Source organism: Pseudonocardia sp. NPDC049154 (assembly GCF_040648315.1).
Taxonomy (GTDB): Bacteria; Actinomycetota; Actinomycetes; order Mycobacteriales; family Pseudonocardiaceae; genus Pseudonocardia.
The window spans coordinates 1-50,129 of record NZ_JBEZDN010000054.1; the positions used below are offsets into that span (position 1 = coordinate 1).

Sequence of the window (50,129 nt, forward strand, 5' to 3'; positions counted from 1 at the left end):
ACCCCAACCCGAGCGCATAAACGCCGTTTACGCGCATGCTCCCGCGAGTCCAACGTCCAACCGCGCCAAGCGGGCTTAGTTCAGCACCCTCCTAGGTCGTTCGACGGGGCGCCGCGGACTCGCCGGGCCCGCGCCCACGACCGCAACGCGGAGCGGGCGCCGCGGGCGACGGGCGTCGGGGATCCCCGGTGGTCGCGCGCGCCGATCTAGACCCAGGGTGAGGCCCGGCCGGCGTTGAGCGCGACGACGGGCGAGTCCCGGGGCACGAAGTAGTCCGTCACCACGGCATCGACCGGACGGACGTCGGCGCAGGCGCCACAGTCGATGCACATGGCGGGATCGATGTGCAGCATGTCCGCCTCCGCGAAGCCCGGCTCGCCGGGAGCCGGGTGGAGGCAGTCCACCGGGCACACCGTGACGCACCGGGCGTCCGCGCAGCAGTGCGGCAGGACGACGTGGGGCATCGAGGCTCCTCGGCCTGTCGTGACGTCCGTCGAGGGCGGGGCCGCCGAGCCGGAGGCCCCATCCCGTGAGCCCGGGGGTCGCGCGGGTCCGCTCAGACCACGGCCGGCTCGACGACCGCCGCGGACGACCGCGACCGGACGAGGAGCCGTGCCGCCACGGCGCCGGCGAGGCAGAGCAGCAGAGCGAGGGTGCAGGTGGTCCAGACGCCGAACGCGGAGCCCTCCAGCGCGACGGCGACCAGCGGTGCGAAGCCGGCGATCAGGGCCGCGACCTGCATGCCGAGCGAACCCGCGGTGTAGCGGACCGACGCGGGCAGCGCCTCGGCCACGAAGGCCGGGAAGATCCCGTTGACGCACGCGTGGCCGAGACCGGCGACCGCGAGCAGCGCGACGAAGATCAGCGCGACGCTGCCGCTGCGCAGGGCCAGGAAGTACGCCACGAGCAGCAGGCCCTCGACCACCAGACCGACCGACAGCAGCGTCGTGCGGCCGATCCGGTCGGAGAGCGCGCCCCACACCGGGTTCATCACCACGACCAGGAACGTCGCCCCGGTGACCACCCACAGGATGGTCGGCTTGTCGATGCCGGCCTGGGTGGTGGCGTAGCTGAGGCTGTAGACCGTCAGCAGGTACCACACGGACATCATGCCCGCCATCACGGCGATGATGCCCAGGACCGCGCCAGGATGAGAGGACAGCGTCGTACGGATCGGATTGCGGACCGGTGCCTCGGCGCGGGAACGGGTGAAGTCCGGGGTCTCCTCGAGGCCGTAACGGATCAGGACGCCGATCAGCACGATCACGGCGCTGCCCAGGAACGGGATTCGCCATCCCCAGGAGGCGAACGCCTCGTCCGACGTCGTCGCGGTCAGCACCGCGAACACGACCGTGGCGAGCACGGTGCCCGCCTGGGCGCCCGCGGTGGAGAAGCTGCCGTAGAAGCCGCGCCGCCGTTCGGGGGCGTGCTCGACGGCGATGAGGACGGCCCCGCCGAGCTCACCCCCTACCGCCAGTCCCTGCAGCAGGCGCAGCACCACCAGCAGCACCGGGGCGAACCACCCGATCGACGCGTACGTGGGCAGCAGGCCGATCAGAATCGTGGCCGCCCCCATCACGACGATCGTGAGCATGACAGCGGTGCGCCGCCCGTGCTGATCACCGATCCAACCGAAGAGCAGACCGCCGAGCGGACGGACGACATAGCCGCTGGCGAAGGTGGCGAACGAGAGGATCAACGCGACGGAGGGGGACACGTCGCGGAAGAAGAGCGTGTTGAAGACGAGCGCTGCGGCCGTTCCGTACGCGACGAGGTCGTAGTACTCGACGACGGAGCCGAGGAAGGCGGCCGCCGCCGCCCGACGCGGTGTGTGGTGGGTGGGGGCGTGGGTCTCGGGGCCCCGGACGTCGACGGCCGGGGTGTGCTCAAGGGACAACGGGGCTCCAGGTGTCTGCACCGACGTGAGATGTGGGTCACCGCAAGTTCGGTCAGACCGTAAGGGGAGCTTGTACAGATCACAAGACTCGGTGCGATTTCCTGTCTAAAGCGTCCCGGCCGCTCGGAGGTGCCGACTCGGCGACGATCTCGTGGAAGCGCTGGTGGGCCACCGTGGACCACTGCGCGCGGCGGTCGCGGAACCGCTGGGCCGCCTCGCGGCCCACCCACTCAGGCTGCAGGGCCGCGGGGAGCTGTGGGTCCCGACGCATGAAACGCTGCTGCAGGTTCAGCAGCTGCAGGTACGCCGTGAGGACCTCGTCGGGCGTCCCGGGTTCGGGGCTCGTGGCGTCCTGCTCGAGGAATCGGCGGTAGGCGGCGTCGAGCTCGGTCAGGTCCCAGGCCCTGGCCACCAGCTCGGCCTCCGGGACGCCGAGGTCGACGGCGTGGCCGATCATCGCGAGCGAGGTCTGCTCGAGCCCGAGCGCGGAGATCAGGCGGGTGAGTTCGTCCACCCGCTCGGTGTGCGGAGTGATCCAAACGCCTGCCGTCGGGTTGCCGAAGCCGAGCCAGTCCAGACCGCCGTAGAGCCGCTTGCGCGTGGTCCGGCGGTCCTGGGGGACGTTGACGTGCAGGACCAGCCAGCGTTCGTCCCAGTCCCGGTCGTCGGTGAGGTAGGCGGCCGAGCGGCGCAGGCCCTCGTCCACCAGGGCGCGGCCTCGGGTGTCGAGCGTCCACCGGACGGCGCGGCCGTCCCTGACCCGGGAGAGCCAGCCGCTCCTCGTGGAGCGGGCCAGCAGCTGGCGGCACGCGTGGTCCTCGACGCCGAGCGCGGCGAAGACCCGCAGCAGCGCGTTGGTCCACGCCCCGCCCGGCTCCTCGCTCACCAGCTCGCCCGCGACGGTGAGCAGGAGCGACCGCGCGCTCGGCGGCGGCAGCGGGGGCACGGCGGAGGTGGCGACCGCGTCGACTCGGCGGGCATGTGTCACGGGTCCATCGTCGCCGAGGTCGAGGCGGTGCGGGAGTCCGGGGCTGCGTAGCGGGCCGGAATCTTGTACCATTCGAGTGTCTGGTTACCCAGACTTGTCAAAGTTTGAGGAGCTCCGATGCCCGAATCGGTTGCCCTGCAACGCTTGCGTGCCGCTGCTCGTGATCCACGGGAGTACGTTGCGCAGTGGCGGGCCCACCACCCCGACCAGCTCGTCGTCGGCGTCATGCCGATGAACTTCCCACGTGAGATCGCCCTGGCCGCGGGGATCCTCCCGGTCTACGTCCAGGACGACCAGCGTCCCGTCGCCGAGGGGCGCGCGTATCTGCCCGAGTTCTACTGCGGCTACACGCGCAACCTCGCCGACCAGGCCGCGACCGGGCGACTGGACCACTACGACGCGCTGCTGCTCGCGGACCACTGCATCCAGCTGCTCGGTGCCTCCGACGTGGCGCGGGCGATCAGTGACAAGACGGTGTTCTTCGGGATGCTGATCAGCTCGCTGAGCGACCCCTGGGCGCCGACCAAGATCGCCGAGATGATGGCGCAGTTCCGGTCCGAGTTCGAGAAGCTCTCCGGCGCGCCCATCGAGGACGCGGCGCTGGCCGAGGCCATCGAGGCGTACAACGCCGACCGGGAGCTCCTGCGCCGGGTGTTCGACGAGCGCGCCGCGGGCGACACCGTCTGGTCGCCGGTCGACCTCCAGGACATGGTCGTGTCCGCGCAGGTCATGGACCCTGTCGAGCACCGCGAGCTGCTGGCCGAGGCGCTGGCGGACGCGCCGCGCCGTGAGCGGGACGACCGGGTGCGGGTCCATCTGTCCGGCCACCTGTGCCACGCGCCGCGCCGTGAGCTGCTGGAGGTGATCGAGGAGGTCGGCGCCGTCGTCGTCGACGACGACCTGTGGTCGGGCCGGCGCTACCTGCAGACCTCGGTGCCGTTCGCCCCCGGTGACGACCCGATGGACGCCATCGGGCGTTGGTACGCCGAGCGCAACGTCGACCTGCCGTGCCCCACGCGCGTCCAGCACGACGTGGACTGGGACGCCTGGCTCGTCGACGCGACCCGGCGCAGTGGCGCCGAGGTCGTCGTGCACCTGATGCCGAAGTTCTGTGAGCCCCACATGCTGTTCTACCCCGAGCTGCGCAAGGCGCTCGACGCCGCGGACATCCCGCAGCTGCTCGTCGAGACCGAGCACGAGGGGATCCCGCTCGAAGCACTGCGCACCCGGCTGGAGGCCCTCGTCGAGCGCGCCCTCCGCCACCGCCCCGCCTACGCCTGATCGGAGACCTCATGACCACCACCGCTCCGGCCCCCGAACCCCGCACCGAGCGTCTCGCCACCACCCGCGAGGGCGGGAAGATGATCGCCGACTACTGGGAGGACCTGTTCGTCGCCCGGGAGACCGGTCGCAAGATCGTCTGGTACAACGGCGGTGCGCTCAACCCGATCTTCCAGGCCGCCGGTCTGGCGTGGTGTCACGGCGAGGCGTTCGCGGCCCGGCTCGCCGCGCAGCGGCTCGAGGGTCCCGCCCAGCTGGCGGGTGCCGAGTACGGCTACAACGCCGAGCTCTGCTCGTACTCCCGCACCCACCTCGGCTGCGCGGTGCTCACGCTCAAGGGCAGTGAGGAGCCGGACAGCGGCGTGGTCGGGCTGCACGACCGCCAGGATCTGGCCTCGAAGCTGCCCTCGCCGGACCTGTTCGTGAACAACTACGCGGGCTGCAGCACCGGGCAGCAGTGGGACGAGGTCTCGTTCCGGGTGTTCGGCAAGAACGTGCCGATCTTCAACGTGTCGCACCCGTTCCTGTGGGGGAACCGGCCCGACGCCGGCTACCTGACCGGGTCGGAGTGGGACGAAGCCTCGCGCTACGTCCGTGACCAGCTCGTCGAGCTGATCGACTTCCTCGAGGTCCAGACCGGGCGGAAGTTCGACTACGACGCGCTGAGCGAGTCGATGACCTACATCAAGCGCGCCGGCGAGCTACGCAAGGAGGGTCTCGACCTGTGCAAGGCGACCCCGTCGCCCGCCACGTTCTGGGACTGGATCTCCTGCATCGCGCCGATCAACTTCCTGCCCGGCAACCCGGCGCTGGTCAACTACTTCCAGAACGTCAAGGACGAGATCCAGCACCGCCTCGACAACGGGGTCTCCGGTGTGCGCGACGAGAAGTACCGTCTCTACTTCGACGGGATCATGAACTGGAACAAGCTCGGGTTCCTCTCGCGCAAGTTCGCCGAGCACGGGGTCGCGGTGCTGGCCGGGCGCTACATCACCAACGCGTTCTGGCAGGAGCCGCAGTTGATCGACACCTCCGACCCGCTGCTCGGCATGGCCCAGCACTACCTGCTGTGCCCGACGAACCACGGGTCGAAGACGCTGGACTACCTGACCCTGCGGGACTGCGAGGAGTACGGGATGGACGGAATCGTCTTCCACTCCACCCGTACCTGCCGGGCATTCACCGGACCGCAGCGGCTGCTGGCCAAGTCCGCGCGGGACAACCTGGGCATCCCGTCGATCTTCTTCGAGGGCGACGTCGCCGACGCCGCCTTCTACAAGGAGGAGATCCTCGACTCCCGACTGGTCGCAATGCTGGAGGCCATCGACGTGGCGCGCGAGCGCGGCGACCACCGGCGGGCGGGCTACGGTGCCGAGGTGGCGTGGCCGGCATGACCGGCGGGCGCTACCTCGGCGTCGACCTGGGCTCGACGACGGCGAAGGCCGTCGTCGTCGACGACGCGGGCGAGATCCTCTCGTCCGCGGTCGTCACCATGGGGGCGGTCTCGCGCGCGGGGATGCAGCGCGCGGTAGACCAGGCGCTGGCGGAGGCCGGGCTCGACGACTCCGACCTCGACGGCACGGTGTCGACCGGCTACGGGCGGCGGCTGGTGTCCTTCGCGGGCCGCACCTACACCGAGATCACCTGCCACGCGCGCGGGACCTCGGAGATGGTCCCGGGCGTGCGGCTGGTGATCGACGTCGGCGGCCAGGACTCCAAGGCGATCACCGTGGGGTCGGATGGCCTGGTGCGAGACTTCGCCATGAACGACCGCTGCGCCAGCGGCACCGGCCGGTTCTACGAAGTACTCGCCCGCGCCGTCGACGTGTCGATCGACGAGCTGGGGGAGCTCGCGCTGCGCGGCTCGGACGATCTCGAGGTCAGCAGCATGTGCGCCACGTTCGCCGAGACCGAGATCGTGTCGATGCTCGCCGAGGACAAGGACGTCGCGGACATCGCGTCGTCGGTCCACCGGGCCATCGCGGCCCGGACCCTCGCGCTCGTGGCGCAGGTCGGCAGGCACACCCCGGTGGTGCTGACCGGGGGAGTGGCGCGCAACCCCGCGGCCGTGCACTTCCTGAGCCGGGCGCTCGACGCCGAGGTGACGGTGCCGGCCCACCCGCAGATCACCGGGGCCTTCGGGGCGGCGCTGCTGGCGCGGGACGCGGACCGGAAGCGGCGGATCGCCGAGGACGTCCCCGGGGCGGACGAGATGTTCCCCCGGCCCCGCGGCCACGTCCATACCGGACCGGACTGCACCGGGTGCGACGGGTCCCTCGCTGGGGGCCCGGTCGACCTGGGCATCCCCGTGCGGCACTAGGTTCTCCGAACGGGACGAGGGGGAGTCGGGGTCGCTCGGCTCGCCCTTCGTCATCCCGCGTCTACAGCGGTCAGCCACACCGTCGGCCGCGACCGGCGGGACGGGCCGGGCCGAGTTCCCGGCCTCCGGAACCACGGCGGCGCGCAGGCAGGAGGCGGAGTTGTGCGCAGGGGATGTGTCCGGACTACCCCGGTCGGTCGACCTCCTCAGAGCCCGCGGACCAGGTCGCGGAGCAGGAACTTCTGCACCTTCCCGGTGGCGGTCATCGGGAGCTCGTCGACGAGCAGCAGCTTCTCGGGCAACTTCTGCATCGCGATCCCGCGGTCCTTGAGGAACGACGTGAGGTCCTCGAGCGTCGGCTGCTCACCGGGCTTCGGCACGACGACCGCGCAGGCCTTCTCGCCGAGCCTCTCGTCCGGGTAGGCCACCACCGCCACCTGGGCGACCGCCGGGTACGCCGCGACGTAGCCCTCCACCTCGGCGGCGCTGATGTTGGTCCCGCCGCGGATGATGATGTCTTTGAGTCGCCCGGTCACGCGCAGGTAGCCCTGGTCGTCGAGGCGGCCGAGGTCGCCGGTGTGGTGCCTGCCCTGCGCGTCGATCGTGGCGGCCGTCCGCTCGGGGTCTCGCCAGTAACCCAGCACGGCGCCCGGGCCCCAGTAGCAGATCTCGCCCTCCTCGCCGGTCGCCGCCTCGCTGCCGTCGGCCGCGACCAGGCTGATCCGCACACCCTCGAGCGCCGGTGTGCCGTCCGACCCGGCGCGACGCTCGAGCGGGTCGCCGTCGTGGCAGCAGGTCGCGGCAAGGATCTCCGAGGCGCCGTAGAGCGGCATCAGCACGCCGCCCGCGAACGCCTCGTCGAACTCGATCGCCAGTGCCTCCGGGATCGGCGCGCCCGCGCAGAGCCAGAACCGCATCGACGACAGGTCGTGCGCGCCCGTCCGCGCGGCGTCCAGCGTCATCCGCACGAAGGGGGTGGCCGTGGCGGTGACCGTGCACCGGTACCGCTCGATGCGCCGCAAGCCCTCGTTCGGGTCCCAGATGTCCAGCAGGTGGGTCTCGGCGCCGACGGTCAGCGGCACGAGGATCCCCACCACCAGCCCGGTCGCGTGGGCGACCGGTGACGGCATGAAGACCACGTCGTCGGGCCGGGTGCGGAAGACGTCGTGCGCCAGGCCGCGCCCCGAGTAGTCGGCGGTGTTCCAGGTGTGCACGCAGCCCTTGGCCGTGGACTCCGTGCCCGAGGTGTAGACGATCAGGTGCGGTGCGTCCGGGTCCGGGTGGGGGCCGAGCTCGGTCTGGTCCGTCTGGGTGGCGCAGGCGTCGTCGAACGTGAGCTCGCCGTCCAGGACGGTGCCGCGCGCGATCACCAGGGTGGCGAGCGCCGGAATCTCCTGCTGCAGCGTGCGGAACATGGCGGCATGGTCGTGGCCACGGAACTCTGCGGTGGTGATTGCCGCGACCGCACCGGAGTTGCGCAGCACGTGCGCGACCTCGGTCTGCCGGTACACGGTCATGATCGGCACCAGGACGGCTCCGATCCGGGCGATCGCCAGGTAGCCGACCACGAACTCGGTCCAGTTCGGCAGTTGCATGGCCACCCGGTCACCGGGGCGCACCCCGCGGCGCAGCAGTGCCGCCCCGAGCCCGTGAGCGCGCTCTCTGACCGTGGCGTAGTCGAGCTCGCGAGTGCCGTCCGAGACGAACCGCCGGGTCGGGGTCTCGTCCGCCCACCGGTCGAGCAGGGCCGCCGCCGAGCCGTCCCGCCACCAGCCACGTTCGCGGAAGAGGCGGATGGACCCCTCGTCGAAGCGGTCGTGGACCGTGAGGGTGGGGATCTCCACCGTGATCTCGGGGCTGGTCATCGTCGTCTCCGCTTCCTCGCGCACGTTCGCTGTGACCGGGGCCACGAGACTAGCGGGGACCTGTCGCCCAAATCAATGGTCAGACCGAACTGTAGGCTTGCGCCGTGCATCCCCGGATCCATGCCGCGGCGGCGCCGGACCGCCCCGCCGTCGTCCTGGCCGAGACCGGCGAACGGGTGACGTGGGCGGAGGTCGAGACGCGCAGCGCCGCACTCGCCTCGTGGTTCTACGCCCATGGGCTGCGCCCCGGGTCGGTCGTGCTGCTCGCTCTGCCCAACGACGTGCGATGGGCCGAGATCGCCTGGGCCTGCTGGCGCAGCGGACTTGTGCTCGCTCCGGTCGACGTCCACCTCGGGCCCGCCGAGCTGCGCCCGCTCGTCCAGGACGCCGATCCCGCCGCCGTGGTCGTGTCGGTCGGGTTGGCCGGTGCCGTCCGTGCCGCGGTGACCACCGAGCCGGCGTGGCTCGTGGTCGGGGATGGCTACGACGAGACGGTCGCAGCCGCGCCCGTGGACCCCGAGCTGCCCGACACCATGGGCGGGCGGCTCCTGTTCAGCAGTGGCACCACCGGCAGGCCCAAGCCCTTCCGCGAGGACCCGCCCGGGCTGCTGCCGACCGACGTCCCGCTGCGCTACGCGGCGATGATGCGGGACCTGGGCATCGTGCGCGGTCCGGGCGAGCCGCCGCCGATCCTGTTCAGCCCGGGCCCGGCGTACCACACGGCGCCCATGGGCTTCCTGCACGCGGTGCACCAACTGGGTGGCACCGTCGTCACGACCCGGCGGTTCGACGCCGAGGGCGCGCTCGCCGCGATCGAGCGTTTCGATGTCACGCACAGCCTCTGGGTGCCGACGATGTTCGTGCGCCTGCTCCGCCTGCCCACCCACGTCCGCGACCGCTACGACCTGCGCACCCATCGGGTGGCCGTGCACGGGGCGGCGCCCTGCCCGCCCGCGGTCAAGCGGGCGCTGATGGAGTGGTGGGGCCCGATCGTGCACGAGTACTACGGCTCGTCGGAGGGCTACGGCCGCACGTCGATCGGCCCGCAGGAGTGGCTCGCCCACCCGGGTTCGGTCGGCACACCGAAGGGGGGCGCGGTCCGGATCGCCGACGAACGGGGCCGTGACCTGCCCGTCGGGGGGACGGGGCGGGTCTGGCTGGTCCGGCCGGACGCTCCCGAGCCGGAGCGGGACGCGGATGGCGGCGCGAACCTCGCGGCGACCCCGGGCTGGGGGTGGGCGGGCGACCTCGGCCACCTCGACGCGGACGGCTACCTCTACCTGACCGGCCGCCGTGGACAGACGATCATCACCGGCGGGGTGACCGTGTACCCACGCGAGATCGAGGACCTGCTCGCCCTGCATCCTGCGGTGGCGGACGTCGCAGTGCTTGGCGTCCCCGACGAGGAGTTCGGCGAGCAGGTCCGGGCCGTCGTCCAGCCCCTCGGCACGCCGGCGCCGGGTCTGGCGGAGGAGCTGGTCGCGTACTGTCGGGAGCGGTTGGCGCAGTACAAGTGCCCCCGCGAAGTCGACCTCGTCGGTCGGATCCCGCGCAGCGACGCAGGCAAGATCATGGTCGGCGAGCTGCGGCGGGCCTACGAAGGCTGATCGGAATCCTGGATCAACGCGATGTCGAGCGCCGCGAACCCACGAAGCACGAAGTGCTCGGCGAGGTCCTCGGCGCCCGGGGCGTGCAGGGTCCGGCTCGGCCAGTACGCCACGGAGAACACCGCCCCGAGGCACGCCTGGGTCCCCGCGGCCACGTCCGCGGTGGCGGCGGCGGGTGCGGCGCGGGCGACGGCCTGCTCCCACCGCTCGACGTAGCGCCGCCTGCGCCGGTCGAACTCCTTGCGCCACGGGTCGACCAGGGACCGGTCCTCCCGCTGGTACACACTGACGAGGGCGCGGTGCTCGATCGTGAACCGGACGTGATGGTGCACGAGCCGGCGCAGGTCCGCCGCGGGATCGGGGAGCAGCGGAACCGTTGCGCCGACGAGTTCGTCCATCGCCTCGTTGAACAGCGCGGCGAGAATCTCGTTCTTTCCGGCGAAGTGCCGGTACAGCGCGGGGCCGCTGAGCCCTGCCCGGATCCCGAGCTCGTCCATTCCCGCACCGTGAAACCCGCGCTCGCGGAACAGCTCAGCGGCAGCCTCGAGGATGCGGCGCTCCCGGTCCACTCGGGGAACGCTAGCAGAGGGCATGAACGATCGTTCCCAAGTCGAAGGACGACGCAGCTCACAGAGGTGTTGACCGGCGAACGCCGATTACTACCGGCGACGGACGAGGGCTGCGGCACGCACCACGGCGGTGTCCCCGGCCGTCGCTCGCAGCTCGAGTCGTGCGAGCCGCTCCCCGTCCTCCTCGGTCAGCTCGACGACCTCGCCGTGCAACCGCAGCACGGTGCCCAGCTGCACCGGGGCCCGGAAGCGGACCTCGAGCTCCCGCACGTGCTCCACCCCGCACCAGTCGGTGAGCCACCCGGCGAGCAGGCCCGCCTGGAACTGACCCATGGCGATGACGTCGGCGAAGCCCGCCTTCGCAGCGAAGGCCGGGTCGTGGTGCAACGGGTTGAAGTCCCCGCCCGCCCCGGCGAACCGGACGATGTCGGAGCGGGTCACGGGTCCGAACTCCCGGGCCGGGGGTTCGTCGCCCACCTGCACGGCGACCGGCGGTCGGGTCGTGGTGATCGACGTGCTCATCGGCCCCGCTCCAGCACGATCTCGCGCCACTCCACGGCGGCGGCACCCTCGGCGTCCACGAACGTCGTCTCGAGTGTGAGCCTGCGCATCTCGGGCCTGCCGTCCCCGCCCACCTGCTCGTCGCCCACCAGCCTCCGGACGCCGCGCAGTCGGTCGCCGACCACGAGCGGGCGGCGGTAGCGCCAGCGGACCGACCCGACCACGACGCGTTCCAGCGCGAGCCCGAGCCGCCCGACCATCCGGCCCTGGTCACGGTGGTGTCCGCTCACGACCACGTGGGTGGCGGTGGCGGGGGGCGCGGGGAACCCGGCCGCCTCCGCGGCGGCGGGGTCGGTGTGCACGGGGTCCGTGGTGCGCGTGGCACGCGCGAACTCCAGGACCTTGCCGGCCTCGACGGTGAACGCGACCTCGTCGATCACGTCCCCGACGGCCGGGCCTGCAGGTGCCTCCGCCACGGTCACCGTCCCGCCTCGACCGGCTCCTGGACCTTCTGCGCGATGTCCTGCCGGAGCAGGTGCTTCTGGATCTTGCCGGTCGCGGTCATCGGCAGCTGGGTGACCAGCTCCAGTCGCTCCGGGGTCTTCTGGATCGCGACCCCGCGCTCCAGCAGGAAGGATTTGATCTCCTCCAGGGACGGCGGGGCCGCCGGGTCGGCGGGGACCACGTAGAGGCAGACCCGCTCGCCGAGCCGCACGTCCGGCATCCCGACGACGGCGCAGCCGCGCAGGCCGGAGTGCTCGGCCAGCAGGTCCTCGAGCTCCCTGACGCTGATGTTCATGCCGCCACGGATCACGATGTCCTTGGTCCGGCCGGTGACCCGGACGTAGCCGTCGGCGTCCATGCGCCCGAGGTCCCCGGAGCGCGAGAAACCCGACGGCGTGTACAGCTCGGCGGTCTCCTCCGGGCGGCCGAGATAGCCGAGCATGTGGCTCGGCCCCTTGTAGGCGATGTCGCCCTCCTCGCCGCGCGGGACCTCGGCGCCGGCCTCGTCGACCACCCGGACCTGGGCGAACGGGAGCGCTGCCCCGTCGGACGTGAGCGCCCTCCCGGGAGCGTCGGTGACCGTGCACGTCGTGGTCGTCAGGTTCTCGCTACGTCCATAGAGGCTGAGGATCTTGGTCTCCGGCAGCACGGTGCGTGCCCGCTCGACCGTGGAGCGGGGAATCGGCGCCCCGGCAGAGACCCATACCCGGATGCTCGACGCGTCGTGCTCGGCCGGGTCGAACACGTCGAGCAGCATCTGGACGAAGGTGGTTGCGGTGACACTGACCGAGCAGCGGTACCGGGCGATCTCCTCCAGCCCGCGCCGCGGCTCCCACTCGGCCATCACGTGCGTCGACCCGCCGCTGAGCAATGGCATGAGGACGCCGGTGACCAGCCCTGTCGTGTGGGTGATGGGGGACGGGCTGAACGCCACGTCGTCCGCGGTGAACGCGAACGCGGTGCAGAGCGCCCGGGCGCCGGCGGCGTAGGTGTTGAACGTGTGCACGCAGCCCTTGGGGCGGGCGGTCGTTCCGGAGGTGTACACGATCACGTACGGGTCGTCGGCCGTCACCGGGGTCCCGATCGCCACAGCGGCCTCGGCGGGGTCCACGTCCGCCGTCACGGCCTCGAGCGTGGTGACGACCCCGTCGGTCGGCGTGTCCGTCGCGCGCACCGCGACGACGGTGTGCACCCCCGGGCGGGTCTCGGTGAGCTCGCGGTACATGTCCAGATAGTCGAAGCCCTTGAACACCTCGGGGGTCATGACCACGGACACCCCGGCGTCATCGAGGACATGACCGACCTCGTCCCGACGGTAGATCGGCATGATCGGCACGGTGATCGCGCCGAGCCGGGCGACGGCCGCGGCGACCACCGCGAACTCGGCCCAGTTGGGCAGCTGCACGGCAACCCGGTCGCCTGTGCGCACCCCGCGCTCGCGCAGCCCGACCGCGAGCCGCGCCGAGTGATCGCGCAGCTCGGCGTAGCTCACGGTGGTGGTGCCGTCCGTGATGAACGTCTTGTCGCCCCAGGTCTGCGCCTGGCGGGTGAGCAGCTCCGCGAACGTCTCCGCGCTCCAGCACCCGGAGTCGTAGTAGCCCTGGACCTCGGCGGCCGGGTACCGGTCGCCGACGGTGGGAATCTCCATCGATTTCCGTCCTGAGTCTCTGGTCGGCCCGACCGTGGCCGGGGGAGACCGTCGGGTGCGGACACCCGGCAGGTCTGTCGGACTTCGGTCCGACGGTACAATGGTCTGTCCGATAGGACAATCTGTCGTCGGCCTCCCCGGGCGTGTGACGCCATCCACTAGCTTTGGTCTGACCGATAGCATATTATCGGCGGCATCCAACGAAGGAGGTTCCATGGATCTCGCAGACTCCCCGGAGGAGGCGGAGTTCCGGGGGCGTGTGCGGGCCTGGCTCGCGGAGGCGCTGCCCACCCTCCCGTGGCCGGAGCCCGTCGAGCTGGCCGAGAAGCTGCCGTTCTGGCGCCAGTGGCAGCGGCTGCTGTTCGAGGGGGGCTACGCGGGCATGTCGTGGCCGCGCGAGTACGGCGGTCAGGGGGCGGACGCGAAGATCCGCGCGGTGTTCACCGAGGAGGCGGACCGGGCGGGCGCACCCGAGCGGCTCAACACCGTGGGCGAGGACTTCGCGGGCCCCACGATCATCGCCTTCGGCACGCCGGAGCAGAAGGAGCGCTTCCTGCGGCCGATCCTCACCGGCGACGAGCTGTGGTGCCAGCTGTTCTCCGAGCCCGAGTCCGGCTCGGACCTGGCGTCGCTGCGCACGAAGGCGGTCAAGGTCGACGGCGGCTGGCGGATCACCGGCCAGAAGATCTGGACCAGCCGCGCGCACCTGGCGACCAACGCCATCCTGCTTGCCCGTACCGGTGGGCCGGACCTGCCGCGGCACAAGGGAATCAGCTACTTCCTGCTGCCGCTGGCGAGCGAGGGCGTAACCGTCCGGCCGCTGGCGCACATGCTGGGCGAGGCGGAGTTCAACGAGGTCTTCCTGGACGACGTCTTCGTGCCGGACGCCCTGGTGCTGGGCGAGGTGAACGGCGGCTGGAAGGTCGCCATGGCCACTCTCGGGTTCGAGCGGGTCGGCATCGCGACCGGCCGGGTCAACACCAAGCGGGCCGTGGACGACATCATCGCCGAGATCCGCGGGATGACCGACGGCGCGGGCGACCCGCTGGGCGCGGACCCGTCCGTGCGACGGAAGGTCGCCGACCTCTACGGTCGGGCGTTGGTCCACCACGCCATCGGCCAGCGGGTGCTGACCATCGCCGCGGACGGCGGCCCGCCCGGGCCGGTGACCTCGATCGGCAAGCTGTACTTCTGCCCGCTGGTGGAGGACCTCGCGGACTTCCGGCAGTCGCTGTCCCCGCTCGGTGGCCAGCTGGCCCCCGAGGAGCAGCCGGCCGCGGAGAGCCGCTGGCAGCGGCTGGCGTACCAGGCCCGGGGCACGGCGATCGCCGGCGGTTCGACGTTCATCCAGCGCAACATCGTGGCCGAGCGGATGCTCGGCATGCCGAGGAGCTGAGCATGACCACCACCTCCGCATCCCCCACGGCCGCCGGCACCTACGTCTGGAGCCCTGGCGCGGAGTACCTCGAGAACGCCCGGGTCGCCCGGTTCGCCCGTGCCCACGGCATCGAGGGGATCGACGCGCTGCGCGCCCGGTCCGTCGCGGACGTCGCTTGGTACTGGGACGCCGTCGTGCATGACCTGGGGGTGCCGTTCTCGCGGCCCTACACCCATGTTCTCGACCTCTCCCGCGGCGTGACCGACCCGGACTGGTTCGTCGGCGGTGAGGTGAACGTCGCCGACGCGTGCCTGACGCGCTGGGCGGCCGACCCCGCCGCCCGGGACCGCACGGCGGTGGTGCACGAGGCCGAGGACGGCGCCGTCGACCGGCTGACCTTCGCCGAGCTCGACGACCGGTCGCGGCGGGTCGCGGCGGGCCTGCGTGCGCTCGGCATCAGCCGGGGGGAGGCGGTGGCGCTCTACCTGCCGATGGTCGCCGAGGCGGTCGTCGCCTTCTACGCCGCGGCGCGGCTCGGTGCGGTGCTGGTCCCGCTGTTCTCCGGCTTCGCGGCGGGTGCGATCGCCTCCCGGCTGCAGGACGCCGAGGTGCGGGCGATCGTCGTCGCGGAGTCCACGGTCCGCCGGGGCCGCACGGTGTCGATGTTGCCGCAGGTTCGCGAGGCCGTGGCACTGACCCCGTCGGTCCGGAACGTCGTCGTGGTCGGCACCCCGGGCGAGGGCGAGACCGCCTGGTCGGACCTGCTCGCACACGAGCCCGTCACGGGAGCCGCCGAGCCGATGGCGTCGACGGACACGCTGCTGCTGGCCTACACCTCGGGCACCACCGGACGCCCGAAGGGCGCGGTGCACACCCACGCCGGTTTCCTGGTGAAGACGGCGAGCGAGGTCGCCTACTCCTTCGACCTCGGGCCCGGCGGGGTGTTCTGCTGGATCACCGACATGGGCTGGATCATGGGCCCGCTCTCGATCGTCGGCACGCACGCCAACGGCGGCACCCTGGTTCTCTACGAGGGCTCACCGGATGTGCCGGACCTCGGTCGGCTGTGGCGGCTCGCCGAGCGCCACCGGGTCACCATGCTGGGGGTCTCGCCCACGCTCATCCGCACGATCCGCTCCGCCGAGGCGGTTCGCGGGTTCGACCTCTCCTCGGTGCACACCCTCGGGTCGACGGGGGAGCCGTGGGACGCGGAGTCCTACGAGTGGCTGGCGCGCACGGTCTTCGGCGGCCGCGTGCCGATCATCAACTTCTCCGGCGGCACCGAGGTGGGCGGGTCGTTCCTCGCTCCGTACCCGATCGAGCCGATCCGCAGCTGCTCGCTCGGCGGTCCGTCGCTCGGGATGGACGTCGACGTGGTCGACGCCGCGGGTGAGCCGGTGCGCGGCGAGGTGGGCGAGCTCGTGTGCCGCCAGCCCTGGCCGGCGATGACCCGCGGCATCTGGCGGGACCGCGAGCGCTACCTCGAGGCCTACTGGTCCACCTTCCCCGGGATGTGGCGGCACGGCGACCACGCCGTCGTCGACGCAGACGGGCAGTGGTTCCTGCGCGGCCGCTCGGACGACGTGATGAACGTGGCGGGCAAGCGGTTGGCGCCCGCCGAGGTCGAGGCGGTGCTGATCGCACATCCTGACGTGGCCGAGGCCGCAGTGGTCGGGGTGCCCGACCCGAAGAAGGGCGAGACCGTCTGGGCCTTCTGGGTACCTCGGGCGGGTGCGACCACGGATGAGGCGGAGCTGGCCGACACGCTGCGCCGCAAGGTGGGGGAGGAGCTGGGCAAGCCGTTCGCGCCGAGCCTGCTGCGCCGGGTGGACCAGCTGCCCAAGACCCGGTCGGCCAAGATCATGCGGCGTGCGGTCCGGGCCGCCGCGCTCGGTCAGGAGCCCGGTGACCTCTCCGGCGCGGAGAACCCCGAGGCGCTGGACGTGGTCCGGGCGGCGGTGCGTGATGGCTGAGCCGATCGAGAACCGTGATGCCGTGGTGTGCACCGCCGTCACCCGGGTGTCATTCCTCCTCGGGCACCGCCACTTCCTCCTCGGGCACCGCGACCGTCGTCCGCTCGTCGACCTCGAGCGCCGCGGCGGCGTAGGAGTGGACGTGCCGGGTCATCCGGCGGACGGCGGCGTCCGGGTCGCGGTCCTTGATCGCCCGGGTGACGGACCGGTGGGCGCGCACGGTGATGTCGCGGACCTCGTCGTTGATGAAGCCCTCGTTGTTCGTCGTGGTGTAGATCGCCCGCGACAGCGCCATCATGATGCCGGTCAGGATCTCGTTGTGGCTCGCCGTCGCCACGGCGACGTGCCAGTCCACGTTGTTCCGCAGGAACTCGTCGAGGTCGCCGCTGGCGGCGATGGCCTCGTTGGCGAGCTCGAGCCGCCGCAGGTCAGCGGTGGTGCGGTGCTGGGCGGCGAGCCGGGCGCAGGAGGGCTCGATCGCCTCTCGGGTCTCGTGCACCGAGGCCAGCCGGATCTGCCTGCCGCGGATGAGGAGCTCGAGGGAGCTGGCCACGGACTCCTCTCCCGGCCGCTGCACGAATGCGCCCCCCGCGCGACCGGCCTTGATCCGGATGAGGCCCTGCACCTCGAGGATGCGCAGGGCCTCGCGGACGGTGGTGCGGCTCATCCGGGTCTGGGTGACGAGCTCGCGCTCGGGGGGGAGCGGCGTGCCCTCGGGGTACTCGCCCGAGAGGATGCGTTCCCGGAGTTCGTTCGCGAGCACGTCGGAGGCCTTGGGGACCTCCATGGGGGAGAGCCGGATCGCCGATCGCGCCTCTGCAGCCACCGCGACCTCCTTCCGTGGTCCAAAGGTCAGACCCAACTTAGCATCGGCAGTGGCGACGACCGAGCCGTCGCCGGCCGGCGAGTCGAGTAGGAGCACGTCATGCGTTGGGAACTCTCTGCCGAGCAGGCCGACTTCCGCTCGGTGCTCGCGGACTGGCTGGCCCAGACCTGCCCCGCCGAGACGGTGCGGGACTGGCTGGACGCCGGCGACCACGGCACGTTCGAGGAGCGGTTCGTCGGCGAGGGCTGGTTCGGCGTCGGCGCGCCCGAGGAGCTGGGCGGCGAGGGCGGCGGGCTCGTCGAGCTCGCTCTGGCCGCCGAGGAGCTCGGCCGCTCGGCCGCTCCGTCGTCCGCCTGGTTGGGGTCGATGCTCGCCCTGCCGGCGCTGGCCGCGTTACCCGAGGCGGCGAAGGCACTGCTCGCCGACGGCGTGACCACGGTGCTCGCCGTTCCGGCCGGGCAGGTTCCGGGAAGCGGGTCCGGGGTGACGACGGACGGGGCGAGCCTGACCGGCCGCATCCCGACAGTGCTCGCCGCGTCCCGCGCCCGCCGGCTGGTGGTGCCGGTGAACGGTGCTCTGCACCTGGTCGAGGTCGACCAGCCCGGGGTGCGGATCACCCCGCGGGCACTCACCGACCGCAGTCGCACCGTGGCGGACGTCGAGCTCGACGGGGCTCGCGCCCTCGCGATCCCGCTCGACGGCGCCGAATCGGCGCAGGCGCTGGAGCTGGCGGCCAGGCGGGCCGCAATCCTGGTGGCTGCCGACGCCCTCGGCGCGATGGAGCGGATGCTGGACACGACGGTCGAGTACACCTTGCAGCGCAAGCAGTTCGGCGTGCCGATCGGCTCGTTCCAGGCGGTCAAGCACGCGGCCGCGGAGATGCTGGTCAAGGTCGAGTCCGCGCGCTCGATCCTGTACCTGGCGGCGGCCTCGGTCGGGGCGGATGAGGGAGACGCGCCGGTGCTCGCTGCGGCGGCCAAGGCGCAGATCTGCGCGGCCGCGTCGGCCGCGGCAGACTCCGCGCTGACGCTGCACGGCGCCATCGGCTACACGTGGGAGCACGACCTGCAGCTGTACTACAAGCGTGCCAAGCTCGACGTCGAGCTGTTCGGCTCGCCCGGGCTGTGGAACGACCGGCTCGCGGACCGGCTGGCGCTGGTCCCGACTGCGCAGGGGTAGCAGCAGCCATCTTGGTATGACCTTTGCCACGACGGCGGGGGCCGCCATTTTTGGTCAGTCCTTTGTTACGATCGACCGCGACGGAGACGACGTGGTCCGAGGAGGTGTGCGGTGGACTTCGAGCTCACCGAGGATCAGGCGACGATCCGGGACGCGGTCCGGGACCTCGCCGGCAAGTTCGACGACCAGTACTGGATGGAGCACGACCGGGACAAGGTGTTCCCGACGGAGTTCTACGAGGCGCTGGCGTCCGGCGGGTGGCTCGGAATCACCACGCCGGAGGAGTACGGCGGCCACGGGTTCGGCATCACCGAGGCCTCGATCCTCATCGAGGAGGTCGCCAAGTCCGGCGGCGGCATGAACGCCGCCTCGGCGATCCACTTGTCGATCTTCGGCATGCACCCGGTGATCAAGCACGGCTCCGAGGAGCTGAAGAAGCGCACGCTGCCCCGGATCGTGGACGGCTCGCTGCACGTGTGCTTCGGGGTCACCGAGCCCGGCGCCGGCCTGGACACCACGCGCATCACCACCTTCGCCAAGCGCGAAGGCGACCACTACCGCGTCAACGGGCGCAAGGTGTGGATCTCCAAGGCGATGGAGTCGGAGAAGGTCCTGCTACTGACTCGCACCGAGAAGGTGGACGAGGTCGCCAAGAAGACGGACGGCATCACGCTGTTCCTCACCGACCTGGACCGCTCCAAGATCGACATCCGGCCGATCCCGAAGATGGGCCGCAACGCCGTCACCTCCAACGAGCTGTTCATCGACGACCTGATGGTGCCGGTGGAGGACCGGGTCGGCGAGGAGGGCAAGGGGTTCACCTACATCCTCGACGGGCTCAACCCGGAGCGGATGCTGGTCGCAGCGGAAGCGCTGGGCCTCGGCCGGGTCGCACTGGACCGCGCGGTGACCTACGGAAACCAGCGCGAGGTGTTCGGGCGGCCGATCGGGATGAACCAGGGTCTGCAGTTCCCGCTCGCGGACTCGCTGGCCCGCCTGGACGCCGCGGAGCTGATACTGCGCAAGGCGACCTGGCTCTACGACCACGGCAAGCCGTGTGGCCGCGAGGCCAACACCGCCAAGTACCTGTGCGCGGACGCCGGGTTCCAGGCAGCGGACCGGGCGCTGCAGACCCACGGCGGGATGGGCTACTCCGAGGAGTACAACGTCGCCCGCTACTTCCGCGAGGCCCGGCTGCTGAAGATCGCGCCGCTCCCGCAGGAGATGGTGCTCAACTACCTGGGCTCGCACGTGCTGGGCTTGCCGAGGAGCTACTGAGCCCACCCACCCCGCCGGCTCCGCAAGCTCCGCCGGCTTCCATCCCCCGGAGGAATGGTTTCACTCATGCCAGCTCTTGAGGTCTTCTCCCTCGACGGCCGCGCCGCCCTCGTCACCGGCGCCGGCGGAGGGATCGGCGCCGCGGTCGCCCACGCCTTCGCGAAGGCCGGGGCCTCGGTGCTGGTCACCGATGTGAACGAGGACGCCGCGCGCGTCGTCGCCAAGCAGATCGTCGAGGCCGGCGGCACTGCGGAGAGCCAGGTGCTCGACGTGCGGGACCGGGCCGCGGCGGACGCAGCGGCGGCCAAGGCCGCGGATCTGGGCGGCGGCACGTTGCACATCGTCGTGAACAACGCCGGGGCGATCTCGCCCGCGATGTTCCCCAAGCTGACCGAGGACGCGTTCCGGCGGGTCGTCGAGATCCACCTGATGGGGTCGTTCACCGTCTCCCAGGCGGCGCTGCCCTTCCTCGCCGACGACGGCTCGGGCCGGATCCTCAACGTCACCTCCGCGGCCGGGCTGGTCGGCACGATCGGGCAGGCCAACTACGGCGCGGCGAAGGCGGGGATCGTCGGGCTGACCAAGTCCCTGGCCCGGGAGCTGGCGCGCAGGCAGATCACGGTGAACGCGCTGGCCCCGCTCGCGGCCACCGCCATGACCGAGAACATCCGCAGCAACGAGAAGCTCGCGCAGAAGACGCTGGAGCGGATCCCGTTGCAGCGCTGGGCCTTCCCGGACGAGATTGCGGCGAGCTTCGTCTTCCTGGCCTCGCCCGCGGCGTCCTACATCACGGGCCAGGTGCTGCCGGTCGACGGCGGGACGGTGATCTGACGTGCCGCTCGTCGGGAGGGACGTCTTCCTGGTCGAGGGCGCGCGGACGCCCTTCGGGAAATCGCACCCGGAGAAGGGCTGGTTCCGCGACACCCACCCCAACGATCTTCTCGGCGCGGTCTATCGCGACCTGCTGGGCCGCGCCGGGATCGCACCCGGTGTCGTCGAGGACCTCGTCGTGGGCTGCACGGCCCCGTTCGGGGAACAGTCCCGCAACATCGGGCGCAACGCCTGGTTGCAGGAGGGCTACCCGCCCGAGGTGCCGGCTGTGGTGCTGGACCGGCGGTGCGGGTCGGCGCAGACGGCGAGCGAGATGGCTGCGTCCCTGGTCGCGTCCGGGGTGCACGATGTGGTGATCGCCGCGGGCGTGGAGCACATGGGGCACGTGCCGATGAACTCCCCGGCGAAGATCTCCGAGCTCTACGGCGAGCCGTGGACCGCGCGGATGTGGGAGCAGTACGACTTCGTGCCCCAGGGTGAGAGCGCGGAGCTGATCGCCGAGCGCTGGGACCTCTCCCGCGAGGAGATGGACGAGTTCGCCGCCCGCTCGCACGCGCTCGCCAGCGAGGCGATCGAGGCGTGCCGGTTCGACGCCGAGCTGATCGACTGGGAGCTCGACGGCGAGGTCCGCCGCAGCGACCAGACGGTCCGGCCCGGGACGACCACCGAGACCCTGGCCGGGCTGAAGACGGTGTTCCGCAAGGAGAACGGCCGTATCACCGCAGGTACCTCGTCCCCGATCTGCGACGGCGCCGCGGGTGTCCTGCTGGCCTCGCAGGAGGCCGTCGACGCCCACGGGCTCACCGCCCGGGCGAAGATCCTGGACCAGACCACGGTCGGCGTGGACCCGGTGATCATGTTGACGGGGCCGATCCCGGCCACGCACAAGCTGTTGGAGCGCAACGGGCTCGGCATCGACGACATCGACCTGTTCGAGGTCAACGAGGCGTTCAGCTCCGTGGTGCTCGCGTGGCAGCGCGAGCTCAAGCCGGACATGGACCGGGTGAACGTCAACGGCGGCGCCATCGCCCTGGGGCACCCGGTCGGGGCGACCGGCGGGCGGCTGCTGGCCACGATCGTGGCCGAGATGGAGCGCCGGGACGTCGAGCTGGGCCTGGTCACCATGTGCTGCGGCGGCGGCCTCGGTACTGCCACCCTCCTGCAGCGGGTCTGATCATGATCGATCTCAGGCAGCACATCCACGCCGGGGACGGTGTCTGGTGGAGCCAGGCGGGTGCCGAGGCCACCCCGCTGGTCGACGCGCTGCTCGACCAGGTCGCCGCCATCGGCCCGGTGCGCGCGTTCAGCGGGCTGACCTTCAACCGCAGGCTTCGCGAGGTGCCCGAACAGCTCACCCTGGTGTCGTACGGTGCCATGGGCGAGCTGCGGAGGGCGCGTGCGCTGCAGGTCGTGCCCGCGCACTACTCGCTGCTGCCCGGGTTGTTCGCCGAGCGCGCGCTGCCCGGGGACGTCGGACTGGTGCAGGTCTCCCCGCCGGGCCGGGACGGCGTGTGCTCCCTCGGGATAGGTGTGGACTACGCCGCGGACGCCGTCCGCCACAGCCGGGTGCTGATCGCGGAGGTGAACACCCGGATGCCGGCGACCGTCGGCACGCCGGGCATCCCGCTCGAGCGCTTCGCCGCGACGATCGAGACCGACCGGCCGGTGCCGCCCGCCCCGGACCGGGCGCCGGACGCCGTGGACGAGGCGATCGCCGCCCGCGTCGCGGAACTGGTGGAGGACGGCGACACCGTGCAGGTGGGCGTCGGCGCCCTGCCCACGGCGATCATGGACGGGCTGTCCGGGCACCGCGACCTCGGCTTCCACTCGGGCATGCTCACCGACGGGGTGCTGCGGCTGGTGGAGAAGGGCGTGCTCACCGGGCGGCGCAAGGAGATCGACGAGGGTCTGCTGGTCACCGGCACGGCGATCGGCAGCGGGGAGCTCTACGCCCGGCTGGGCGAGCTGCCCGTGGTCTTCCGGCCCGCCAGCTACACCCACAACCCGGCGGTCCTGGCCCGGCTGCGCCGGCTCGTCGCGATCAACTCGGCGATCGAGGTGGACCTGAGCGGGCAGGTCGGCAGCGAGGTCGTCGGCGGCCGTTACCTGGGCGGCATCGGCGGCCAGGCAGACTTCTCCGGCGCGGCGGCGCGCACCGGCGCCCGGTCGATCATCGCCCTGCGCTCCACCGTGAGCGGCGCGTCGACCATCGTCCCGGCGCTGGGCGGGCCGGTCAGCACTGCGCGGGCGGACGTGGACGTCGTCGTCACCGAGCACGGCACTGCGTGGCTGCGTGGCTGCCCGCTCGACGAGCGCGGCGCCCGCTTGGTGGCGGTCGCCGCGCCCGAACATCGAGAAGACCTCGAGCGAGCTCTCCGGGAGGGTCCATGAACAAGCGGGTGCACATCCGTGAGGTGGGGCCGCGTGACGGGTTCCAGAACGAGCCCGAGCGGATCGCCACGGACGACAAGGTCCGGCTGATCGAGGCGCTGGCCCGGGCGGGGTTCGAGCGTATCGAGGTGGCCAGCTTCGTGCGTCCGGACGTGATCCCGCAGCTGTCGGACGGCGTCGAGGTGCTCAACCGGATCGACGTGCCGGACCATGTGAAGCTCATGGTGCTCATCCCGAACAGCCGCGGCCTCGACAATGCGCTGAAGGTGCGGGAGCGCTTCCACGAAGCGGCGATCTTCGTGTCGGCGTCGGAGACGCACAACAAGAAGAACGTCAACCGCACGGTCGACGAGACCATGGCCGACAACGACGTCATGGCGAAGCGGATCCGGGCCGAGGGCCTGAACTGCGCGGCGGTCGTCGCGACGTCGTTCGGCTGCCCGTACGAGGGCAAGGTCGAGCTGGGTCGGGTGCTGGACCTGGCGGAGCGCTTCGCCGAGGCGGGTGCGACGGAGATCGGGTTCGGCGACACCACCGGCATGTGCAATCCGGCGTACGCCCGTGAGTTCTTCGCCGCGGCGCTGGAGCGGCTTGCCGGGGTCGAGGTCACCGCGCACTTCCACAACACCCGCGGGCAGGGCCTGGCGAACGCCTACGCCGCGCTCGAGGCCGGTTGCACCAGCTTCGAGTCCAGCTTCGGCGAGCTCGGTGGCTGCCCGGTCCCGAAGGGCTCCACCGGCAACATCGCCACCGAGGACCTGGTGAGCATGTTCCACGAGATGGGCGTGGACACCGGCCTCGACCTGCCGAAGGTCATCGAGGCCGCCCGCGAGGCCCAGCGCGTGCTGGGTCGCACCCTCACCAGCCACTCGTTGATCGCCGGGCCGATCGACTGGCACCTGCAGAGCGTCTGACACTCCTGAGAAGAGGACTCGAAGATGAGCAACCGCACCGCGTTCGTCACCGGCGGCGCCCAGGGCATCGGCCGGGGCATCGCCCTCACCCTGGGTGAGCACGGCTTCAAGGTCGCCGTGGTCGACCTGAACCTGGAGGCCGCCCAAGCCACCGCGACGGACATCGTCGACGCAGGCGGCACCGCTGCGGCCGTGCAGGCGGACGTGACGGACACGGCGTCCGTGCAGGCCGCCGTCAAGTCCGTCACCGAGGAGCTCGGCCCGATCGAGGTCGCGGTGAACAACGCGGGCTGGGACGACTTCATGCCGTTCCTCAAGACCAGCGAGGACTTCTGGGACCGGATCCTGGAGATCAACTTCAAGGGCCAGCTGCGTGTGGTGCAGGCCGTCGTGCCGGGCATGGTCGAGCGGGGCTTCGGCCGCGTGATCAACATCGGTTCGGATGCCGGCCGCGTGGGCTCGTCCCTGGAGGCCGTGTACTCCGGCGCGAAGGGCGGGATCATCGCGTTCACCAAGACGCTGGCGCGCGAGGTCGCGACCAAGGGCGTCACCGCCAACACGGTGTGCCCCGGCCCGACCGACACCCCGGCGCTGCGCAAGTTCGCGAACAACTCGGGCCAGGACGCCGACAAGGTGCTCGGCGGCATGACCCGCGCCGTGCCGATGAAGCGGCTGGCCGAGCCCTCGGACATCGCCGCCGCGGTGGCCTTCTTCGCCTCCGACGCCGCCGGTTACATCACCGGCCAGACCCTGTCCGTCAGCGGCGGACTGACGATGGCCTGATGCGCGTCTCCGGTCCCCGCGAGCCCGTCGAGTGGACGAGCGTCGGGAAGTACGACGACATCCGTCTCGATCACTCGGGCGACGGCATCGCCAAGATCACCATCTGCCGTCCGGAGGTGCGCAACGCCTTCCGTCCGCAGACGCTGATGGAGATCTCGGACGCTCTGACCCACTCCAGGGAGGACGGCTCGATCGGCGTGATCGTGCTGACGGGGGAGGGGCCGGACGCGTTCTGCTCCGGCGGGGACCAGCGCGTCCGCGGGGACACCGGCTACCTCACCGAGCCCGGCCGTGCCGACGTCGTCGGGCGCTTCCACGTCACGGACCTGCAGGTGCAGATCCGCAGGCTGCCCAAGCCCGTCGTCGCGATGGTGGCGGGCTACGCCATCGGCGGCGGGCACGTGCTGCACCTGGTGTGCGACCTGACGATCGCGGCGGACAACGCGCGGTTCGGCCAGGTCGGGCCGAAGGTCGGCTCGTTCGACGGCGGCTTCGGCGCCGGCCTGCTCGCCCAACAGGTCGGGCAGAAGCGCGCCAAGGAGTTCTGGCTGCTCTGCGAGCAGTACGACGCCGCCGAGGCCAAGGAGATGGGCCTGGTCAACACCGTCGTGCCGCTGGCCGAGCTGGAGACCGAGACCGTCGCCTGGTGCCGGCGCATGCTGCGGCTGTCCCCGATGGCGCTGCGGTTGTGCAAGGCGAGCTTCCATGCCGCCGAGGACGGCCTGTCCGGCATCCAGCAGCTGGCCCACGACACCAACCTGCTCTTCTACGCCACCGAGGAGGCGCAGGAGGGCCGCGAGGCGTACAAGGCGAAGCGGGTCCCCGACTTCGACCGCTTCCCACGCCGCGCCTGAGCGAGAGGATGACCCTGTGAGCGATGTGGTGACGTGGGAGGACGCGGCCGAGGGCGTCCTCGTCGCGACCATGGACCGGCGTCCGGCGAACGCGCTCGGACAGCCGATCATCGACGGCCTCGACGCGCTGCTCGACGAGGTGAAGCGCCGCGACACCCGGGTACTCGTGCTCACCTCGGGCATCCCCGGCTTCTTCGCCGCGGGGGCGGACATCAAGCACATGGGCACGGTGGACGCCGAGTCGTTCACGGCCTACGGCGACCGGTTGCGCGGCGCGGTGGAACGGCTCGCGGCCGCGGACGCGGTCAGCATCGCCGCGGTCGAGGGTGTCGCGCTCGGCGGTGGGCTGGAGCTCGCGATGGCCTGCTCGATGCGCGTCTCGGGTGCCGAGGCCACGTACGGCCTCCCCGAGGTGCGGCTCGGCCTGATCCCGGGCGCGGCCGGCACCCAGCGTCTCCCGCGGCTGGTCGGGCGTGGTCGCGCGATCGACATCATGGCGACGGCGCGCCAGGTGCCCGCCGACGAGGCCAAGGCCATCGGCCTGGTGGACCGGCTGGTCGGGGCGGGGGAGGCGCGGGAGGCCGCGGTCGAACTCGCGGTGCAGCTGGCCGGTCTGTCCCGGCCCGCGCTCGCCGCGGTCATGTGCACCGTGGACGCCGCCTTCGACCTCCCGTTCGAGGACGGCAAGCGGTACGAGATCGAGCAGATCCAGGGCCTGTTCGAACACGGGGAGGCGCGCGAGGGGATCTCGGCCTTCCTGGAGAAGCGCGCCCCGAAGTTCGGCTGAGGACGGACATGGACACCACGTCGACGCTCGGCGCGGGCTACGGACTGACGGTCTTCACCGCGGGCCACGGACCCGAGCGGTTCCAGCGGGCCGCGGAGATCGCGCGGTCCGCAGAGGAAGCGGGCTTCGCGGCCGTGTGGGTCTCCGAGCTGTACAACCGCTCCGCGACCGTGCCGATGGCCGCCCTCGCCACGGCCACCGAGCGCATCCTCATCGGTTCCAACATCGCCTACGGCGCGGCGCGCTCGCCGATGATCCTGGCCGCCGAGGCGCGGGACCTCGACGAGCTCAGCGGAGGCCGCATCGTGCTCGGCCTGGGCAACGGCACCCCCGGAATGATGCAGAACTGGATGGGCGTGGACGGGTCCGCGCCGGCCGTCCGCATGGAGGAGCTGGTCGAGGTCCTCCGGAAGCTGTGGCGCCTGCACGAGGGGCCCGTCTCGCACGAGGGACGCTTCTACTCCCTCGCCATCAACCCGACGATCCCCACGGCCCGGCCGATCCAGGACCCGCTGCCCATCTGGACGGCCGGGGTCAACCCCCGCATGGTCCGCGCGGCCGGGCGGGTGGCGGACGGGCTCGTCGGGCACCCGATGATGACCGCCGCGTACGTCGAGGAGGTCCTGCGCCCCGAGCTCGCCCGCGGCGCCGCCGAGGCGGGGCGCGACGTCACGGTCGCCGTGTCCGGCACGCGGATCTGTGCCGTGGACGAGGACGAGGAGGCCGCCCGCAGGCGGGCCGCCTTCGCGATCGCCCAGTACGCCGCGGCCCGGGTCTACGACCGGCTGTTCGCCCTGCACGGCTGGTCGGATACCCAGGGGCGGATCCGCGCCGCGGTAAAGGCACAGGACCCCCAGGCGATGACCGCGGCGGTCACCGACGAGATGGTCGACGCGATGGCGATCGCCTGTCGTCCGGCGGACCTGCCGCGGCTCGTCGCCCGACACGCCGAGCCCTTCGACCACCTCAACCTCACCGCCCCGCCGTGGGGCCTCGAGCCGGACGAGATCGAGGCCGCCACCCGGCGCCTGGTCCACGTCCGAGCCCCTGCCCCGGCCTGAGCCTCTCGAGAGGACAGCGATGTCTGAGACCGCCACCACGTTCCGGCTGGAGCGCCCGCGCGAAGGCGTCGTCGTGCTGACCCTGGACCGGCCGGGCCGCGGCAACGCGATGACCGCAGCCATGTTCGCCGAGCTGGAGGCCACGGCGCGCCGGCTCGACCGCGAACCGGGCCTGCGAGTGCTGGTGCTCACCGGCGCGGGGAGCACGTTCTGCGCGGGCTACGACCTCGCCGACGCCGAGCGCCTGCCCGAGCTGGGCGCGCTCGGCATGCTGGACCTACAGGAGAGCGCCGCCCGCGCGCTCGCCGGCATCCGCGGCGTCCGGGTCCCGGTGATCGCGGCGGTCAACGGCGCCGCTGCGGGCGGCGGGCTGGCGCTCGCCCTGGCTGCGGACATCCGGCTGGCCTCGCCGCGGGCCAAGTTCGTGCCGTCCTTCGTGACGATCGGGCTGTCGGCGGGCGACCTCGGCACCTCCTGGCTGCTGCCGCGCCTGATCGGCCCGGCCGCGGCCGCCGAGTTCCTCTACAGCGCCCGGACGATGGGCGCCGAGGAGGCGGAGCGGACCGGGCTGGTCAACCAGGTCGTCGGCGAGGACGAACTGCTCGACGCCGCACTGGAGATGGCCGCGCAGATCCGCGCCAACTCGCCCGGCGGGGTCCAGCTGTCCAAGCGGGCCCTGCAGGCGAACATGGAGGCGTCGTCGTACGCGGCGGCGCTGGAGCTGGAGAACCGCGGCCAGGCGCTGCTGACCCGCACCGACGACATGACCGAGGCGCTCACCGCGTTCCGCGAGAAGCGGGCGCCCGTCTTCGGGGGGCGCTGATGACCACCGTCGAGGGCGAGGAGGCGACCACGCTGGTCGAGCTGGAGACCCTGCTCGTCGAGTTGCGGTCCGACGGGGTGGCGGTGCTGACCGTCAACCGGCCCGAGCGGGCCAATTCGCAGACCCAGCGGATGTTCCACGAGCACAACGAGGCCGCGCTCGCCCTGCGGGACAGCGGGGCCCGAGCCCTGATCGTGCGCGGCGCGGGGGACAAGGCCTTCTGCTCCGGGTTCGACCTCGCGGAGGTGGGGGGCATCCGTGAGCTCGGCGTGCGCGAGTTCCTGTTCTTCCAGGAAGCCGCCACCGGCGGCCTGTCCGCGATCCGCGAGCTGCCGTTCCCGGTGATCGCCGCGATCCACGGGCCCGCAGTGGGCGGGGGGCTGGCGCTCGCGCTCGCCGCCGACGTCCGGTTGGCCGCACCCACCGCCAAGCTGTCCTGCGCGTTCGTCCGGGTCGGGCTGTCGTGCGGCGAGCTCGGCACCAGCTACCTTCTGACCCGGCTCGTGGGCTACGGCCGCGCGGCCGAGCTCGGCTTCACCGGCCGCGTCGTCGAGGCCGCCGAAGCGGAACGGATCGGGCTGGTCAACCGGGTCGTGCCGAGCGAGGACCTGTTCGCCGAGGCGGATCGGCTCGCCGCCGCGATCGCCGCCAACTCCCCGGGCGGGGTGCGGATGTCCAAGCGCGCCCTGCTCCGCAACCAGGAGATCACCTCCTACGGCGCGGCGATGGAGCTGGAGAACCGGGGCCAGGCGCTGCTCACCCGGGCCGCCGACATGCCCGAGGCGCTCTCCGCCTTCCTCGAGCGCAGGCCCGCGAACTTCACCGGAAGGTAGACCGATGGCCCTCCCCGACGTTCACATCCCCGATCCCGGCTTCGGCCCGCAGGACGACCTGCGACACTGGCCCGCCGAGCCGGGCGGCCGCATGCGGGACTCCCTGTTCTGGGAGATGATCATGCCCGACGAGCGGCTCGGGCTGCAGGTGTACCTGTACCTGACCGCGCACGGGAAGTCCGGCTTCAACGTGTCCGTGTGGGGGCCCGACAGCGAGCCGCTCGCGCTGGACCTGGGCGGTGGCACGGTGTCCGAGGACACGGACTTCGACGACTTCCGGATCAAGGGCCTCACGGTCCGCCAGCCCGAGCTGCGGCGAACGGCGGACGTGACCTACGAGAGCGAGAAGGTCCGCCTGGAGTACCGCTTCGAGGCCGTGCAGGACGCGTTCAGCTATCGCTCCAATCCGGACGGTCTGCCGGAGTGGTTCGCGGCCAACCGGCTCGAGCAGACCGGCCGGGTCAGCGGGTTCCTCGAGGTGGCGGGCCGCCGCGTCGAGTGGGATCGCCGGATGGGGCACCGCGACCACTCCTGGGGCAACCGGGACTGGGGCGTGCCACACCATTGGAAGTGGTTCGTGGCCTACACCGACTCCGGGCAGGCCGTGAACGGCTGGATCTGGATCGCCGGCGGCGAGTGGGGCTTCGCGGGCTCGGTTCTGAAGAACGGCGTGACGGTCCCCGTGTCGCACATCGAGCACCACGCCACCTACCAGGACGACATGTCCCAGAAGCGCCTCGAGGCCACGCTCGTCGACACCGCGGGTGGCCGGACCGAGGTCACCTTCGACCGCTACGGGCTGATCAAGCTGCCCACCAACGACAAGATGGCCACCGAGATCTGGGAGTCTGCCTGCGACGCCACGATCGACGGCGAGCCCGCCGCCGGGCAGTGGGAGACGCACTGGCCGCGCGAGTACCTCAACCACCTCGTCGCGAGCCGGAACCGGTGAGCGCCTGGGACTGGTCGGAGGCCGACCTCGGCGCGCTGGAGGCGTTCCTGGCCAAGCACGGCGTGGCCGAGGGCCCGCTGACTGCCCGCCGGATCGGCGACGGCCACTCGAACCTGACGTTCCTGGTGAGCGGCAGCCGGGACGTCGTCGTCCGGCGGCCACCGCCCCCGCCGGTCCCGCCCGGCGCGCACGACGTGCTGCGCGAGGCCCGGCTGCTCTCGGGCCTCGCGGGTACGGACGTGCCGGTCCCGGAGGTGCTGGCCACCGCCGAGGCCGGCGAGGTGATCGACAGCCCGCTCTACGTGATGAGCCTGGTCGCCGGGCCGGTCGTCACCACCCGGACGCCCCCGGAGCTGGCCGGCCGCGGCCGGGAGATCGGGGAGTCCATGGTGGACACCCTGGCCGACCTGCACGCCGTGGACTGGCACGCCGCGGGACTGGACGAGATGGGCCGCCCGGAGGGCTTCAACGCGCGGCACCTCAAGCGGATGCGGCGCCTTGTCGCGGACGCGGACGGCCGCCCGCCCGCGGAGTTCGCGGAGGTCGACGCCTGGCTGGAGGCCCACGCCCCCGCCGAGTCCGGCGCCACCCTGGTGCACAACGACTTCCGGCTCGGCAACGTCATCGTCGGCACGGACGCCCGCGTGGCGGCCGTGCTGGACTGGGAGCTCGCGACCCTCGGCGACCCCCTGTTCGACGTCGGCTACTTCCTCGCCAGCTGGCCGGAGCACGGGGAGCCGCTCACTCCCACCGCTCAGATGGGCGCCGCCGCGCTGGAGCCGGGCTACCCCACGCGGGACGAGCTGGCACAGCGCTACGCCGCGCGCACCGGTCGGGACCTGGCCGGCCTGCGCTGGTACACCGCGATGGCGCTGTGGAAGCTGGCCGTGCTCTTCGAGTACAGCCACCGCCGCACCGTCGCCGGGCACGGTGACCCGTACTACGCCGATCCCGCGCTCGTCCGCTCGTTCCTCGACGCGGCGTCCCGGACCGCAGGACTCACCGCCTGAGTGCGCCCGGGATCGGGGATCATCGGGCCATGATCACGTGGTTGATCACCGGATGCTCGACCGGTCTGGGCCGTGCCCTCGCGTCCGCCGTGCTGGCGCGCGGGGACTCGGCGGTGGTCACCGCGCGGGACCCGGGCACCGTGGCGGAGCTGTGCGCGCCCTACCCGGACCGGGCCCTGACGCTTCCGCTCGACGTCACCTCTCCCGAGCAGGTCCGGGACGCGGTCGCCGTGGGCACCGAGCGGTTCGGCGGGATCGATGTGCTGGTCAACAACGCCGGCTACGGCTACCGCGCGGCCGTGGAGGAGGGCGATCCCGCGGACGTCGAGCGGCTGTTCGCCACCCACGTGCACGGACCGGTCGACCTGGTCAAGGCGGTGCTCCCCGGGATGCGCGCGCGGCGGGCGGGCACGCTCGTGACGATCTCGTCCATCGCCGCGCGGTCCAGCCCGGCCGGGTCGGGCTACTACGCCGCGGCCAAGGCGGCGATGGAGGCGCTCACGAGCTCGCTGCGCGTGGAGCTCGCGCCGCTGGGGATCGTGGCGTTCTCGGTGGAGCCCGGAGCCTTCCGCACCGAGTTCTCCGGCCGCTCGCTCACCCAGTCCGCGGTCGCGATCGCGGACTACGCAGAGACGGCGGGCAAGCGGCGCAAGGAGTACGACACCATGGACGGCACCCAGCCGGGCGACCCGGCGCGCGCCGCCGAGGCGATCATCGCCGCGGTCACCTCGCCCGAGCCCCCCGCCCTGCTCGTCCTCGGCACGGACGCCCGGCGCCGGCTCACCGAGGTGCTGGCGGGCCAGCAGGCCGACCTCGTCGCCTGGGCCGAGGTCGGAGTAGGCACGGACTTCGACGCCACCTGACGGGCGTCACGCGGCGCGCGGAGCTCGGACGGTTGGCCACCCCTTCGTGGAGCTGCGGGAGCGCCCGCCCGCGGACCGGGCCCTGCAGGCCCTGCTGCGGTCCGCGACCACCACCGAGGCGGCCACGGCCCGGATCCGCGGGGTGGTAGCGGAGCAGGCGGTCGAGCTCGCCGCGGGGCTGGGGCTGGCGGCCCCGGAGCGCCGGGCGGGCCGGATCGCGACGGCGGTGCTCGGCACGCCCTCACCCGCTACGTCCCGGCCCTCCCGGCGGTGGCCGCCCAGGACCCGGAGGAGGTCGTGGCTGACCTCGCCCCGGCCCTCCCCCCGCTAGTGCACTGAGCGCACCACCCGTTCCGCCCGCTCCGTGTCGCCGCCACTCAGTCCGGTGATCCGTTCGACGAGGTCCGGCGGCCCGGTGGCGCCGTCTCGGCGACGATCTCGTGGAAGCGTTGGTGAGCGGGGGCGGCCCATTCGGCACGGCGCGCACGGAACACCGCGGCCGCCTCGCGGCCCACCCACTCCGGCTGCAGGGTGGCCGGAAGCTGCGGGTCCAGGCGCATGAACCGTTGTTGCAGGTTCAGTAGCTGGAGATAGGCCGTGAGCAGCTCGTCGGGGGTGCTGGGCGGCGGGTTCTCGGCGTCCTGCTCGAGGAACCGCCGGTAGGCCTTGTCGAGGTCGGTGAGGTCCCACGCCCGGGCGACCAGCTCCGACTCGGAGAGCCCGAGGTCGACGGTGTGCCCGGTCACGGCCACCGACGTCTGCTCCAACCCGAGCAGGGAGATCAGCTGCGCCAGGTCCTGCGCGCGCTCCGTGTGCGGAGTGATCCAGACGCCCACGGTGGGGTTGCCGAAGCCGAGCCAGCCCAGTCCGCCGTAGAGCCGTTTGCGGAGGGTGCGCCGGTCCTCAGGGACGTTGACGTTCAGGACGAGCCAGCGACCGTCCCACCGCCGCTCGTCGGAGAGAAACGCTGCCACGCGGCGCACACCGTCGTCCACCAGGGCTCGCCCGCGGGTGTCGAGGGTCCAACGGACGGTGCGGCCGTCGCGCACCCGGGTCAGCCATCCCGCCCGGGTCGATCGCGCGAGGAGCTGGCGACAGGCGTGGTCCTCGATGCCGAGCCGGGCGAACACGGGAAGCAGCGCGTTCGTCCGGACGCCGCCGGGCTCGTTGCTCACCAGCTCGCCGGCCACGGTGAGCAGCATCGACCGCGCGCTCGGTGGGGGCAGCGGGGGCTGCCGCGGCGGTGGCGCCGCGGCGACCGGGTCGGCTCGGCAGTCTTCCGTCACGGGGCAATCGTCGCGGACTCGCGAGAAGGTTCATCCGGGGGGTCGCGGACACCACCTCTCATCTTGTATGGTTTCGGTGCGGTCCTTCCCAGAGTTGTCAAAGATCGAGACTCCTGAGCGAAGAGACGACACGGCGGGCGCTCGGACGCCCGTCGGTGGTCAAGGGAATGCACGTCCTCAGCGTTGTCGGCAGCAGTGGGTGCGCGGTGGTGCACCCTTCTTCCCTGGAGGCACGAATGACAGTCGGAGTACGCACGTCGACGCCCGGTCGGGCATCGGCAGCGAGTTTCGTCGGATCTCTGACCGAGTACTACGACTTCTTCATCTACGGCACGGCCGCGGCCCTGGTGTTCAACGGGTTGTTCTTCAGCGAACTGTCGCCTGCGGTCGGGACGTTGCTCGCGTTCGCTACCTTCAGTGTCGGGTACCTCGTCCGACCGGTCGGCGGAATCGTCTTCGGACACATCGGCGACCGCTACGGACGGCGCCGGTCCCTCCTGATCACCCTGCTGATGATGGGTCTGGGGACCTTCCTCATCGGTTGCCTGCCGACCTTCTCGCAGATCGGCGAAGCCGCTCCCGTCCTGCTGATCCTGCTGCGACTCATCCAGGGCCTCGCGGTCGGCGGTGAGCTCGGGGGAGCGGTCGGGATGGCGGTCGAGCATGCGCCGCGAAACCGGCGGGGCTTCTTCGGGTCGTTCTCCATGGCCGGCGCCTTCGCGGGACTCGTCCTGTCCTCGGCGGTGGTCGGGCCGCTCACGCTCATGTCGGACGAGGCCTTCCTGGCCTGGGGCTGGCGGATTCCGTTCCTGCTCAGTGCCGTCGTGGTCGGCATCGGGTTCGTCATCCGACGCACGGTCGGGGAACCGCCGGTCTTCGAGGAGTCGTTGCGCGAGGGGCGCATCGAGCCGCTGCCCCTGCTCACCACGGTGCGCCGATATTGGCGGCAGGTCCTGGTGATCTTGATGATCTGGTCCGGCCCGAACACCATCCTCTACCTGGTGACCGTGTTCGGCCTCTCGGTCGCGACCACGACCTACGGGGTGCCGCGCACGACCATGCTCTGGTTGGTGGGCATCGCGGCGACCGTGTTGGTGGTCTCGGCGCCCCTGTGGGGCGCGCTCTCCGACCGGGTCGGGCGGAAGTGGCTGCTGGCGGTGGGCGTCCCCGTCGAGGCCGGGCTGCTGTGGCTGTTCTTCCTGTCGCTGCCGACCGGCGACCCCTGGGTCATCCTGGTGGCGATGACGGCGCTCCTCGGCCTGGGGCACGGGATCATCACCGGAATCAGCCCGGCCTTCTCGGTGGAGATGTTCCCGACCGAGCTCCGGTGCACGGCGGTGTCGCTCGGTCAGCAGCTCGCCTCCGTCGTGGGCGGGTTCGCCCCGGTGATCGCCGTCGCCCTGTCCGCGGGGGACCGGGGCCTGGCGCCCATCGCGGTCTACGTGACCGTGCTCTGCGTTCTGGGCGCGCTCTCCGTCGCGTTCCTGGTCAAGGACCTGATCGGCACGGACCTGGGAGCCACGGAACCGGAACCGGGCGACGAGGTGTCCTCGGACGCGGCGATCGCATGACCGGGCGCAAGCTGTTCGCGCTGCTGGTCCGCCGCCCGGACCTGTCACGGTCCGCGTTCTCGGCCCACTGGCGGCAGATCCACGGCCCCTTCGCCCTGCAGATCCCCGGGCTCCGCCGCTACGTGCAGAACCACGTGCGGGACTGGCCCGGGCCGCCGGTGGCGCCGCCACCGGTGGACGGGATCAGCGAGGCCTGGCTGGACGTCGACGGCCCGGACGACGGGACGGGCGGGCTGCACTCCGACCCGGCCTACCTCGGGGGCGCCCGGGCCGACGAGCCGAACTTCCTGGACGTCACCCGGCACGACTACCTGCGAGTCGCCGAGGAGCCGGTGCGAGACGGCGCCGCGGACGGGCTCAAGGTCGTGCTGCTGGCCCGGCGACGCCGCGAGATCGAGCCCTGCCGGTTCGACGAGGCGTGGACCACGGCGGACGTCGAACAGCGGGTGCCGGGCCTGACGCGGTGCATCCGCAACACGGTGGTCTGCGGGCCCGCCGCCCCTCGGCCGGCCTACGACGTCGTCGACGAGCTGTGGTGGGCGGACCACGAGTCCCTGTGTGCCGCGCGGGCCGACCCGGCGACCTGGGCTTCGCTCTGCCGTACCGATGTCGCGGACACCGCGGCCGTGCACATGCATCCGGTCGTCCTGCGATGACCGCGGACGACCCCGACGAGAGGAGGCTTCCCATGGCCGACGGATCCGGGGAGGACGGCCTGCGCGTCCTCGAGGCGGTCCGGCGCTTCATGGACCAGCACGTCTACCCGAACGAGGACCGCTTCTACGCGGAGCTGGCGGAGGTGGGCCCGTACGGCCACCCCCCGGTGCTCGAGGAGCTCAAGGCCAAGGCGGCGGCCGAGGGTCTGTGGAACCTGTTCCTGCCCGACCTGCAGCCGGGGCACGCGGGCGTCCGACTGTCCAATGCGGACTATGCGCCGGTGTCCGAGGAGCTCGGCAAGGTCTGGTTCGCCTCCGAGGTGTTCAACTGCCAGCCGCCGGACTCGGGCAACGCCGAGATCCTCCACCACTTCGCCACCCCGGCCGTGCAGGAGCGGTGGCTGGAGCCCCTGCTGTCGGGCAGCATCCGCAGCGCCTACTCGATGTCCGAGCCGGACGTCGCCTCCTCGGACGCGACGAACATCGACCTCCGGGCGACCAGGGACGGCGATCACTACGTGCTCGACGGGCGGAAGTGGTTCAGCTCCGGGGCCAAGTCCGAGCGGTGCGCGCTGCTGCTGGTGATGGCGCGCACCGACCCGGACGCGCCGCGGCACCGGCAGCACTCGATGTTCGCCGTGCCCCTGGACACCCCCGGCCTCGAGTTCGGCCGACTCCCCACGGTCTTCGGCTACGAGGAGCGCGGCGGCCACCCCGAGGTGATCTACCGGGACGTGCGGGTACCGGTGGAGAACCTGCTCGGCGAGCAGGGGAGCGGGTTCGCCATCGCCCAGGCCCGGCTGGGGCCGGGCCGGATCCACCACTGCATGCGGGCGATCGGTGTCGCGGAGCGGGCACTCGGTCTCATGATCACCCGCTCGTTGTCCCGCAGCACCTTCGGCACCACGCTGGCGCACCGGGGGCTCATCCAGGACTGGGTCGCCGAGTCCCGGATCAAGATCGACATGGCGCGCCAGTACGTGCTGCACGCCGCCCGGCTGATGGACACCGTCGGCAACAAGGCGGCCGCCCAGGAGATCGCCGGCATCAAGGTCGCCATCCCGGAGATCTGCTTCGAGGTGGTGGACCGCGCCGTCCAGGTGCACGGCGCGGCCGGCGTCACGCAGTACACCCCGCTGGCCTACATGTACGCCAAGATGCGCACCCTGCGGCTGGCCGACGGACCCGACGAGGTGCACAAGATGTCGATCGCGCGCCGCGAGTACCGCCGGGTCGCCCCCGACTTCCGGATCAGTGGTCCGGTGTGAGTACCGACGAGAGTCGTCGCTCCTCCAGATTCGTGAAACCCCTTCAGAAAGGCAGCACCGGCAGCATGGAATACCAGGACATCACCTACGACGTCGACGGCCCGGCCGCCGTCATCACCATCGACCGCGCCGAGCGGATGAACGCCTTCCGGGCCACCACCACCGAGGAGATGATCCACGCCTTCAAGCGGGCGTGGGCGGACCAGAACGTGCACGGGGTCATCCTGACCGCAGCGGGGGACCGCGCCTTCTGCGTCGGTGGCGACGTGAAGCAGCGGGCCGAGACGGGTGACTACGGGCCCACGTCGAACGGCCTCTTCGAGGGCACCTACCTGCAGAAGCTGATCCGCGACATCCCGAAGCCGGTGATCGCGGCGGTCAACGGCATCGCGATCGGCGGCGGGCACGTGCTGCACGTCATCTGCGACCTGTCGATCGCCGCCGAGCACGCCACCTTCGCGCAGAGTGGTCCGCGGGTCGGCTCGTTCGACGCCGGTTTCGGCGCGCTGTTCCTCGCCCGGGTCGTCGGGGAGAAGCGGGCCCGGGAGATCTGGTTCCTGCTCGACAAGTACACCGCACAGGAGGCGAAGGAATGGGGGTTGGTGAACAAGGTCGTGCCGAAGGAGGATCTGCTGCCCGCGGCCAAGGAGTGGGTCGCGAAGATGGCCGACTACAGCCCCACCGCGCTGCGTTTCCTCAAGAAGGCGTTCAACGCCGACACCGAGCACCAGGCGGGCATCGCCCTGCTCGCGGAGGCGGGCCTGGACACCTTCGCGAAGACCGAGGAGGCCATGGAGGGCGCGCGGGCCTTCGCCGAGAAGCGCAAGCCCGACTTCGCCAAGTACGCGTGAACGGCGGAGCCGAGGTGGCGTCCCAGACGGTGGAGGTGTCCTCCTCGGAGGACGGCGTGTTCGTCGTCCGGATGGCGAACCCGCCGGTCAACGCCCTCGCGCCGGAGCTCCTCGACGGCCTGGACGAGGCACTCGACGTGGCGGAGAAGGATCGGGCCAGGGTCGTCGTGGTCGCCTCCGCGGTGCCGCGGTTCTTCGCCGCGGGCGCGGACATCAAGACCATGGTCGACGTCGACCGGGACGGCTTCGTGGCCTACGGGCTGCGGCTGCGGTCCACCGTCGCGCGGATCGCGGCACTGGACCGGCCGACCGTCGCGGCGATCGAGGGCAGCGCGCTGGGCGGCGGGATGGAGCTCGCCCTCGCCTGCAGCCTGCGCGTGGCGTCCCGGACCGCCCGGGTCGGGCTCCCGGAGGCCAGGATCGGGCTGATCCCCAGTGCCGGGGCGACCCAGCGGCTGCCGCGGTACGTGGGGCGGGGGCGGGCCCTCGAGCTCATGCTCACCGCGCGGCCCGTCGGCGCGGCGGAGGCCCGGGAGATCGGCCTGGTGGACCGGGTGTGCGAGCCGGGCGAGGCCGAGGCGACGGCCCGCGAGCTCGCGGGCGCGATGGCCGCGCTGTCGATCCCCGCCCTGATGGACGTGATCGCCCTGGTGGACTCCGCCTTCGAGGTGCCCCTCGCCGAGGGGCTCGCCGGCGAGGTGAGCCGGGTCGAGGCCCTCTTCGACGGCCCGGACGCCCGCGAGGGCATGCGGGCCTTCCTCGAGAAGCGAACCCCCGGGTTCCGATGAAGGGAACGACGATGACCGAGACGGCGACGACACACTCGACCGTCGGGACCGCCGCCGGGCCGCCGGGTGTGGACCTCGCGGCGCTGCGCGCCCACCTGGAGGCCGAGCGGCCCGGGCTGGTGACCGGGCCGCTGCGGGGCACGGTGCTGGAGGGCGGGCACTCCAACCTCACCTACGAGGTCACGGACGGGGCGTCGCGGTGGGTGCTGCGGCGTCCGCCGTTGGGGGAGCGAGACAGCCGGTCGCACGACATGGGGCGGGAGTCCCGCGTCATGGCGGCCCTGGCCGGCAGCGCGATCCCCGTGCCCGCTGTCGTCCACCACTGCGCGGACGCCACCGTCCTCGGGGCGCCCTTCTACCTGTCCGAGTTCGTGGAGGGCACGGTCTACCGCACCCCGGAGCAGACCGCGCGGCTGGGCGCCGAGCGGGCCCGGCAGGTCTCCTTCGCGCTCGTCGACACGCTGGCCGACATGCACGAGGTCGACGTCGAGTCGGTCGGGTTGGGGGACTTCGGTCGGCCCGCGGGGTTCCTGCAGCGGCAGGTCACCCGCTGGACGGGACAGGCGGAGACGGTGCTCGCGCAGGTGGCGGGCGTCGCCGGGGTGGTCGAACGGCTCCGAGCGGGCGTGCCGGACACCGGGCGGCCCGCGCTGGTGCACGGTGACTACCGCCTGGACAACGTCCTGGTCTCCGGGGAGGGCCTGCTCGCTGCCGTCCTGGACTGGGAGCTGGCCACCCTCGGCGACCCGCTGACCGACCTCGGTCTGCTGCAGTGTTACTGGGACGGCGTGGAGAACCCCGGCGGCGACACCATGCGCAAGGGCATCGACCCCGCGCTCGGCTTCCCGGAGTTCGGTGAGCTCGCCGAGCGCTACGCCGCGCGCACCGGGCGGGCGCCCGAGAGGCTGTCCTGGTACGCGGCCTTCGGCTACCTCAAGCTGGCTGTGCTGCGCGGACACATCCACCGGCGCTTCCTGGCCGGTGACACCCCGGAGGGCTTCGCGGACGTCGGGGCCCTGATCGCCCCGCTCGTCGCGCAGTCGCGACGCACCCTGGAGGCGACATGACCACCTCGGGGTTCGCGGGCCGAACGGCGCTGGTCACGGGCGGCAGCCGGGGCATCGGGTTCGAGATCGCCCGCGAGCTGCTCGCCCGCGGGGCCGCGGTCGCGATCACGGCCCGGAAGACCGAGTCGCTCGCCGAGGCGGAGGCCGAGCTGGGCGGGGACCGGCTCCTGCTGATCCAGGCGGACGTGCGGGACGCGGAGTCCGCGGCCGAGGTCACGGGGAAGGTCCGGGACCGCTTCGGCCCCGTCGGGATGCTGGTCAACAACGTCGGGGCGAGCCCGTACTACGGCCCGCTGCAGGACGCGTCGTCGAGGGCCGTCCTCAAGACCTTCGAGATCAACGTCGCGGGGTGCCTCGCGATGATCCAGAGCGCCTGCCGCGACGGGCTCGTCGAGACCGGCGGCGCCGTGGTGAACGTGACCTCGATCGCGGCCCGGCACAGTGCCGAGAACCTGGGCGTGTACGCCATGTCGAAGGCCGCCGTCGAGCACCTCACCCGTCAGCTCGCCCTCGAGCTCGCGCCCCGCGTCCGCGTCAACGCCGTGGCGCCGGCCATGATCACGACGCGGTTCTCGGAGGCGAGGCTGCGCGGAGACGTGGACGCGCTGCGGAGCCGTTACCCCCTGCGGCGCTTCGGCCGGCCCGAGGACGTCGCGCCCGCCGCCTGCTTCCTGCTCTCCCCGCAGGCCGCGTGGATCACCGGGGAGATCCTCTCGATCGACGGTGGCGCCACCAAGGTCGACCTGGGCTGATCGCCCCATCACACACACGAAGGAGTTGGACCGAGTGAGTTCCGAGAAGCGAGTCGCCCTCGTCACGGGCGGTGGCCGGGGGATCGGCCGCGGGATCGTGGAGGGCCTGGCGGAGGACGGCTTCCACGTCGCGGTGGTCGACCGCGACGAGGCGACCGCGGCCGAGGTGGCCAAGGCGCTCCAGGACCGCGGACTGACCGCGTCCCACCACGTCGTGGACGTAACCGACAGTGCGGGCGTGCGGGCGGTCGTGGCCGAGATCGAGACCACGGCGGGCCCCGTCCACGTGCTGGTCAACAACGCCGGGTTCGACGAGCACATCCCCTTCGTGCAGACCGACGAGGGGTTCTGGGATCGGATCATCGACGTCAACTTCCTGTCGTCGCTGCGCTTCGTGCGCGCGATCCTCCCGGGGATGATGGAGCGGGGCGCGGGCCGGATCGTGAACATCGGCTCGGACGCCGGACGGGTCGGGTCCTCGCTGGAGGCCGTCTACTCCGGCGCGAAGGGCGGCATCATCGCCTTCACCAAGACGATCGCGCGGGAGGCGGCTCGCGCCGGCGTCACCGCCAACACGGTCTGCCCGGGGCCCACCCGGACGCCGGCGATGGAGAGCGTCCTGGAGCAGCAGGAGAGCGCCGAGGCCGTGATGCGGTCCATGGTCAAGGCCGTCCCGATGCGCAGGCTGGGCGAGCCCGCCGACATCGCCGCCGCCGTCCGCTTCTTCGCCGGTGACGGCGCGGGGTACGTCACCGGCCAGACGCTGTCGGTCAGCGGCGGCCTCACGATGGCCTAGGCACCGGTCCGGGACGGAAGCGACATGACCACCACGAACACGCGCACATCTCCACTGACGACCTCGTACCGGCCCGCCGACCGGTCGCGGGACATCGACGACACCCTGACCGTGGGAGGGCTGCTGGCCCGGGCGGCCGCGCAGGTGCCGGACCGGGTCGCCCTGGTCGAGGGCGCGCGGGACCCGGCGGGGCGGCGCCGCTGGACCTATCGCGAGCTGCTGGAGGCCGCCACCGCAGCGGCCCACGCGCTCCTCGCGGAGTTCCGGCCCGGCGAGGTCGTCGTGGTGCTCGCGCCGAACTCCGCCGACTGGGTCGTCCTGCAGTTGGGCGCGGGGCTCGCCGGCCTGACCCTGGCCCCGGCCAACCCGGCCTACCAGGAGCGCGAGATCGAGCACGTGCTGCGGCGGTCGGCGGCCGCCGGGGTCGTCGTCGCCCCGGAGTATCGCGGCCACGCGCTCCACGAGACGGTCCTTGGTCTGGCGCCGGCCATCCCGTCGGTCCGGGCCGTGTGGCGCTTCGACGAGTGGGTGGCGCTGGTGCCCGCCGGAGCCGGCGGTGCCCTGCCCGAGGTCGACGCCGCGTCGGTGGCCCAGATCCAGTACACCGGCGGCACCACCGGGTTCCCCAAGGGCGTGCTGCTCCACCACCGCGGCATCTGCAACACCCCCGATCTGGTGCTGGAGCAGTGCGGGATGCGGCCGGGGGACACCTGGCTCAACGCCATGCCGCTGTTCCACGTCGGCGGTTGCGTCACGACGGGGCTCGGGGTCATCGCCCGGCACGGCACCCATGTCGTCGTCCCGGAGTTCGACCCGGGTCTGGTCCTGGACCTGATGGAGGACGCGCGGGCGAACATCGGGCTGTTCGTGCCGACGATGTTGATCCGGATGCTGGACCACCCGGACCTCGCCCGGCGGGACGTGTCGAGCGTCCACACCCTGGTGTCCGGCGCGGCGCCGGTGCCCGCCGAGCTCGTCCGGCGTACCAAGGCCGCGTTCGGCTGTGGTTTCACCAACATCTACGGGCAGACCGAGGTCTCCGGCGTCCTGACCACCACCCGGGTGGACGACACCCCGGAGGACCAGGCCGGCACCATCGGCACCGCCGTCCCGCAGGTCGAGATCAAGATTGCCGACCCGGTGGACGGCAGCGTCGTCCCGCTGGGGGCCGAGGGGGAGATCTGCGGACGCGGCCACCAGATGATGGTCGGTTACCTGGACGACCCGGCCGCGACGAGCGCCGCGCTGGACACCGAGGGCTGGCTCCATACCGGGGACCTCGGTTCGATGGACGAGCGGGGTTACCTGCGGATCACCGGCCGACTCAAGGACATGATCATCCGGGGTGGCGAGAACATCTCGCCGCGCGAGGTCGAGGACGTGCTGTTCGAGCACCCGGACGTCGCGGAGGCGGTCGTGCTCGGCGTCCCGCACGCGGAGCTCGGGGAGACGGTCGCCGCCGTCGTGCGGGCGGTTCCCGGCTCGGCGGTCACCGCCACGGACCTGGTGGCGTACTGCCGGTCCCGCATCGCGCGGTTCAAGGCGCCGACCTCCTGGTTCTTCGTCGACCGGTACCCGACCACCCCCGCGGGCAAGATCCAGAAGTTCGCCCTGCGGGACCAGATCGCCGGCGGCGCCCTCGTTCCGGCGCCCCCGGAGGAAGGACAGCGCACATGGGTGACGCGGTGAGTCCGCTCGAGCGGATGGCCGAGGCAGCCGATGACCCGGCCGGGTACGCGGCGCGGTGGAAGGCCCGGACTGGGAGCCCCGCCGTCGGCGTGCTCCCGATGAACTTCCCGGCGGAGATCGCCCACGCGGCCGGGGTGCTGCCCGTGGTCGTCCAGGAGGACCGGAACCCGATCACGCTCGGGAACAACCTGCTCAGCGAGTTCAACTGCGGGTACTCCCGCAACCTCGCCGACCAGGCCGCGACCGGCAGGCTGGACGTCTTCGACGCGGTCTTCATGGCCGACCACTGCATCCAGCTGATCGGCGCCGCGGACGTCATCCGCGAGCTCTCGGACCGCCCCTTCCACTTCGGACAGCTCATCTCGTCGATGAACGACCCGTGGACGCCGGAGCAGGTGCGGCTCACGCTCGCGGGGTTCGTCGAGGAGATGTCGGCGTTCGCGGGCGTCGAGGTCACCGAGGAGCGACTCGGCCGGAGCATCCGCGCGTACAACCGGGGGCGCAGGCTGCTGCGGCGGCTGTACACCGACCGTCGGGACGGGGACGCCCGCTTCGGTCCCACTGAGCTGCAGACCATCGTCAAGTCGAGCATGGTGATGCAGCGCGAGGAGCACACCGCGCTGTTGGAGGAGCTGGTGGCCGCGTCGGTTCCCGGAGCCCGGGACGGCGGCCGGGTGCGCGTGCACCTCTCGGCTCACCTGTGCCATGCGCCCAAGCCCGAGCTGCTCGAGCTCATCGAGGAGAGCGGTGGTCTCGTCGTGGACGACGACCTGTTCCACGGGGTCCGGCACGTCTCGACGGACGCGGACGAGGACCGGCCGCCGCTCGACGCGCTGGTCTCCCAGTACCTCCGCCGCAACGTGGCCGTCCCGTGCCCGACCCGGGCGCAGTCCGACGTGGACTGGGACAGCTACCTGGTGGACGCCGTCCGGCGCAGCGGCGCCGAGGCCGTGATCTCGCTGATGGTCAAGTACTGCGAGCCGCACATGCTCTACCTCCCCGAGGTGCGCAAGCGACTCGACGCGGAGGGGGTGCCGCACCTGCTGCTCGAGACCGAGCACGAGGGCATGCCGCTGGAGACCATGCGGACCCGGATCGAGGCGATGTTCGAGCAGGTCAGGCTCGGGCGGACGCGCACGCACGCGGCGTCCGCGTGAACCCGGCCGCTCGGTGAGGAGGAGACGTTCATGGTGGACCTGCTGGAGAACAAGTCGAACCGGCTCCGGACGACCGGGTGGGGTGGTGAGCTGGTCGGCGCCTACTGGGACGACCTGTTCAGCGCGCGCGAGCGCGGCGCGCAGGTCGTCTGGTACAACGGCCACGCCCTCAACCCGCTGTTCCAGGCGGCAGGGATCTCCTGGTGCCACGGCGAGGCGTTCTCCGCCCGCCTGGCGGCGCAGCACCTCGAGGCGCCCGCCCAGCTCGCCGGCGAGCAGTACGGCTACGTCAACGAGCTCTGCTCCTACTCCCGGACCCACCTGGGGTGCGCGGTGCTCACCAGCGGTGGCGGCGCCGAGGAGTCCGGCATCGTCGGGACCGTCGACCGGCGCGAGCTGGCCAGCCGGCTCCCGCAGCCGGACTTCTTCGTCAACGGCTACCAGGGCTGCAGCACCGGGCAGCAGTGGGACCAGATGTCCTACCGCATCCTCGGCAAGAAGGTCCCGATCTTCACGCTGTCGCTGCCGTTCATGTTCGGCAGCAAGCCCGACGCCGGCTACCTCGTCGGTCAGGAGTGGGAGGAGGCCACGGTGTTCGTGGTCGACCAGCTCCGCAGGCTCATCGAGTTCCTGGAGGCCCAGACCGGCCGGCCCTTCGACCACGACCGGCTCGGCGAGGTGATGACCTACATCAAGCAGGCCTCCGAGCTGCGCCGCGAGGGCATGGAGCTGTGCCGGTCCAGCCCGGCCCCAGCCACCTATTGGGACTGGGTCGCGAGCATCGCGCACATCAACTTCATGCCCGCGGAGGAGCGGCTGGTCGACTACTTCCGCGATGTGCGGGACGAGGTCGCCGACCGGCTCGCGCGCGGGGAGTCCGGCGTGGCCAACGAGCGCTACCGGCTCTACTTCGACGGAATCATGAACTGGAACAAGCTGGGCTGGCTCGCCCGCAAGTTCGCCGACGTCGACGCCTCGGTCATCTGCGGGCGCTACACACACCAGAACTTCTGGCAGGAGCCGCAGCTGATCGACCCCGCCGACCCGCTGCGCGGTCTCGCTCAGCACTACCTGCTGTGCTCGAACAGCCAGGGGTTCAAGACCCTCAAGCGGGGGATGCTGTCCGACTGCGAGGACTACGCGATCGACGGCGTGCTCTTCCACGCGTCCCGCACCTGCCGGGCCTACACCAACCACCAGCACCTGCTGGCCCGGGTGGCGGAGGACCAGGCGGGGCTGTCGACGGCGTTCTTCGAGGGCGACATCGCCGACGAGGCCTTCTACAACGACGAGATCCTCGAGACCCGGCTGGCCGCGCTGCTCGAGACCATCGACGCCCGGCGGGCCCGGGTGTGAGGGGGCTGCCGTGAGCGCTCACGTCGTGGGCGTCGATCTCGGGTCGACGTCGGCCGAGTGCGTGGTCGTCGACGCGCGGCGGAAGATCGTCGCGACGGCGGTGGTCACGACCGGGACGGTCAGCCGCAAGGGCCTGCAGCGCGCCCTCGACGAGGCGCTCGCCGAGGCGGGGATCGAGCGCAGGGACGTGCGGGCGGTCGCGGCCACCGGGTACGGGCGGCGGCTGGTCCCCGGCGGGTCGGACTTCGTGTTCACCGAGATCAGCGCGCACGGCCGGGGGGTGGCCGCGCTCTTCCCGGGCGTCCGGCTGGTGGTGGACATCGGCGGCCAGGACACCAAGGCGATCCACGTCGACAAGGCGGGGCGGGTGGAGCGCTTCGCCATGAACGACCGCTGCGCGAGCGGTACCGGCCGCTTCTACGAGGGGCTGGCACACGCCCTGGAGATCGACGTCGAGGACCTGGACGAGCTCGCGAGCGCGGGTACCGCGAGCCTCGCGATCAGCAACCTGTGCGCGACCTTCGCCGTCACGGAGGTCATCGCCCTCCTGGCCAAGGGCCACGATCCCGCCGATATCGCCGCGTCGGTCCACAAGGCGGCATCCACCCGGACCCTGGGGCTGATCGGCCAGGTCGGGAGGGCGACGCCGGTGGCGCTCACCGGCGGGGTCGCGCGCAACACCGCGGTGGTCCGGGCGTTGTCGGAGGCGCTCGACGCCGAGCTGCTCGTCCCGGAAGAACCGGAGATCACCGGGGCCTACGGGGCGGCCCTGCTGGCGATCGAGTCGCTCGACGGGGTCAGGGTGCCGTCCGTCGAGGAGGACGAGGCCGCGCGCGTCCGCGGGGGGACCGGCTCCTCCGCGACCTCGCTGCCGATGACTCTGCCCTCCGGTCGTGTGGTCTAGCCGGTGTCCCGGGCCCGCGCGTCCGCCGAACGAAGGGACCGTCGTGGAACGTGAGGTCGACGTCGTGGCATTCGACGTGGAGCGGGGCAAGGTCCGCGAGTTCGCCCGGGCCACCCTGGCCGAGGATCCCGTGCATACCGACCGTGCCGTCGCGACGGCCCGCGGCCATGCGGACGTCGTCGCCACGCCGACGTACGTCGCGGTGAGCCTGCACCACCGCGACCAGCGGGGATGGGTCGCCCGGCTCGGGTTGGACATCGAGCGCATGGTGGTGGGGACCGTCCGCTGGACCTACCAGCGCCCGATGGTCGTCGGGGACGCCATCGTGGGGCGGCGGCGCGTCGTCGCGGACGAGCGGAGGTCCGGGAGCGGCGGAGAGCTGCGGCTGGTCAGCCTCGCGACGGACTTCGTGGACGCGATCGGCGAGACAGTGGTGACCCAGGAGGACGTCCTGGTCGAGAGGCCCGCCCGGTGAGCGCGGGAGTGCCCGCCGCGGCCGGTGCCGAGCTCCCGCGGCGGGTGGTCGGACCGCTCGCCCAGACGGACGTCCTGCGGTTCGCCGGAGCGTGCGGCGACTTCAACCCGCTGCACCACGACCGGGCCGTCGCCGCACGCGCGGGGTTCGCGGCCCCCGTCGCCATGGGCCAGATGACCGCCGGGATCGTCGCGGCCTGGATCACCGACTGGTGCGGCGTCGAGCGCCTCCGCGACCTCGAGGTGCGTTTCCTGGCCCCGGTGCTCGTCGGCGACACCCTCACGTTGACCGGCGGGGTCGAGTCCGACGAGGACGGTCGGGGGACGGCCCCGCTCGCCGTCGAGGGTTCGACCGGGGACACGGTCGTCCTCACCGCCCGCGCGGTCATCGGCCCGACCCCCGCCCCCGAGACAACAGAACGGAGCAGGACGTGATGAGCAGAGTCGACACCTCGTCCGACCAGGGAGTCCTGGTCTTCACCCGGGATCCGCTCCCGGCCCGCGACGCGTACGGGCGGTACGGCACGCTCGCCCTGCAGCCCACCGCGAACCGGCGGTTCGAGGGCGTGGTGCGAGGCGAGCGTCCGGCGTCCCGTCCGACGTTCGCCGGCCTGGCCCGGCTCGGAGAGTGGGGCGCGACGGTGCCTGCGGCCGTGCGGGGCGCGGCACCCCGGCTCGCTCTCGACGTGGTCCGGACCGTCGTGCAGGACAGGTCGGTGGGCGCCTCGACCGGGCGGGCCGTCGCGCGGATCGGGCTGATGCGGCGGGCAGCGGGGATGTCCTCCGCACGGTTCCGGGAGCACTACCTCTCCCACCACGCGCCGCTGGTGATGAGGCGCGGTCCGCTGTTCTTCCGCTACTCGATCCATCTCGTCCGGGACCCGGAGGCGTCCGGCTGGGACGCCGTCGTCGAGCAGTGGTTCGTCGACGACGCGACCTGGCGCGAGCACGACCGCCTCGTGCTCGAGGAGAAGGAGGACGTGCGGGCCGACATGGCCGAGTTCGTCGGCACGCTCGTCTCCTTCGCCGGGCGGACCCCCTGATCGGCGGACGCGGGATGCGTGCACTGGCACTGGTGCGGCCGGGGGAGGTCGACTTCGTCGAGGTGCCACGGCCGACGCCGCGGGCGGGCGAGGTGGTGCTCCGAGTGGTGGCGGCGGGACTCTGCCAGACCGACGTCCACATCCGACGACCCGGCGACCACAGGGTCGCCCTCGGCACGATCCTCGGACACGAGATCGCCGGCACGGTCGTCGAGGCCGGCACCGACGTCGACGGCCGGATGGTCGGCTCGCAGGTGGCGGTCTACCCGATCTGGTCGTGCGGCACCTGCCGGGCGTGCCTGGTCGGACGCCGCAACGGGTGCCTCGGCACCGGCGACCGCCGGACCGCACCGCCGACGTGCGGGGTCACGGCACCCGGCGGGATCGCGGAGTTCGTCAGGGTGCCGGTCACGGCTCTCGCGGCCATCGACGGCCTGGACCCCGCCGTGGCCGCCACGATGGCGGACGCCGCCCTCACCCCATACTCCTCGGTGCGTGCGGTGGCCGACGGGCTCGGGCCGGACACGGTCGCGGTCGTGATCGGGATCGGCGGGCTGGGGTCGATGGCCGTCCAGATCCTTCGTGCCTGCACGGCCGCGACGGTGGTGGCGATCGACCTCGACGAGGCGGCGCTGGCCGCGGTCGCCGGCTCGGCGCACCATCTCGTGCGGTCGAACACGCCGGGAGCCGCCGACCAGGTCCTCGCAGCGACGGGCGGCTCGGGGGCGGAGGTGGTGTTCGACTTCGTGGGCGCCGACTCGAGCCTGGCGCTCGCTGCCGACGTGGTCGCCCCCTTCGGGGCGATCCGGGTGACCGGCATGGCGGGCGGGCGGCTCACCCTGCGCGCCGACGCCCGGGCACGCCTCCCGCGTGGCGCGACGATCGCCGAACGGCTCTACGGCGGGACCTACCCGGAGTTCCTCGACGTGCTCGACCTCGCCCGTGCCGGCACTCTGCGCCCCGTCCTGACCCGACTCCCGTTCGCCGACGCCGTGCGGGCGCTGGACGCGCTGGAGGCCGGGGGGATTCGCGGCCGAGCAGTCCTGACCCTGTAGCGCTCGACCCGCCTGGGTCTACATCACTGTTTCAAAGGAGAAGGGTGAGACCGTGTCCACAGACGTGGGAACGAGTCCGCTGAAGGCGGCGGTCGCCAGCTTCGTCGGCGGGATGTTCGAGTGGTACGACTTCTTCATCTACGGCACCGCCGCAGCGCTGGTGTTCAACCAGATCTTCTTCGCCGACCTGTCGCCGACGATGGGGACGATCGCCGCCTTCGCCACCTTGGCGGTCGGCTACGGCGTCCGCCCGTTCGGCGGGATCGTGTTCGGGCACATCGCGGACCGGGTCGGTCGGAAACGCAGCCTGTTGTTGACCTTGCTCGTCATGGGCGTGACGACGGTGGCGATCGGCCTACTGCCCACCTACGCTGCGATCGGCGTGACCGCACCAGTCCTGCTCCTGCTGCTGCGGATCGTGCAGGGCTTCGGGATGGGGGGCGAGCTCGGCGTCGCCTCGGTCTTCGCCGTCGAGCACGCACCGGCGGGACGCCGCGGGTTCTACGGGGCGTTCGCGTACGCGGGGCCGTTCGCCGGACTCGTGCTCTCCACCGGCGTGTTCGCGATCCTGTCGCTGCTGCCGACGGAGACGTTCGTCGCGTGGGCCTGGCGGATCCCGTTCCTGCTCAGCGTCCTGATCGTCGGCGTCGCGCTGTTCATCCGGATGGGGGTTCCGGAGTCCCGGGAGTTCGCTGACATCGAGGACCGCGTGAAGGAGACCGGGATCCCGGTCGGGGTCGTCCTCCGACACCATCTGAAGGATCTCGTCGCCGTGGCCCTCATGTGTGCCGGCCCGAACTCCATCTTCGCCCTGGTCACGGTGTTCGCCCTGTCGTATGGGACGTCGGCCTACGGGATCCCGCGCACCACGATGCTCCTCGTGGTGACCGTCGCGGCGGGCCTGCTCTTCATCGTGACGCCGTTGTGGGGGGCCTTCTCCGACCAGGTGGGCCGAAGCAGGCCGATCATCTACGGGGCGGTGCTCGAGGGGTTGCTCCTGGTCCTGTTCTTCGCGCTGCTGAGCACCGCGCACGTCGCGCTGATCTTCCTCGGTACGATGCTCGTCCTCGGGTTGGGCCACGCGGTGGTGAACGGGGTGTTCCCCGCGTTCTTCTGCGAGCTGTTCCCGACCGAGATCCGGACGAGCGCGGTGTCGCTCGGGCAGCAGCTCGGCGGCGTGATCGGCGGGCTCGCGCCGCTCGCCGCGGCTGCGCTCGTCGCCGCGAACGGCGGCGGCTGGCACTATCTCGGTCTCTACGGGCTCGGGCTCTGTGCGCTGTGTGCGCTCGCCACAGGTCTCTCCGTGCGCCGCTGGGGACCCCGCAGCGGTGTCACCCACGACGCGGATGCCGTGACCGGGGCGCGCTGACGGATCGGACCCCGCCGACCCGAGGGTGGGCGGCCGCGGTCCCCCCCCGGGCCCCCCCGGGGGGAGGGGGCGCGGGGGGGGGCCGGCGGGGCGGGGGCGCCCCGCCCCGGGCCGAGGTCGCCGGCGTGCCC

At 72.0% G+C, this 50,129-nt stretch carries 47 protein-coding genes and 2 pseudogenes; 39 read left to right on the forward strand and 10 right to left on the reverse strand.

What is annotated here, in order from left to right; translation table 11 throughout:
* Positions 1 to 281: 281 nt before the first annotated feature.
* The 3 genes and pseudogenes from AB0B41_RS23725 to AB0B41_RS23735 all read right to left on the reverse strand — a co-directional run.
* Positions 282 to 464: pseudogene (locus tag AB0B41_RS23725) on the reverse strand (ferredoxin family protein); the annotation flags it as partial.
* A gap of 92 nt (positions 465 to 556) precedes the next feature.
* Entirely contained in the window at positions 557 to 1,897 is a 1,341-nt protein-coding gene (locus AB0B41_RS23730) for an MFS transporter (protein ID WP_358206825.1), read from the reverse strand.
* 79 nt (positions 1,898 to 1,976) lie between these two features.
* Complete coding sequence (locus AB0B41_RS23735; protein WP_358206827.1) at positions 1,977 to 2,885, reverse strand: PaaX family transcriptional regulator C-terminal domain-containing protein; 909 nt, start codon at positions 2,883 to 2,885, stop codon at positions 1,977 to 1,979.
* 117 nt (positions 2,886 to 3,002) lie between these two features.
* Here AB0B41_RS23735 and AB0B41_RS23740 point away from each other — a divergent pair, with 117 nt between their 5' ends.
* From AB0B41_RS23740 to AB0B41_RS23750, 3 genes are read left to right on the forward strand one after another with little or no spacing between them, the layout of a single operon-like run.
* Positions 3,003 to 4,166 carry a 2-hydroxyacyl-CoA dehydratase family protein gene (locus AB0B41_RS23740; protein WP_358206830.1) on the forward strand — a complete coding sequence of 388 codons (1,164 nt, stop codon included), beginning with the start codon at positions 3,003 to 3,005 and terminating at the stop codon, positions 4,164 to 4,166.
* Between the two features lie 11 nt (positions 4,167 to 4,177).
* Complete coding sequence (locus AB0B41_RS23745) at positions 4,178 to 5,560, forward strand: 2-hydroxyacyl-CoA dehydratase family protein (RefSeq protein ID WP_358206832.1); 1,383 nt, start codon at positions 4,178 to 4,180, stop codon at positions 5,558 to 5,560.
* On the forward strand, positions 5,557 to 6,486 hold the full coding sequence (locus tag AB0B41_RS23750) for an acyl-CoA dehydratase activase (protein WP_358206921.1): 930 nt from the start codon (positions 5,557 to 5,559) through the stop codon (positions 6,484 to 6,486). Before AB0B41_RS23745 ends, AB0B41_RS23750 begins: the two co-directional genes overlap by 4 nt.
* A gap of 206 nt (positions 6,487 to 6,692) precedes the next feature.
* Here AB0B41_RS23750 and AB0B41_RS23755 read toward each other — a convergent pair whose 3' ends face one another.
* Entirely contained in the window at positions 6,693 to 8,351 is a 1,659-nt protein-coding gene (locus AB0B41_RS23755) for an AMP-binding protein (RefSeq protein WP_358206834.1), read from the reverse strand.
* 104 nt (positions 8,352 to 8,455) lie between these two features.
* Here AB0B41_RS23755 and AB0B41_RS23760 point away from each other — a divergent pair, with 104 nt between their 5' ends.
* Positions 8,456 to 9,958: an AMP-binding protein gene (locus AB0B41_RS23760; protein WP_358206836.1), complete on the forward strand. Its 1,503-nt coding sequence runs from the start codon at positions 8,456 to 8,458 to the stop codon at positions 9,956 to 9,958.
* Here AB0B41_RS23760 and AB0B41_RS23765 read toward each other — a convergent pair.
* From AB0B41_RS23765 to AB0B41_RS23780, 4 genes are all read right to left on the reverse strand, one after another.
* Positions 9,946 to 10,527 (reverse strand): TetR/AcrR family transcriptional regulator, encoded by a 582-nt coding sequence (locus AB0B41_RS23765; protein WP_358206838.1) that lies wholly within the window; start codon positions 10,525 to 10,527, stop codon positions 9,946 to 9,948. The two genes, AB0B41_RS23760 and AB0B41_RS23765, sit on opposite strands and share 13 nt — an antisense overlap.
* 90 nt (positions 10,528 to 10,617) lie before the next feature.
* A complete protein-coding gene (locus AB0B41_RS23770) occupies positions 10,618 to 11,049 on the reverse strand; it encodes a MaoC/PaaZ C-terminal domain-containing protein (RefSeq protein ID WP_358206840.1) in 432 nt (143 codons plus the stop codon).
* On the reverse strand, positions 11,046 to 11,510 hold the full coding sequence (locus tag AB0B41_RS23775) for a MaoC family dehydratase N-terminal domain-containing protein (RefSeq protein ID WP_358206841.1): 465 nt from the start codon (positions 11,508 to 11,510) through the stop codon (positions 11,046 to 11,048). The genes AB0B41_RS23770 and AB0B41_RS23775 overlap by 4 nt, the downstream gene beginning before the upstream one ends.
* A complete protein-coding gene (locus AB0B41_RS23780; RefSeq protein ID WP_358206843.1) occupies positions 11,507 to 13,180 on the reverse strand; it encodes an AMP-binding protein in 1,674 nt (557 codons plus the stop codon). The genes AB0B41_RS23775 and AB0B41_RS23780 overlap by 4 nt, the downstream gene beginning before the upstream one ends.
* Positions 13,181 to 13,394: 214 nt before the next feature.
* Here AB0B41_RS23780 and AB0B41_RS23785 point away from each other — a divergent pair, with 214 nt between their 5' ends.
* Both AB0B41_RS23785 and AB0B41_RS23790 read left to right on the forward strand, forming a co-directional pair.
* A complete protein-coding gene (locus tag AB0B41_RS23785) occupies positions 13,395 to 14,576 on the forward strand; it encodes an acyl-CoA dehydrogenase family protein (RefSeq protein WP_358206845.1) in 1,182 nt (393 codons plus the stop codon).
* A 2-nt stretch (positions 14,577 to 14,578) separates the two neighbouring features.
* The gene (locus tag AB0B41_RS23790) at positions 14,579 to 16,531 is read left to right on the forward strand and encodes an AMP-binding protein (protein WP_358206847.1); all 1,953 of its coding nucleotides are present in this window, start codon (positions 14,579 to 14,581) and stop codon (positions 16,529 to 16,531) included.
* A 49-nt stretch (positions 16,532 to 16,580) separates the two neighbouring features.
* On the opposite strand, the gene AB0B41_RS23795 is transcribed toward AB0B41_RS23790, so the two are convergent.
* Positions 16,581 to 17,357, reverse strand: a complete 777-nt coding sequence (locus tag AB0B41_RS23795) for an FCD domain-containing protein (RefSeq protein WP_358206849.1) — start codon at positions 17,355 to 17,357, stop codon at positions 16,581 to 16,583.
* A gap of 99 nt (positions 17,358 to 17,456) precedes the next feature.
* Here AB0B41_RS23795 and AB0B41_RS23800 point away from each other — a divergent pair, with 99 nt between their 5' ends.
* The 16 genes and pseudogenes from AB0B41_RS23800 to AB0B41_RS23875 form a co-directional block, all read left to right on the forward strand.
* A complete protein-coding gene (locus tag AB0B41_RS23800) occupies positions 17,457 to 18,536 on the forward strand; it encodes an acyl-CoA dehydrogenase family protein (protein ID WP_358206851.1) in 1,080 nt (359 codons plus the stop codon).
* Positions 18,537 to 18,647: 111 nt separating this feature from the next.
* Positions 18,648 to 19,814: an acyl-CoA dehydrogenase family protein gene (locus AB0B41_RS23805; RefSeq protein WP_358206853.1), complete on the forward strand. Its 1,167-nt coding sequence runs from the start codon at positions 18,648 to 18,650 to the stop codon at positions 19,812 to 19,814.
* Between the two features lie 66 nt (positions 19,815 to 19,880).
* A complete protein-coding gene (locus AB0B41_RS23810) occupies positions 19,881 to 20,645 on the forward strand; it encodes an SDR family NAD(P)-dependent oxidoreductase (RefSeq protein ID WP_358206855.1) in 765 nt (254 codons plus the stop codon).
* Between the two features lies 1 nt (position 20,646).
* Positions 20,647 to 21,819 (forward strand): thiolase family protein, encoded by a 1,173-nt coding sequence (locus AB0B41_RS23815; RefSeq protein ID WP_358206857.1) that lies wholly within the window; start codon positions 20,647 to 20,649, stop codon positions 21,817 to 21,819.
* A 2-nt stretch (positions 21,820 to 21,821) separates the two neighbouring features.
* Positions 21,822 to 23,036, forward strand: a complete 1,215-nt coding sequence (locus AB0B41_RS23820) for an acetyl-CoA hydrolase/transferase C-terminal domain-containing protein (protein ID WP_358206859.1) — start codon at positions 21,822 to 21,824, stop codon at positions 23,034 to 23,036.
* Complete coding sequence (locus AB0B41_RS23825; RefSeq protein ID WP_358206861.1) at positions 23,033 to 23,950, forward strand: hydroxymethylglutaryl-CoA lyase; 918 nt, start codon at positions 23,033 to 23,035, stop codon at positions 23,948 to 23,950. Before AB0B41_RS23820 ends, AB0B41_RS23825 begins: the two co-directional genes overlap by 4 nt.
* A 24-nt stretch (positions 23,951 to 23,974) precedes the next feature.
* Positions 23,975 to 24,733, forward strand: a complete 759-nt coding sequence (locus AB0B41_RS23830) for an SDR family NAD(P)-dependent oxidoreductase (protein WP_358206863.1) — start codon at positions 23,975 to 23,977, stop codon at positions 24,731 to 24,733.
* Positions 24,733 to 25,587 (forward strand): 1,4-dihydroxy-2-naphthoyl-CoA synthase, encoded by an 855-nt coding sequence (gene menB / locus AB0B41_RS23835; protein WP_358206865.1) that lies wholly within the window; start codon positions 24,733 to 24,735, stop codon positions 25,585 to 25,587. The genes AB0B41_RS23830 and menB overlap by 1 nt, the downstream gene beginning before the upstream one ends.
* 16 nt (positions 25,588 to 25,603) lie before the next feature.
* Positions 25,604 to 26,374 (forward strand): enoyl-CoA hydratase-related protein, encoded by a 771-nt coding sequence (locus AB0B41_RS23840; RefSeq protein WP_358206867.1) that lies wholly within the window; start codon positions 25,604 to 25,606, stop codon positions 26,372 to 26,374.
* Between the two features lie 8 nt (positions 26,375 to 26,382).
* Positions 26,383 to 27,435, forward strand: a complete 1,053-nt coding sequence (locus AB0B41_RS23845) for an LLM class flavin-dependent oxidoreductase (RefSeq protein WP_358206869.1) — start codon at positions 26,383 to 26,385, stop codon at positions 27,433 to 27,435.
* 19 nt (positions 27,436 to 27,454) lie between these two features.
* Positions 27,455 to 28,258: an enoyl-CoA hydratase-related protein gene (locus AB0B41_RS23850; RefSeq protein ID WP_358206871.1), complete on the forward strand. Its 804-nt coding sequence runs from the start codon at positions 27,455 to 27,457 to the stop codon at positions 28,256 to 28,258.
* The gene (locus AB0B41_RS23855) at positions 28,258 to 29,091 is read left to right on the forward strand and encodes an enoyl-CoA hydratase-related protein (RefSeq protein WP_358206873.1); all 834 of its coding nucleotides are present in this window, start codon (positions 28,258 to 28,260) and stop codon (positions 29,089 to 29,091) included. Before AB0B41_RS23850 ends, AB0B41_RS23855 begins: the two co-directional genes overlap by 1 nt.
* Positions 29,092 to 29,095: 4 nt before the next feature.
* The gene (locus tag AB0B41_RS23860) at positions 29,096 to 30,043 is read left to right on the forward strand and encodes a hypothetical protein (RefSeq protein ID WP_358206876.1); all 948 of its coding nucleotides are present in this window, start codon (positions 29,096 to 29,098) and stop codon (positions 30,041 to 30,043) included.
* Entirely contained in the window at positions 30,040 to 31,053 is a 1,014-nt protein-coding gene (locus tag AB0B41_RS23865) for a phosphotransferase family protein (RefSeq protein WP_358206878.1), read from the forward strand. Before AB0B41_RS23860 ends, AB0B41_RS23865 begins: the two co-directional genes overlap by 4 nt.
* 29 nt (positions 31,054 to 31,082) lie before the next feature.
* A complete protein-coding gene (locus tag AB0B41_RS23870) occupies positions 31,083 to 31,916 on the forward strand; it encodes an oxidoreductase (protein WP_358206881.1) in 834 nt (277 codons plus the stop codon).
* Positions 31,917 to 31,947: 31 nt separating this feature from the next.
* A pseudogene (locus AB0B41_RS23875) lies at positions 31,948 to 32,247 on the forward strand (hypothetical protein); the annotation flags it as partial.
* Positions 32,248 to 32,293: 46 nt separating this feature from the next.
* Here the strand turns inward: AB0B41_RS23875 and AB0B41_RS23880 are convergent.
* A complete protein-coding gene (locus AB0B41_RS23880) occupies positions 32,294 to 33,202 on the reverse strand; it encodes a PaaX family transcriptional regulator C-terminal domain-containing protein (RefSeq protein WP_358206883.1) in 909 nt (302 codons plus the stop codon).
* Between the two features lie 236 nt (positions 33,203 to 33,438).
* Here AB0B41_RS23880 and AB0B41_RS23885 point away from each other — a divergent pair, with 236 nt between their 5' ends.
* The 17 genes from AB0B41_RS23885 (at position 33,439) to AB0B41_RS23965 (ending at position 49,998) form a co-directional block, all read left to right on the forward strand.
* Entirely contained in the window at positions 33,439 to 34,773 is a 1,335-nt protein-coding gene (locus AB0B41_RS23885) for an MFS transporter (RefSeq protein WP_358206885.1), read from the forward strand.
* On the forward strand, positions 34,770 to 35,429 hold the full coding sequence (locus tag AB0B41_RS23890; RefSeq protein ID WP_358206887.1) for an EthD domain-containing protein: 660 nt from the start codon (positions 34,770 to 34,772) through the stop codon (positions 35,427 to 35,429). The genes AB0B41_RS23885 and AB0B41_RS23890 overlap by 4 nt, the downstream gene beginning before the upstream one ends.
* Before the next feature lie 32 nt (positions 35,430 to 35,461).
* The gene (locus tag AB0B41_RS23895; RefSeq protein ID WP_358206889.1) at positions 35,462 to 36,697 is read left to right on the forward strand and encodes an acyl-CoA dehydrogenase family protein; all 1,236 of its coding nucleotides are present in this window, start codon (positions 35,462 to 35,464) and stop codon (positions 36,695 to 36,697) included.
* 65 nt (positions 36,698 to 36,762) lie between these two features.
* Entirely contained in the window at positions 36,763 to 37,548 is a 786-nt protein-coding gene (locus AB0B41_RS23900; protein ID WP_358206891.1) for an enoyl-CoA hydratase-related protein, read from the forward strand.
* Between the two features lie 14 nt (positions 37,549 to 37,562).
* Positions 37,563 to 38,336 carry an enoyl-CoA hydratase-related protein gene (locus AB0B41_RS23905; protein WP_358206893.1) on the forward strand — a complete coding sequence of 258 codons (774 nt, stop codon included), beginning with the start codon at positions 37,563 to 37,565 and terminating at the stop codon, positions 38,334 to 38,336.
* Between the two features lie 11 nt (positions 38,337 to 38,347).
* On the forward strand, positions 38,348 to 39,403 hold the full coding sequence (locus AB0B41_RS23910; protein WP_358206895.1) for a phosphotransferase family protein: 1,056 nt from the start codon (positions 38,348 to 38,350) through the stop codon (positions 39,401 to 39,403).
* A complete protein-coding gene (locus AB0B41_RS23915; protein WP_358206897.1) occupies positions 39,400 to 40,155 on the forward strand; it encodes an SDR family oxidoreductase in 756 nt (251 codons plus the stop codon). Before AB0B41_RS23910 ends, AB0B41_RS23915 begins: the two co-directional genes overlap by 4 nt.
* Before the next feature lie 34 nt (positions 40,156 to 40,189).
* The gene (locus AB0B41_RS23920) at positions 40,190 to 40,951 is read left to right on the forward strand and encodes an SDR family oxidoreductase (protein ID WP_358206899.1); all 762 of its coding nucleotides are present in this window, start codon (positions 40,190 to 40,192) and stop codon (positions 40,949 to 40,951) included.
* Positions 40,952 to 40,975: 24 nt separating this feature from the next.
* The gene (locus tag AB0B41_RS23925) at positions 40,976 to 42,640 is read left to right on the forward strand and encodes an AMP-binding protein (RefSeq protein ID WP_358206901.1); all 1,665 of its coding nucleotides are present in this window, start codon (positions 40,976 to 40,978) and stop codon (positions 42,638 to 42,640) included.
* The gene (locus AB0B41_RS23930) at positions 42,625 to 43,797 is read left to right on the forward strand and encodes a 2-hydroxyacyl-CoA dehydratase family protein (protein ID WP_358206903.1); all 1,173 of its coding nucleotides are present in this window, start codon (positions 42,625 to 42,627) and stop codon (positions 43,795 to 43,797) included. Before AB0B41_RS23925 ends, AB0B41_RS23930 begins: the two co-directional genes overlap by 16 nt.
* Before the next feature lie 30 nt (positions 43,798 to 43,827).
* Positions 43,828 to 45,153: a 2-hydroxyacyl-CoA dehydratase family protein gene (locus tag AB0B41_RS23935; RefSeq protein WP_358206905.1), complete on the forward strand. Its 1,326-nt coding sequence runs from the start codon at positions 43,828 to 43,830 to the stop codon at positions 45,151 to 45,153.
* A gap of 10 nt (positions 45,154 to 45,163) precedes the next feature.
* Positions 45,164 to 46,057, forward strand: coding sequence for an acyl-CoA dehydratase activase (locus AB0B41_RS23940; RefSeq protein ID WP_358206907.1), 894 nt, complete (start codon positions 45,164 to 45,166; stop codon positions 46,055 to 46,057).
* Between the two features lie 43 nt (positions 46,058 to 46,100).
* Complete coding sequence (locus AB0B41_RS23945) at positions 46,101 to 46,532, forward strand: MaoC family dehydratase N-terminal domain-containing protein (RefSeq protein WP_358206909.1); 432 nt, start codon at positions 46,101 to 46,103, stop codon at positions 46,530 to 46,532.
* Positions 46,529 to 46,966, forward strand: coding sequence for a MaoC/PaaZ C-terminal domain-containing protein (locus tag AB0B41_RS23950; protein WP_358206912.1), 438 nt, complete (start codon positions 46,529 to 46,531; stop codon positions 46,964 to 46,966). Before AB0B41_RS23945 ends, AB0B41_RS23950 begins: the two co-directional genes overlap by 4 nt.
* Positions 46,966 to 47,574, forward strand: a complete 609-nt coding sequence (locus AB0B41_RS23955) for a hypothetical protein (RefSeq protein ID WP_358206914.1) — start codon at positions 46,966 to 46,968, stop codon at positions 47,572 to 47,574. Before AB0B41_RS23950 ends, AB0B41_RS23955 begins: the two co-directional genes overlap by 1 nt.
* Positions 47,575 to 47,588: 14 nt before the next feature.
* Positions 47,589 to 48,629 carry an alcohol dehydrogenase catalytic domain-containing protein gene (locus AB0B41_RS23960; protein ID WP_358206916.1) on the forward strand — a complete coding sequence of 347 codons (1,041 nt, stop codon included), beginning with the start codon at positions 47,589 to 47,591 and terminating at the stop codon, positions 48,627 to 48,629.
* Positions 48,630 to 48,681: 52 nt separating this feature from the next.
* Positions 48,682 to 49,998 (forward strand): MFS transporter, encoded by a 1,317-nt coding sequence (locus AB0B41_RS23965; protein ID WP_358206918.1) that lies wholly within the window; start codon positions 48,682 to 48,684, stop codon positions 49,996 to 49,998.
* Positions 49,999 to 50,129 lie beyond the last annotated feature (131 nt).

What these genes read in the sequence shown, in the direction of transcription:
- AB0B41_RS23740 (WP_358206830.1), top strand. Translation starts at nt 3,003, where the DNA reads ATGCCCGAATCGGTTGCCCTGCAACGCTTGCGTGCCGCTGCTCGTGAT.
- AB0B41_RS23745 (WP_358206832.1), top strand. Translation starts at nt 4,178, where the DNA reads ATGACCACCACCGCTCCGGCCCCCGAACCCCGCACCGAGCGTCTCGCC.
- AB0B41_RS23750 (WP_358206921.1), top strand. Translation starts at nt 5,557, where the DNA reads ATGACCGGCGGGCGCTACCTCGGCGTCGACCTGGGCTCGACGACGGCG.
- AB0B41_RS23755 (WP_358206834.1), bottom strand. Translation starts at nt 8,351, where the DNA reads ATGACCAGCCCCGAGATCACGGTGGAGATCCCCACCCTCACGGTCCAC.
- AB0B41_RS23770 (WP_358206840.1), bottom strand. Translation starts at nt 11,049, where the DNA reads ATGAGCACGTCGATCACCACGACCCGACCGCCGGTCGCCGTGCAGGTG.
- AB0B41_RS23780 (WP_358206843.1), bottom strand. Translation starts at nt 13,180, where the DNA reads ATGGAGATTCCCACCGTCGGCGACCGGTACCCGGCCGCCGAGGTCCAG.
- AB0B41_RS23785 (WP_358206845.1), top strand. Translation starts at nt 13,395, where the DNA reads ATGGATCTCGCAGACTCCCCGGAGGAGGCGGAGTTCCGGGGGCGTGTG.
- AB0B41_RS23790 (WP_358206847.1), top strand. Translation starts at nt 14,579, where the DNA reads ATGACCACCACCTCCGCATCCCCCACGGCCGCCGGCACCTACGTCTGG.
- AB0B41_RS23800 (WP_358206851.1), top strand. Translation starts at nt 17,457, where the DNA reads ATGCGTTGGGAACTCTCTGCCGAGCAGGCCGACTTCCGCTCGGTGCTC.
- AB0B41_RS23810 (WP_358206855.1), top strand. Translation starts at nt 19,881, where the DNA reads ATGCCAGCTCTTGAGGTCTTCTCCCTCGACGGCCGCGCCGCCCTCGTC.
- AB0B41_RS23820 (WP_358206859.1), top strand. Translation starts at nt 21,822, where the DNA reads ATGATCGATCTCAGGCAGCACATCCACGCCGGGGACGGTGTCTGGTGG.
- AB0B41_RS23825 (WP_358206861.1), top strand. Translation starts at nt 23,033, where the DNA reads ATGAACAAGCGGGTGCACATCCGTGAGGTGGGGCCGCGTGACGGGTTC.
- AB0B41_RS23830 (WP_358206863.1), top strand. Translation starts at nt 23,975, where the DNA reads ATGAGCAACCGCACCGCGTTCGTCACCGGCGGCGCCCAGGGCATCGGC.
- menB (WP_358206865.1), top strand. Translation starts at nt 24,733, where the DNA reads ATGCGCGTCTCCGGTCCCCGCGAGCCCGTCGAGTGGACGAGCGTCGGG.
- AB0B41_RS23845 (WP_358206869.1), top strand. Translation starts at nt 26,383, where the DNA reads ATGGACACCACGTCGACGCTCGGCGCGGGCTACGGACTGACGGTCTTC.
- AB0B41_RS23850 (WP_358206871.1), top strand. Translation starts at nt 27,455, where the DNA reads ATGTCTGAGACCGCCACCACGTTCCGGCTGGAGCGCCCGCGCGAAGGC.
- AB0B41_RS23855 (WP_358206873.1), top strand. Translation starts at nt 28,258, where the DNA reads ATGACCACCGTCGAGGGCGAGGAGGCGACCACGCTGGTCGAGCTGGAG.
- AB0B41_RS23860 (WP_358206876.1), top strand. Translation starts at nt 29,096, where the DNA reads ATGGCCCTCCCCGACGTTCACATCCCCGATCCCGGCTTCGGCCCGCAG.
- AB0B41_RS23870 (WP_358206881.1), top strand. Translation starts at nt 31,083, where the DNA reads ATGATCACGTGGTTGATCACCGGATGCTCGACCGGTCTGGGCCGTGCC.
- AB0B41_RS23885 (WP_358206885.1), top strand. Translation starts at nt 33,439, where the DNA reads ATGACAGTCGGAGTACGCACGTCGACGCCCGGTCGGGCATCGGCAGCG.
- AB0B41_RS23890 (WP_358206887.1), top strand. Translation starts at nt 34,770, where the DNA reads ATGACCGGGCGCAAGCTGTTCGCGCTGCTGGTCCGCCGCCCGGACCTG.
- AB0B41_RS23895 (WP_358206889.1), top strand. Translation starts at nt 35,462, where the DNA reads ATGGCCGACGGATCCGGGGAGGACGGCCTGCGCGTCCTCGAGGCGGTC.
- AB0B41_RS23900 (WP_358206891.1), top strand. Translation starts at nt 36,763, where the DNA reads ATGGAATACCAGGACATCACCTACGACGTCGACGGCCCGGCCGCCGTC.
- AB0B41_RS23910 (WP_358206895.1), top strand. Translation starts at nt 38,348, where the DNA reads ATGACCGAGACGGCGACGACACACTCGACCGTCGGGACCGCCGCCGGG.
- AB0B41_RS23915 (WP_358206897.1), top strand. Translation starts at nt 39,400, where the DNA reads ATGACCACCTCGGGGTTCGCGGGCCGAACGGCGCTGGTCACGGGCGGC.
- AB0B41_RS23925 (WP_358206901.1), top strand. Translation starts at nt 40,976, where the DNA reads ATGACCACCACGAACACGCGCACATCTCCACTGACGACCTCGTACCGG.
- AB0B41_RS23930 (WP_358206903.1), top strand. Translation starts at nt 42,625, where the DNA reads ATGGGTGACGCGGTGAGTCCGCTCGAGCGGATGGCCGAGGCAGCCGAT.
- AB0B41_RS23935 (WP_358206905.1), top strand. Translation starts at nt 43,828, where the DNA reads ATGGTGGACCTGCTGGAGAACAAGTCGAACCGGCTCCGGACGACCGGG.
- AB0B41_RS23955 (WP_358206914.1), top strand. Translation starts at nt 46,966, where the DNA reads ATGAGCAGAGTCGACACCTCGTCCGACCAGGGAGTCCTGGTCTTCACC.
- AB0B41_RS23960 (WP_358206916.1), top strand. Translation starts at nt 47,589, where the DNA reads ATGCGTGCACTGGCACTGGTGCGGCCGGGGGAGGTCGACTTCGTCGAG.